Consider the following 57105-nt stretch of genomic DNA (forward strand, 5'->3'; position numbering starts at 1 on the left):
TGATTACTTGGATATCAAATGTAGATTGAATATTCAACATCCCTTGATATCCTTTACTATTCCACCCTTGATCATCTATTGGATGCGGAAGTAATATTCCTGCCTTTTCTAACCCATTACCATTACTACCACAACCGCTTACAAAAAATATAAGTATTATTAAAGAAAAGTACCAAACTTTCATGCTGGCATACTCCCCCACTTTTTCATCAACTCTTCGAACACACTGTTGTTGTTTTTTATTTTCTTAATTAATTATTGGTTTTTCGATAAAAAAGAAATTCCATAATACCACCAAAGACAATAGCAACAATCACATTAAATCCTGTATTTAAGTTGAAAAATAACTCTAATAATGAAAAAGATAATAGCGAGCAAGCAGCAAATAGTATTAAACCATAAACTAGTCTCACGTTTGCTCTCCCTTCCTCCTCCTTCTTACGAACTATTTAATCATTACAAAATTTCTCAGTTTTTGCAAGAATAAATAACCTTTTTTATAGGAACTATTGCTCATATTTCACAAAAAAGAAACAAATTGGTTGAATAAATTGATTTATTGTTTTCCCTGGAAGGTAAAATGTAGTATCTATTTCCTTTTGTTTATCTTTTCTTTCCTTAATAAATACTCTTGTTTGTTTTTCCATGGAATACGGTGCTTGATAAACTGCCTGTAGAATCCTTATAGGAACATCAGGATTAATGGCTTCCCGCACCTTATCCATATCATTACTTATTAGTTCAAGTTCTTCTTCCCCAACATTGTAGGCCTCTATTAACTCTTTTACCATCTTCTTATAAAAGAAACGGTTTATCTCTTCCTCTTCCAATTGATTCGTGATAGAAATGCAAGGATTAATAAATACAGATGATCTAATTTTTATATTTTTATCTGCTAGTAACCTTAGGGCAATGAGAGCACCCATACCTTCTGCAATGATGTGAATATGTTGATTTAATATTTCTGTTTTTAATGCATAATTAATCAGTCTTACTGTCACCTTTGCAATATCTGCTTTCCCCCAATGAGCACCAGACTGATGGGAATAAAAAACGGTGTACCCCTTGTCCACAAACCCTTCTAGAAGTTCCTTTCTCGTTGGATGCTGAGTCCAGTAACTATCTTCTCCATGAATATAATGACTACGGTCACCTAGAATTAAAATGGCATAACCATTTGGTTTTTCAGGAAGGTGGAGGAGACATTCCTCATTTTCAATTGTAATTAATCGTTTTTTGATAGTCATGATCATCCGTCTCCAATGTTCAATATAATCACTCATAATAATGTTACACACTTTTACTTGTATTTGATTTTAAAAACACCAATCTTATATTTTTTATATGATAAAAAAAAGGTGATAATACCTAATAGGAAATATTTGTCCAAAAATAAAAAGCTAGGAGAACCTAGCCTTTTTATGTCACCATTTCATCTCTCCAAATTCAATTTTATACTTAAAATCCATTTTTAAGTTGGAGTGATGTGATTATTAAATATAATAAAACGTAATAACGAGGATAATGAAAATAACACTGTTTATAACTTCTACTATTCCAATATGTTTCGGTGTTCGTAAATATTTTATTGGTAGAAATTTCATTTTTAGAAACGTAATAAAAAATGCTATCGCTACTCCAATCAATTGTAAAGCTATGGAACAAATAATAATAAAAATGTGATAGTAAAGAGACCTCTTTTTAAACGTTTCATTTTTCTTTTCCCTTATAAGGGATTTCACATGAAATACACTAGCAGTATAGAAAAGAATACATACCACCATATATAGAAATGCTTCAGGCTGAAGCGCTGGTTCATTTAGTCGATAGGAAATAAGTAATAGCCCTGATAAAGCAGTAATAGCACATAAGTCATTAATAAATAGGCGTTCTTGCTTTGTTTTTGCAAAGTATAAATTTACTAGAAAAAGCGGAGCTATGCTAAAACATATAATGAGTAACTCAGGCACACGTATTAAAAACGGTATAATAATTGTTAAACCAATCACAACGTATACGAAAAAAGATGGCCAAACATCTTTATGCTTAGGATTTCTTAAATAGTTTAGCAATGGGGCTTGGGCAAAATATACAGCTAAGAAGCCTAAAAACAAGACAACGTGACTCCAAGTTGGTTGACTAATAGAAGCACCAATCCAAAATGGAACAATAAGCATCGCCCATGCACCATGTTCACGTGGAATATACCAAGTCATTTCTTCCCCTCATTTCATCTATATTCACCTTCATTGTACCGTATATGAATCATCAAGCTTGTGATAGCAATCACATTTATGAAGTTGTAATTTCTTACAATATAACTTTGCAACATGTAGAGGCTCGCCATCCCCCCACGGAAAGGGAATGGACTGTAATGAATACCCACACATGATTTAAATTTTCACGGTAGACCATATGAAAACTTGGTATACGGATATGTGTGTGATTTATACCACAGTCAGCTAGTTATTACTTTGATAAACTATGTATAAATGAATTTTTAACTATAAATAAAGGAATGGTTATTATGTTAACAGCAACTGTTTCATATAAAGGACAGCCAATGCTCTACAGTCTTTTGTCCTCCCATGGTTTAACTTATAACAATAATATGTATACTCTTGAATTAAGCAATAAAGCAGGAGGCCAATTAAAAGTAATTAATTCTCTTGAAAATAACACAATTGAACTGCAGTTTCCACAAGAAGTAGCCATGGAGGATTGCCAGAATATTTATAACATCATTAGTCACATTGCAGATCATACTGAGGGAAGTGTTCATGACAGTAATGCTCATATTGGTTATGATGAAGCTGGAAACAAAGTATTTATTTATCATGGTTTTTCGGTATGGACTGATTTCATTGACAAAGCAAAACACAAGTCTCTTGAAGGTCAGAAGGTTGCTGTCTATTATGGCGATGATATTATTGGTGAAGGAATTCTCCTCACTTATAAAAGGAAACAAGTTTCCTCCAACAAAAAGGAGGATGTTCTTTCCTGTACATTAGTTACAACAGAAGGAGAACAAACATTCCATGGTGAAAACATGGAAATTGTTCCAATGACAGAATGGTAACTAACTAAATGAAAAGACGAACAAGGTAGCTTACCTTGTTCGTCTTTTAAATTGTACAAATTTCTACGGGACAGTCTCCACAATGTAAGTAATCTTTTAAAAACTGAATATTATGGAGAATAATACGCCCATCATTCATTGATAAAATTTTAGATTTTTTTAGATCATTTAACATCCGATTAACACTTTCTCGTGTAGTCCCAATATAATTTGCAATATCTTGATTTGTTAATTGAACATTTATTAAGATTCCATCATTTGTTTCCATTCCATAAGAATTACTAAAACGAACAAGGGTAGAGTAGAATGCGCCAGTTTTTCCACATAAAATTAAGTCTCTAAACTTCGCCTGTGTTGATTGCGTATGACGAGCAAACCATTTCATAAACGCTACTGCAATTTCACCATTTTCCCTAAATAGAGCCTCTAATGTATGACGATCAAAACGGACGAGTACAGCATCCTCAATCACTTCAGCCGTAACACTAATTGACATCTCATTAAATAAACCTACTTCACCTACTAACTCATCCTTTTGTTTTAAGTGAACAGAAAATTCTTTGCCATCAGCAGTCATTTTGCTTAATCTAACTTTACCTGATCTCACAAGATAAACATGTTCAGGAAAATCACCTTCATAAAAGAGAAAACTACCGCTTTTTACCGATATTTCCAATCCGTATGTTAGTAATAATGTTTGGTTTTCTTCAGAAAGTTCGTTAAAAAACCTTTTCATTTGCAGTTGTTTTTTATCCATAAGAAAACCTCTTTCCAAAATTCATTTTATATTACCATGTTATCACTATAAGCACAGTTAAAAACGAGCAATATATGAATATTGTTTGACGATTTCACTAGCACTCGCCCAACATTAACCATATGAGATAAAATAAGGCTCTCATAAGAGTTTTACACCCTTATGAAAGCCTTTGTTTATGCTTGTTCAATTACGCAGGTCTAGTGGAATCCAACTGCTCCTATGTTAACATTGAACCTCTGCATTTTTTCTAGAGTAGTAATACCATGTAATAACTAAACTAACGACATAGTATGCGATGAAAATATATAATGCTAGATTTGCTGTTCCAGTAGTATCAATAGACCAACCAAATATTTCAGGAATTACATATGCTCCATATGCCCCAATTGCAGAAGTCCAGCCAATTACTGCTGCCCCATGCTTTGGATTATCAAAGATTACAGGAATCATTCTAAATGTAGATCCATTGGCGATACCTGTAGTTACGAATAAAATCAAGAACATAATTAAGAATCCGGTAAAGTTACCTGCGTTATAAAAGTATACAACCCCGATAGTAGCTGCAATCATCACGATAATATCGTAAAAAGTTACAATAGCTCCACCAATCTTATCAGAAATCCAACCTCCAACTGGACGGATAGCAGCACCTACTAGTGGACCTAAAAATGCAAATTGAATTGCATTCACTTCAGGGAACTCTGTCCTAATTAATAGTGGGAAGGCAGCAGAATATCCAATAAATGAACCGAAACACATCACGTATAACCAAGTCATGATCCAAGTATGCTTCTTCTTCAAAATAACTGCCTGTTCTTTCACTGAAGCTTTCGTTCCAGGTAAGTTATCCATCCAAAAAATAGCGGCTATCACAGTTAAGACAATTGGAATTACCCATATAAATGCTGCATTTTGCATCCAAACCTGAGAACCATCTGGTAGTATTTGTGGTCCTCCAACAACAGCACCAAAAATACCTATAGTGATAACTAATGGTGCTAGAAATTGTACTGCACTTACACCTAAGTTACCAATCCCCGCATTAAGTCCTAATGCAGTACCTTTTGCTTTTCTTGGATAAAAGAAACTAATATTAGCCATTGAGGAAGCAAAGTTACCTCCACCAAGTCCACATAATGCCGCTAAAATGGCCATCGTAGTAAATGAAGTTTCTGGATTTTGTACAGCTATCCCAATACCAATGGATGGTATTAATAGCGTTGCAGTACTAAAAATTGTCCAGTTTTTCCCTCCAAAAATTGGTACTACGAAAGTATAGAAAAGTCGAAACGTTGCCCCAGTTAAACCTGGTAACGCTGCTAACGTAAATAATTGAGAATTTGTAAAGTTAAATCCAACATCATTTAAGCTGGCTGCTACAACTGACCAAATTTGCCATACAGCAAATGCAAGCAATAGTGCTGGAACAGAAACCCACAAGTTTCTACTGGCATGTCTCTTTCCTTCCCTTTCCCAAAACTGCTCGTCTTCTGGGTCCCACTTAGTTATTCTTGCCATGTAAACCCCTCCATTTTCATTTAGTCTATTTCTAAGTACATGAATGAGGAGCTGCCTCTATGGTGGAGACAGCTACTCATTTATTTTTCATCTTCCTTATACTCAACTTTTTTCCATTGAAGAAAAGTGAAGAATGCAATACCTGCCATGACAACACCTACGATAGAATAAGGAAGAACCATTTCAAATTCTCTACCTAAGTAAGCCCTTGTTGTCAATTGAAGCATAATTACATTCACGGCTACTGTAAAAAATATAATTCCCCAGTACCATTTCTTATCCATGTCTAAACTGCCTCCCTACTGCATAAACCTTTCCATTCACTACTTCAATCTCAATTAATGGCAGCTCGCGCTGAGGCGGACCAGCAATAGGTTGACCACTATTAACATCATAAGAACCTTTATGGCATGGACATAATAATTTATTTTCTTCCTTTTGATAAAACACAGGGCACATTAAATGGGTACATTCTGAATTGTAGGCAACTAAATCACCATCTACTGTATGAACTAATAAAGCTTGATCTTTTTCTGTTGGATAGTAAAACTTATGGGACTCACCAACTGGCAATTGATCTAAATCTATGATTTCCACACGGTCTTCTTCATCATCAGTAAGCCCCATCATTGCCCTTACACTAAATGGAACGGTGGACAGTCCCAATGCCATGGAAGCTCCAACTGCAGATTTCAAAAACGCCCGTCGATTAAATTTAAGGTCTTCCTTTTGTTCAACGTTATCAACTAGATTAACCATGTCATTTTTCGATTTATTAGCATGACGGCTTTTTGGGCATTCTGACATGTTCGCCACCCCTTTCAATTTTTCTAAGAATATTAATCTGAATAAACTCCAAAGAATTCAGGTACATACTGCCATTTATCGTTTTGCGACGGCTTCTTTCCTTCAATCAGATTCATTTGTGTACGACGTCTACGGAGCTCCATCATCTCATCGTGATCAATAAACCTTATTGCATCACTTGGACACACAGAGGCACACATTGGAGAAATATCATACTTCGTCCTGTCATAACACATATCACATTTGTACATTTTGTTTTCTTCAAAATCGAATTTTGGAATACCGAAAGGACAACCAAATGTACAGTTACGGCATCCAATACACTTTTCTTCCATTGCAGATAAAACGACACCCTCTTCAGTGATCTGAATAGCATTAGCAGGACAAACTTTTGCACACGCTGGATCTTTACACTGCATACACATCATTGGATACGTCTGTCTACTTTCAAAAAAGTCTATATATTCAACATAATTTCGTTCTTTCGCGTCATGGCCACCACATTCTCTACAGGCAGCTTGGCAGGAACGACATCCGATACAGCGTTCAAATTCTAAATACATTACCTTTTTCATGATTGTTCCTCCTCCTTATACCTTCTTGAGTTTTACGGCACACACTTTAAATTCCGGCATTCTAGATGTAGGGTCTAGGGCTGGATTTGTTAGTTTATTAACAGAAAGTTCTTTCCCCCAGTGATATGGGATAAATACATGATCTTCTCGAATGGCTTTCGTCAATTTCACTTTAACAGTCATGGATCCTCGCTTTGTTTCTAGATAAACATTGTCTCCATCTTGAAGCGCATATTTTGACGCTAGGTGTGGGTGCATTTCAGCATAAGGCTCTGGACATTGTTCCATTAAGAAATCTGTACGCCTCGTTTGACTTCCAGATAAATAATGGAATACAACACGACCTGTTGTTAAAATGTGAGGGAACTCATTAGATGGATTTTCATCTGGCTCCTGCCACTCAACAGCAGCTAAGTTCGCTTTTCCGTCCGGCGTCCCAAAACTCTCCTGAAACATAGTTGGTGTTCCTGGGTGATCCTCAGATGGACATGGCCAGAAAATACCGTCTTCTTTTTCAATTCGCTCATATGTTATACCAGAATAATCAGCTTTCCCACCTTTTGAAGCAACTCTGAACTCTTCAAATATGTCTCTCGGGTTGTTGTAGTTGAAGAAGCTGCCTTTCCCCATTCTTTCTGCAATTAGTTTAAGAATCTCCCAATCTGTTTTGGATTCTCCAATAGGGTCCTTCACTTTTCTGATTCGAATAACACGGCCTTCCAAGTTAGTTGTCGTTCCTTCATCTTCAGCCCAGCTTGATGCAGGTAAGACAACATCTGCAAATTCAGCTGTTTCTGATAAAAAGAAATCACTTACAACCATGAAATCAAGTTTATTAAAACTATCCCAAATATAATTATTGTTCGGTGCTGATACTGCTGGATTACTACAAATCACATGCATGGCACGAATATTTCCTGCTTGAATTTCATCAAACATTTCATATGCTGAAACACCAGCCTTTGGCATTTCTGAAGGATCAATTCCCCAAACACTGGAAACGTATTTCACATGTTCTGGATTGTCTATTTTTCTATAACCAGGAAGAGCATCGGCTTTTTGACCATGTTCACGTCCTCCTTGCCCATTTCCTTGACCAGTAAATGTGGCAACACCTGATGCGAATTTTCCAATTTGTCCCCTTAATAATGCCATCGATGTATATAACGTCACATTGTCAACACCCTTAGCTTGTTGCTCTACACCTCTTGCAAACATCATCACTGAACGTGGAGACTTACCGTATATGTGAGCTGCTTTTACTAATTTTTCAATGGATACCCCTGTAATTTCCGATGTATATTCAGGAGTAAATTTTTCAACGGAAGCCTTTAGCTCTTCATAATTGTTACAGCGCTCGTTAACATACTCCTCATCAACGTAACCCTCTTTAATTATCAAGTGCATCATTCCATTGGCTAACGCTGAATCTGTTCCTGCTTTTAAATCTAAGTGAACATCTGCAATTCTAGCGGTTGGGGTTTCTCTTGGATCTGCAACGATCATTTTTGCACCTTTGTCTCTTGCTTTCCATAACCATTGAATCGTCGTTGGGTGACATTCGGCAGTATTTGTTCCAGCCATAAAAAAGCAGTCCGTATGTTCAAGCTCTGGCCACGGTAAAGTGGAACCTCTGTCTATACCTAGTGTTTTCATAAATCCGCCTGCAGCAGAAGACATACAGAAGCGACCGTTGTAATCTACGAATCTAGTACCAAGTGCAACTCGAGCGTATTTACCAACGAGGTAGCATTTTTCATTTGTCATAGACACGCCGCCAAACACAGACACTGCATCCTTACCATGCTTTCCTTGAAGACTTTTAAAGTTTTTCTCAATTAAATCCAATGCCTCATCCCAAGTACTTTCCACAAATTCACCATTCTTCTTAATAAGTGGTTTCGTAATTCGTTCTGGGTGATCAATCGTTTGATAGGCTGTAACTCCTTTAGGACACATTTTCCCCAGTGTTACTGGCCAGTCATATCTAGGTTCCACACCTACAACTTTCCCTGTCTTTTCATTCAATCTTATGTGCATTCCACATTGCATCCCGCAATAACAACAGTGGGTTGTAATCAGCTTTTCACCTGGGTGCTGTAAATTTTTCACACCTGGTTTTGTAACAAATTCTGTCATTTATTTCTCCCCCTTTACATCTTCATAAAATGTCTCATTACGTTCACGACCGAACCCTGGAATATGGATACCATTATTTGTTTGAACTGGCTCCTCCATCGTTTTACCAAAAGGTGATGGCATATTTAAATGATTCATTACACGAATTTTCCTACGACATGCTGGACAATAATCAGATAATTTATGGCCATCTTGCATTTCAAAGTCAAAGTTTTGTTGGCCTAGTATCGCCTGAACATCTGTAATTTGATCATCGTTCGAATAAAGCTCATCACAGCCAATACAGTTTTTCGTATCGACTCCAACTTCTTCTTGATAGTTCATTGGTACTGCAGTTGCCAGTGGCCTAATCGGAAGATGGAACAGCTTTCCAAATGGAAAATATAATAGGAAAACAACAACGGTAATTTGGTGTATAAGTGCCATTTGTGGGTGCATCCACCCTGATAAAAACTTATATGAAACTGTAAGAACTAATCCACTCACTGTCATTGCAAGCATTAAATATAGTGGGAGCAAATCAAATTCTGCTCTTTCCGTAACTTTTAGATCATTGTTTTTTAATCGACGAGTAATCGCCATAACCAATCCTACTAAAAGCATGGACGACGTAATATTTAAGGCATTGTAGGACATTTCAGCAAAAATACTTTCAGGGTGCATTTTCAATGTTTCAAATCCAAATACAACTACTGCAAATGTACTTGGGTCAACCATCTTAAAAGACATCCAGTTGAATGTTAAAGCAAAAGTAATCGCAAGGGAGCCTATACAACCCCAGGCTATTAGCCAGTGCTGGACACCTCTATAAATACCACGTTTGAAAATATATTTTTGAAGTATAATATTATCCACAAGCGTCGTAACGATCGCTTTCGTATTTCGTTTTTGACGCTTTTTTGTTTTCATATTTTGAAAACTACGTTTAATCATTTGCTGTGTCGCCGGGCGTAACCCCCAGGCAGTTAGCCTAATTGTCATTCCTATAAAAAATATAATAGAGGCAATCATATATCCTGATGATGCCCATTTCACTTTAGTAAATTGACCTGTGCTCATCCAAAGTAAGAAAAATAAAACCATAAGAACGATAAAGGAATACATACTTGCCTTTGAATAAAACGATCTTTCTAACCCCTTCATGGAACTTCCCCCTTTAAACTTCCAAATAAATTATCTCTTTGTATGTGTGTTGTAGTTCTTATTTTAAGAATCAAAACCATAAACCACTGTGCAATTCCTCACACCAACCCTGTGAATTTAATCACACCGCGATAGTAAAAATTAAATGTAAGCGTTATCGTTCTAGTCATACCAATGGGTTGGGGGAAATTCCCTGTGTACTCCAGTTCACAAAACTGTCACTCTTCACAAAACTGTCACTATATATTCAAATAAAGTTCAGGGACCTGTTCCCCGAAATAATTTTCGGGGAACAGGTCCCTGAACTCCTGAAGCAAATTTCCTCACAAAAAAAAGGCTGCTCCCAAGGGTATAAATCAATGGGAACAACCTGCTTATTTTTATTTTAATTATGATGAAATTCTATTTCATCCTTATCTTTATTAAAATTTACTTCAAAGTCTCTGTTTTCAAAATACCATTCATCCTTCTTTTCAATAAAGAAAGTTATATCACCTTTCTTAACTGTCACTCCAGGATCCTCTGGGTTCTTTTTAACGACACCTAATGAAAAACCAGATTGGATGTTGCCACAACCACCGTATCTCACAAAAAATTGAACACCATCACCTGGTTGTGCCCCAAGTTCCGTCTGGAACCATGATAAAGCATTTTCTGTTATATCTATATTCATCTAAAATACCCCCAACATGTTCAAGCTAAAATCATCAATGAGGTCAGGAACCTCACTTGTATGTTTATATTATAACAAATTTACTCTCTATATATAAATGTAAAAGGTGCTCCTATGGAACACCTTTTACATTTAACTTATCGTTTTTAATTTTTGATCAGACATTAATATAAAAAACTTTTCCCAAGTCTTGTTGACTAAGTTATTAATTTCCTCCTTTGTTGCATTATCCACATGAATTCCACCAGAAACAACGACATTTTTATGGAAAGTATTACACCAAACTGTAGCCAACTCTAAAAATAATTGTTCTTCTTTGTGATGTGGAAGTCCATGACTGACTAACTGGACTTGATCATTATTCCACGTTGCAATTACTACTGCTCCAATATGTGGCCTTGTACCTCCTGTAATAACTATAAGGTCATCAGCACCAATTTGTTGAACCTCACATTGAATCATGATCCCTCTCCAATCTTAAAGTACTTTTATATTTATACTTTAACAAAATTTTATAACTAAGTATGTGAAGAGAATCACACCTTTTATCAATTTAAGTGACCTTCATCACTGACCCAACTTGTTAATCTATCATATTCTTATTAGGAAATATATTTTATGTAAGGGGGAAGAAGGAATGTCTTATATTGAATTAGATGTAAGAGAAGATATTGCGTCAAGTAACGATCCTTTTAGTAAAATTATGAAAGCAGTAGATGAACTTAGGGATAATGAGCAGATTTTACTACACACGCCATTCATTCCAGAACCACTATTAAAAGTAATGACATCTAAGGGTTTTGAACATGAAGTCCAAGAGCAAACAAAAGATCACTATACTACACTCTTTTCCAAGAAAATATAGCAAAGATTTATAATAAAAGGACGTTAAAAAGGCTTAGATCTAATCTAGGCTTTTTTATGTTTTGTATAAACATCTAACAGGGTTGTAGAAAACTATGATAAATGTTGGTAAATCGTTTAATATGAATATGAGGTGACCATATATGTTTACAGCGATTTCCGTGTTTGGATATTTAGCTCTTATTGCAGTGCTACTTAACTTTAGTATGTATTTTTTATTTCTTTGGATTAAGAAGAGTAGAAACAAGGTACGACGAAAGCAACTTGCCTCCATAGCAAGGAAATGGATGAAAACACATAGACCAGTAGCATTAATAGCTACACTACTTATTTTTAATCACGGCCTTAGTGTACTTATATATTCAAAGGGGTTCTCAACAAGCATTCCATTCATTACTGGTGCTGTAACAGGAGTAGTTTTTTTAATTCTTCTCGTTACTGGTATCTTTCGTAACCAGAAGGCAACAGGAAAGCGTCGACGATCCCACCTTTTGATGGCGTTCATTTTTATTATTATTTTATCGTTACATATCATAACAACATTTTAATAACAGGCAACAGGCTCCCTTGAAAATAAGTTGTTGAAACAAACTAAAGTCTACTCGCTTTACACATAGTTCAAGGCCGACAGAAACTCCTATTGACTTATAAATATGTTGCAAGTTTCACCGAAAAAGGTAAAATTATGTAGTGTATAGTACTTATATAATAAAAGTGTGCATGTAAAAGAGGTGGGAGATACATGTTATACAAGATAAAAAGTATGATCAAACAAATAGGGGTATTTAAAACCCTCCTTCTATTATTCGGTTTCTTAATAGGTGGCATTATCATTTTACTTACATTAACACTCTTCCTTCTATTTTTTTTGGAAAGAGTGGATAATAGATATTATGAAACTCAAATGCTGCAATTCGTTAACCTCTTTATTTTTTTTCTATTAAATAAAACTATTAAATACTAATTGAACCACCACTAGCCTAAAGGTATAGTGGTTTTACCCTTTAACAAAGCCAATAAAAAAATAGCTACTATGAAGTGTACCTTCGTTAGTAGCTTTTTTTCGTTCATAATGATTGGGGGTCATAATGAACTAAATCCATGCATTTAATTTGGGTTTGTAACGCTCTTATTTGGCAACATGCTGGTTTTGGGGGAACCAGCTTCACTTACGTTGGGTTCTTATTTAAAGGAAGTAAAGCTATGCATCACCGTAAAAAGTGTACTATGAAGAAATTGTTGCCTTCATTTCTGCCTAATAACTCTTCAATAGATGATATAGTCATATTCTACAAGTATTTATGAATTCAAACTGTGAAATAGATCACATTATTATCCCTTAAAAACATTTATATATGAACATTTTATGGATAACTAGACTCTCTATTATTTAAAAATGTTTTTACCATCATCGTGATTTAATGAATTATTAAAAAGGTCACCTGTGGAATGTGTATATCCATTCCACAGGTGACCTCACCTTTACATAACTATTCCACTATTTTTTTTGCATAAATGGCTTCACCAAACAGTTCTTGAACGGATTCGGAATAGTTTACAATACCTACTAACCCTAAATCTTCTGTAAAATAGCGTAGTTCTTCCCTATCCTCATATTCAACTAATAAAGCATTAATTGTAGAATCGTCTGTTAGGAGAGCACTTACATGAGTATTTACTATCACACCGTCATCCCAGCTCGTTCCTTCTTCTAGTGGACCTTGAAGTAATACAAAGTTCATATTAGTGTGATCTAATGCATACATGATTGCTGCATCTATATGACCATCAGAAACTAACTCTTCTAAATCATAGTACTCACCATGTTCTTCATTAGCTTCAAAAACAATACTAGCCTCATGATCATTCACTTTATATAGACGATAAAATCCCATTGCAGTGGAGCCTCCTATAGCTAGGAAATATTCACCGTCCATCTCCCCAATGACTTCCACATACTCTCCAAATCCATCAGGTACACTCCCGCCAACATGGTGTATATATCCAACCTCCATAGGTAGATAAGTAAAAATCGAAACAGAAGTATCTTCTCCATTATCGTCACTATCTGTGTCTGCATCAGGTTCTGTGGTTTCGTTCTCAACTGATTCTCCTGAACCATCGTTAGTAGGCTCACTACTGTCACCATTATCAGTTAACGTGTCATCTTCATTTCCTTCGTTGTCAGAGTTGGTGTCATTATCAACTTCAGCTTCTGTATCATTATCTTGATTGTTTTCATCATTAGAATCACCCACAGAGTTATCTACAACTTCTTCTCCATTATCTTCCTCATCACTATCGTTACCACCATCTATGGTTATATCAATTTCACAGGCCGCAAAAACGAGTACCATTATCATACTTAATAAAATCACTCTGAGTCTCATCAACTGTTTAAGCATGAATTCCACCCCACTATTTAATATGTAATCAAATATTACCAAAACAGTGAGGGAGAATATATTATACTTTCGTATAAAATAATGGCTAACCGCCACTTACTGGAGGAATAAAGGCAATTGTATCTCCACTTTTCACTACAGTATCGCTAGTAGCGTATTCTTCATTGACTGCAGGTAGGGCGTTTTCTATCCCTTTTAATACTGGGTATTCCTCAATTAAGTACTTCTTCACTTCAAGAACTTTCATTTCAGAATTTGAAAGTTCTATTTCCCTTACACCCGCTTTTTCCTCTAAATCTGCAAATAGAAGGACCTTAATCATTCCAATTCCTCCTTTGTAGGACTTCCACTTGGATAAGGTGTTTTTTCCAACTGGTCTCCAATCCATTCTTCCCCATCTTCCCAGTGCTCTTTCTTCCAAATCGGGACAATCTCCTTTATTCGTTCAATAGCATATCGACTAGCAGTGTAAGAATCAGCGCGATGAGGTGTAGACACAGCAATAACAACTGCAATATCACATATAGCTAATTCTCCAATTCTATGAGTAATCGCTACTTTTGCTTCAGGAAAATCTTTTAAAATCTCTTCCCCGATTTGTTGTAACTTTTTTTCTGCCATTGGTACATAAGCGTCATATTTTAAATATAATGTCTTCTTCCCTTTTGTCATTTCTCGAACTGTACCAATAAATGTATTAATTGCACCTGCATTTCGGTCCATCACTTTATCTACTACTTCTTGAATACTTATTTCCTTGTCTGTAATGACAAAACCTTTTTGTAAAGCCAAAATCAAGATTCCTCCTTCTTAACAAACCATGACATCAACCAATTCATATATTGCTTTTCCTCTTCAATATGAAAAACGTTCGTAAACCGTTCTTTTACTTTATCAACATCTTCCTTTTTCCAACAAATAACACCTTCTACTTGATTACAATGATCCAATAACTTATAATCTTCATCTCTTCCGCGCAATAACAAAACTTTAGGATATCCCTCAGACTTAAACCCTTCTACGATAATCACATCTGGAGATATAAACTTGTAAAACTCAATTAACTGATCAAGTGAAAGCTCACCAGCTCCATTTAAGTTTAACTGAATTTCCATCTGACTTGCTATGAGGGAACCAATCGCTCCTGCTTTCTGATGCTTGGTACTATCAGCATCCTCAACCTTTTTTAATGGATCTGAATGACCATGGTGCTTTATAGTAACCACCTGGACACCAGCAGCAGTTAAAGACTTAACCCATTTCGTTATGATAGTCGTTTTCCCACTGTTAGAAAAACCAACAACTTGAAAGATAGAAGGTACTTTATGCGTCATCATTACTTTTCTTAACCCTCAACTTCTCTGGATCTTTAAAAGGATCCTTTGTTCCTTCTCTAAATAATAGTAGAATATCAACTTCATCTCCAGCTTTATATCCCCTAGTACCACCTGGAACTGCGACAAGGGCATCGGAATGAGCCAAGGAAGTTACTACTTGTGATTTATCCATCCCAACTGGGGACGCAGTAATCTTACCACCTTCAAAAGATATTTTACTTCTTATAAATCGAGTAAATGGATTTGGCTTAGGAAAATCTTCTGTTAATGTACCTTTTACCCATTCTGTAAAAGGCTTATCAGAATGGAGGAAAGTCTTCACCCAAGGACGAGTATACAACTCAAAACCTACGAAGCAAGCAGAAGGGTTTCCTGATAATCCAAATAAAAGCTTCCCATCTTTTTCTGCAACAGTAGTTACACTACCTGGTCGCATCGCAATTTTATTAAATAGTACATTTGCACCTAGCTTTTGATATATTTCAGGTAAATAATCAAAATCTCCTACAGATACACCACCTGTAGTTATTAATGCATCAACTTTATCTAAAGTGTTTTTCACAGCATCGTAACATTGATCAAAATCGTCTGCTAGCTGACCATAATAAACTGCTTCTGCACCTGCCTGATGGACTTGTGTTTTTATCATATATGCATTACTGTTTCTAATTTTTCCAGGAACAAGCTCTTCATCAACCTCTAATAGTTCAGTGCCAGTTGCATAAATTCCTATTACTGGTTTCTTAACAACAGGAACTTCACTATAGCCAAATGTTGCTAAAACAGCAATTACACCTGCATGAATCTTTGTTCCCGCTTCTAATAAAACGTCACCTTTCTTTGTTTCCTCTCCTTCAAATGAGACAAAGTCCCCTTTCTTAAAAGGGCGCTTTAATTCTATCCACGTTTTCCCATCCTCTTCAATCTCATTCGTAAGTTCGAACATCGCAATCGCATCACATTCCTCCGGCATCATAGTTCCTGTCATAACACGAACTGCTTGTCCAGCCTTAACTTCCCGTTTAGCTAGGTTGCCTGCCCCCACTGTTTCGATCACTTCGAGTCTTACGGGATTTTCAGGACTTGCACTAGCTGTATCCTCACTAATTACTGCAAAACCATCTAGGGGAGTTCGATCAAACGATGGGATGTTATGGTCTGCTACAACGGCTTTCCCTAAATATCTCCCTTCCGCATCATCAATGTTTATGTATTCTATTTCCCCTTTTTTGCAAAACTGCATCACACGTTTTATTGCTTCACTAACTTTTATTGCAGTACGCTCTTCAAACATCATATATCCCCCTCTTATTACAATCCCCAGTATTAATTAATAAACATTCAATAAAAAAAGTGCCAAAAAGTATATTTTCTTTTTGACACTAATGATTATAGCTTCAATTAAATTAATTCACAACATCGATCAAGTCAGCAATAGATGCATCCAAATCAAAATCAGCATCCCCATCATACATCCTGACAATTATTCCTTCTGGATTTACAAGAAAAAATCGAGTAGGGTGAGCTATATCATTTTGATCTGGGATCCTTGTAACTGGTAGCTTAAATGTTTTTAAAGCAAAATCTTCAATTTCGTCCTGAGAATAACCCGTCACAAATTGCCAATTACTCAGTTCAGCTTCGTAAGCATCTGCATATTCAAGAAGCTGCTCTGGTGAGTCGAAATCAGGATCGACAGTAAAGGAAACAATCTGTACATCTAAATTATTTTCTAAAATACCATCCTGCAAAGCTACCATATTTGGAGTCATAGTCATACAAACAGTTGGACATCTTGTAAATATCGTTTTCGTTAACCACCATTGCCCTTCCATTTGATCAACATTCCAATCTTCCCCATCTTGATTGACAGCCGATATGTCAGCTACTTCCCATGGTTCTTCAACACCTGAAACATCCGTCACAGGATCTCGACCTTTAGGTTCTGGATCACCATATAGAAAGCTACATCCTTGGAGTAAAAAGACTATCCCTAAAGCGAATAGTATCAATCTTAAATTAGACATTTTCCTCATCCCTCTTTCAAATTAACCAAATCATTCCCACGAACAATCTCCATATCATATTCTTTATGAGTAGTGGAGTCATTTGTAGCTTTATCCCTATTCATCCATTGTTTAAAGACATAACCGATGGCCACACCATATACAAGCTCCTGAATAACCTTCATAGATGCACCGCCTAGTTGCTGGTCGTGTAATGGAGATAACGGAGCTATTGACTGAGAACCAGTTGTAAAGAGTTCATATGGAATCTGTGCCCCAGCAGGTAAACAATAGCTAATTGCTAGTGCCCATGTAGCAGGGTCCGTATAAGTCGCATACAATGGCGATCCTGCAAAAATGATAAGTACACAGGCAGGAGTAAATAGAGCTCCGCTCGCAAACATGTACCCTACCTTTTTTAACTCTGACATATCATATTTTGTAACCATTCTAGGCAGTAAATGCCACCACATGAGTAATGCAGCGAACAACATTCCTAATTGGTATACGTTGTGCCACCCCTCATTTGTGAGAAGTGTGTCAAAGGTAAAGGGAAGATGGTAAAAAGAGATCATAGCATTGAATAGCACAAGCCCTAAAATTGGAAATCCAACGATTGTAAATATCCCCCTAAGTACTTTAAACTGCCTAAAATATTCGAAAAACCATGTAGGGAGTCCGAGTAACAATAAAGGTGGAGTGATTAAATAAACAATGGCCATTGAGAGCATGTGCATGCTTAACATTAAATGTCCTAATACATATAATGGCCCTCCAAACCCAAAATAGATCCCTAAAAGTCCGAGATGAAAGTAGACCTTCCTACGTGTTGGGACAGGCTCAGCATTAGTGAACTTATTCCTCAATGGTCCAATAAGCCAAAAGTATAAAAAACTAATAAGTCCCAGAACAATAATCAACTCTGGCGTCCAAATGGTTCTTGCAGTGAACGAAGAAAAAAATAATTCCACGTTCCCACCTCCTTGCATAATTAGAAAAAGAAAAGTAAGAAAAATTTTACAGTTTGTACTTATTCTTGCATTTTGAGCCACACTTATACTAAAACTTATCTGCAATTTAATTAGAAAAAGATAAGATCTATTTATCACCATTATTAAGTATAGTATATTTATAACATGTTTTCATTGTAAAACCCATGTATTTGCTTGGTATGTTTTACTATTTGAAAGGAGCTTGGATATGCAACCTCACCTCATAGCCGTAGATCTTGACGGAACATTATTAACAGATGATAAAGAAATAAGCCTACGTAACCATAAAGCCATAAGGAAAATAAGGGATCTAGGACATAAAGTAGTTATTTCTACTGGAAGGCCTTATCGGGCAAGTAAGAGTTATTATGAAGAACTTATGCTAGATTCCCCGATCGTTAATTTTAACGGTGCCTTTGTACACCATCCTATAAGCAGAACTTCTTTTAAAGCGAAACACACGCCTCTTGATAATAAATTGGCAAAAATAATTATAGAGACATGTGAGGCATTTCATGTAACCAATATAATGGTTGAAATTATGGATGAATACTACTTAAGATATAGAAACAAAGGTTTTTCAGATGCCTTTACTTTAGGGCAATCACCTGTAGATTATGGAAATCTATACACTTTACTTACTGAAGATCCAACCTCTATACTTATTCATCCTGACGAAAAAAATCATGCATCATTGAAAAGTCTTTTAAAGAGCGCTCATGCAGAAGTAATTGAACAGCGCTCCTGGGGTGCTCCTTGGCATGTCATCGAGATCGTTAAGTCAGGAGTAAATAAAGCAGTTGGACTAAAGAAAATTGCTGACTATTATAATATTCCTCAAGAGCGAGTAATTGCTTTTGGCGATGAGGATAATGATCTTGAAATGCTTGAATATGCACGATATGGGGTAGCAATGAAAAATGCTATAGATGATTTAAAATCTGTTGCAAACGAACAAACATTAACTAATGAGGAAGATGGGGTAGCCCACTATTTAGAAGAGCACTTTAATCTAAAGTCATAACACTCGTGTATAACAGAATAGCAAATCAATTTGTAAAAACTGTCACCAAATAGGGGGACAGTTTTTTCATGTTTACACGTCATTATGCGCACCCTAATACAGACCTTGTTGAGAGGACAATGAAGTATCTAACTAGCAAATACTTAAATTAAAATTGGAGGTTATTAAGATGGCAAATCGTTTTTTTCAAGAGGCACGAGAAGCAGTAGAAGAAGCACAGCAAGCTATTCAGAGTACTACTACCCCTCTAGAACAGGATGAAACAGAACAGAAAATAAAGCGTGCAAAACAGGCGATTTCACAGGCTTATGCTGATTCAACTTTGGCAGAAAGAAGACAAATAATGGATTTGCAACAAACTTTATATGAATTCGCTGAAGAATTTTCGACGGAGGACAAGTAAAAAAACGTCCTATTCAGAGAGTTTCTTCACTCCAAAAACATTTATTGAAGGATTTCCCCTATTCTTATGGAAGATATAGTGGAATGGGGGGAAGTAAAGGTATGAAAGTATTTAAAGTTTGTAAGGATTCACCGGGGGATATGCAACAATCTATATGCAATGTTATGTTAGAGCAAATGAATGCATTAACTGAACACGTTACAGAGGAAGCCCTATTGAAATCAATCCAATTAGCATTCCAAGAAGATTCTGGCACTGAGTTTTTTGTAGCAGAAATAAATGGAAATATTGTTGGATGCGCGTTTTTAAATTCAGGAATTAGCCTTGATAAAGGTGGTCCATATATTTGGTTAAATGATCTATACGTTTTGAAGAAGTATAGAAAACAAGGGATAGCACGAAATATTTTATTAAATGTGCTATATTGGGCAGAACAAGAAGGATTCAACGGGATTGAACTAGAAACAGGGGTAAATAATATCGCTACAAAGAAGTTATATAATTCATTGGGATTTTATGATATCGTGTCAAAACGTTATGGTAGACAGCTAAAAAATTCACCATACTAATAAATTACAATTGACTCGTTTTCCGTGGGAAGCCGGTAAATAAACATAGCCACGGAGAGCGAGTCAAATAGTTGTGATGAAATGGCAATAAAGTATTTTCACGGTATTTTTAAAAGAAGATAGTAAAGATAGAGAGTGCTCCTATAGCTCCCCCAACCACAACAATTAATGGCGTTCCAATATAAGCAAGTATTATAGCTACAAATCCTCCCAAAAGACCGAAAAGAAGGTTTTCATGTACATAAATAATACCAGGAAAAATGAGGGCTCCTAAAACAGCATATGGGACTCTCGAAAGCATGCGCTTTGACCAAGCTGGCCAGTTTTCCGTTTTCAACAAAACGAGGGGCATTAATCGAGGGATATATGTAACAACTCCCATACCTATAATCATCCAGAACATCGCCATACTCATTCCGTAACATCCCCCTTTAAAACAAATCGCTCTGTGAGTTCATAAACAGATACTGCAGCAATGGTGGCAAACATGATCGCCCATCCTGTAGATAGCCATATTGCAAAAAATACATGAAATAGTCCACCTAATAAAGCTAATATAATGACAATTTTACCTTCTTTTTTAATCGATGGTATTAAAAGGGCAATAAAAAGAGCATATAATGCAATTGCCATACTCTCCTGAAGAAACCACGGTAAAATGGCTCCTGCAAAGAAGCCAACAGCCGTAAATGAAACCCAACTAGTATAAGCCATTATTGCTGTTCCAAGTATATAACCAGGCTTAATAGGTGGGGTTTTCGTGGAGGCTACTGCAAAAACTTCGTCAGTAAGTCCAAATGCGTAAAGAGCTCTCATCTTTTTTGATGATTTTTCAGCCCTTTCATGAATAGAGGCACTCATAAGTAAATGTCGAAAATTTACAATAAATGTTGCTGCGATTATTTCTAATGCAGTAGAACCAACAGCAATCATAGATAAGGCCATATATTGTGAGGCTCCTGCGAAGACAATCATACTCATAAGTACTGATTCTGAAACAGCAAGCCCCGTTGACCCTGCTATCAGGCCAAAAGTTAACGCAACCGGCATATAGCCAATTGCTATAGGGATTCCATCTAATAAGCCTTTTTTCAAAGGAGAAATCACAAGATTCTCATATGTATCAGTTACGTTTTCCAAGGATATCCCCCCACTCTAATTAACATTTAACATTTATTTTACTCCTATAGTATGAATTCTTTCAAGAATTTAGTTCGGTAAAGGAGAAAAGAAAATAAACGAAAAAAATAGCCCTAAAGGAAGATTCCCTTTAAGACTACCCTTTAACCTGCTTTAACTTTTCCAAAAGATTGAAGCAAAAATTGTTTTTCCTCATTAGTCAGCATATTTTCTGCTAATGGAAATAATATTTCCTCTTCTTTTAGAAAGTGGTCTGTTAATGTGTGAAAAAGAACAGACACATAATAGGCAAGTTCTCGTACACTTTCTTCTTCACCAGTAAACTCTGAATATTTCTGTAAAAATAACGTAATATGTCTCGTTACGTGATTATGCTCCTCTTGCATTACTGCTATTGGTCCACCATCATCACCTAAGTGTTTCGATATCATTTGAAAGAGATACATCTCTTCCTTATTTGAATGTGGCTGTAAAACTTTAATAAAAGAATTAAACTGTAGGTTAAGTTTTTCTGCTATCTCCATTCGATCAAGTCGTTTTGGATCATAGGCTAATAAGGAAGCTGTTTGATATAAGCGATCCAGATCATTCCTTAAGGGTTCATGTTCGTCTAATAATAATTGCAATGCGTCACAATATATATCTGGTTTTTGAAATCCAGAAGTGAGACACCCTTGATAACTTTCCATTGCTCCCCCTCCTTCACTTTTTTGCATGAGTATTTTATGGTTAATAACATTTATAAGTCTGTTTGTTTAATCTTATCTTATATACTTTATAACATGATCGCGGTGATTTTATTCACACTTTTAGGAGGTTTCACAAGATGGTCACACTGTTAATTCTTAAATTTGTAATATTTCGGTTGAAATATGAAAAAGCCACTTCGATGTGAAGTAGCTTTGACTTAGTTCAAATATTATTCGTATGCTTTTTGAAATGCTTCCTCAATTTTAGGTAAGAGGGCATCCCACTCAGCATCCATTTCTTTATTAACAGTTACAAAATCTTGAAAGCCAAAAATATTGTCTACACCCTCAATTTGTAAGAGTTCTTTTGCTAATGAGTGGTCAGTCTCTTCCCCTTTCTTAAAAGACGCGCTACCAGTACCTTCAAACAGTACTTGGTTAGCAGTAAACTTCATTGCATTTGGATTTGGGGTTGCTTCTGCCCTAACTTCGATTGCCATAACTATTCCTCCTTTTATGTACTATCGTTATCATAACATGTCCAAGGAATAAAAATAAAATACTAAGAAAAGCAGAAGTAATTCAATCAAAGAATCCTAGTACTAATTTAGACTTATTAAAAAGACTGCCCTATTGTTTTCACACAGATAAGACAGTCCCTTTCCATCATTAATACCCCACAAAAGCAGCTCCAAGAATAGCTAATAAAATAAATAGAACTAATACTAACGCAAAGCCACCGATAAATCCACCTGCTGGTGCAGCTGGGTAGCAGCCATACGCCCCTGGATATCCGTAACCGTACATCCCCTTCACCTCCAGCTGATAAGTAAGTACACTTATATGGTATGGAGATGCTGAGTTACTGGACTGGACAGATGTTTAGTTTTTAATTATTTTTAAAGTTTTAGTTTTAAATTTTTTGACCTTCCACGTCCTTTAGGCGTTTCTGCTCCACGGATAATGTTCGAAGTTCTTCTTTAAGTCTTGTAATTTCTTGTGTATCTTCTTTTTCCAAAGCTTCAACAAGCTCCATCAAAAGGTAGTCAATCTCTCTTGATATGATATATGCTTTAACTTCTGGGTCTACACCTTCCATCTTATCCTTACTTTTCCTTACTGTCCGGTATGACCCCATCTCAGCTTTTTCACCTCCACCTATTTTCATAACTGAAACAATCTTGCCCTTATCAAAACAGCTGACATAGATCCATCCGCCTGTAGCAGTTTTTACAATCGCCCTTCCTCTTGTTTCCGTTATTAACTCTTCTAGTAATATGGCTAAGTCTTCCATGCATATAGACAATTCATTTAATTGAATTACCGTTAAATTCTCATTAGGTCTTTTTATGGGGATCATTACCTGACCTTCTTGGGATTTAATGACCAATTCTACTGTATCCTTTTCATGTCGCCATGAAATACGGAACTGTGCTTGGAGCAGTTTATGAATAAAGGATTTCAGTGCTGGTCGTGGTAATTCCACAAACAAGTCTTGGAACTCAGCCTGGAAGCAATTATCCTTCATGACCACGCTCCTTTCCTTTTTCTTATAGATATCGTATGTAATGAAGGATGTAAAAAGAAGAATTTTTTATAATTCACGTTCGTCTTTTTTTATTGTTGAAAGCAACTTACATTAGTAAAATATAAGAAGGAGAAACTGGAGGTAATCAGAATAATGAAAGAATCATTAAGTGCAAATGAATTATACATCTATATAAATGAAAAGCTTTCAAAAGAATTAACATTGTATTCCCAAATCATATTTTTTGAAGAAAATGGTCTCCTAACTTTTAGCAATTGGCTTAATGGACAAGGCTGGAATAGGGAACTTAAACTTTCAGCAAAAAAGGCAAATAAATATGAGCCTGTCATTAAACTCTTATGCCTAAGGGAAATTAGGTCATTACTGATAAAAAAACAGTTATACACCTTACGGAAGAAACAACTTGGAAAGTTGGTTCAAGAAACTCTTGCATCTTCCCAGTCAGAATCCTTCAAGATTGTATTTAATGAAAACTCTACTTGGAGTGAATTATTAGATCAATGCTGTAATATGATAATCGCTGAATTTAATATTGAGGTGCCATCAAAACTTTGTAATGACGAGGATCCTGAGTCTATAAAGGGATGGCTAAACAGGTGGCTAACTTCTCCACATTTCCAAAAATATAAATATTTTATTGAATCCATAGATGACGATAAAGAGAAAAATAAAGCGATTGATTTAGCCATATCCATGCTAAAAAGACAATTACACCAGGATCATGTAAAGAGAGTTTACTATTCCATCATCATGTACCATCAAAGGCTTGAAGAAGGTATAACAGAATTACGAAGTATCTCTGATCCACTCCATTTAAGCGAAGAAGAGTACAAGTTTTTAACCCTATTAATTAAAATAAAGCATACAGAAACGCCGTCCATTCTACACCAAGTAATAGAACGCCTGATTGTAAGAAAAACACGTAGTCATTATGTACAAGCTGTAGCTTATATTAATATACTAAGACGTTTCTATGACGGAAACAGCTCCCAATTTCAAGAGTATCTAATCATTCTAAAAAATAAGTTTTCCCGCTACTCGTCATTTATAAAGGAGCTAGAGGAACATGGCAGCTACTAATGTTAAGATTTCAAAGATTAACTGTGAATTATTATATAATGAAAATGAGTCAGGTATTCTCCTAACACTTACTTCTGAGAAGTATAGCGAGCATTACGACCCCATGCTATTTAAGCAAAGATTATTTCAGGGCGATGCTGCGTCTTTTTACGGACTTACTTACGATTTAAAGACAACTCAGAATGGTAAGACCGTAGGCGTATGGATTCCAGCAAGTCAATTAAACACTATTCCACAATTATATAAACAGTGGAAGTTGAATAACACCTTGTACATCACTTCTCAATTAAAAGAAATGGTTAACTTTATTACAGAACTAACAAAAGAAGTAGATGAAACTATAATATTCCCTGACAAGAGTGGACGTTGGAATATAGAGAACCCACAAAAACTGGAGTATATATTCAACACTATCCCATCCATTAAAAATACATTGCCAGATACATCAGAAACGATTATTAATATTGTTTTGGATTGGCTTCAGTATTGGTTTCCACAAGATAAAAATAAGAAGAAAGTAGCAACATATATTGCTAAAATACGAGATTATTATGAAGATGCACAAGTGAAAAAGTGGCTTTTAACATTGGAAAACCCAAAGGCAACATACTCCCTATCCGATCACCTTTATACACAATGTTTAAAGCTATGGAATGGTAAAATAGCTCCATTTGAACTTACATTAATACTAAGAGAACCTGCCAGGAAGGAAGAAGAATGGCTACTTGAAAGTTATTTAAAAGAGCTTGAGACTGGCAAAATGCAGCCGTTGTCCAAGCTACAAGATGGCACCCACCCATTTCGAAGTAATCCAATACCATTTATTAAAGATAGATGGAAGGATGTCTCTAGTGTTTTTCCTTTTTCAACAATGACAATGATAAATACAACAATAGAATTGACAGAGGAAGAAGTAAATAGCTTCCTATCTCATGGTACAAAAGATCTGGAGGCATTAGGTGTTACAACCCTTGTGCCAGAAGAGTTAAAAAAGGTAAGCGCCGTTCCAAAAATTAACGGCATGCTCGAACAAAGTGTTGATAATCAATCTCATGCCACTTATGTTCAAAGAAACATTAATTGGGCCTTCCTTATCAATGATCTTCCTGTTGATGAATCCATTTTTAAGCAGTGGGTGGAGGAAAAAAGAGAGCTCATTTTTTTACACGATCACTGGGTTAAATGGAATTTGAAAGATGCAGAAAAACTTTGGTTGCAATATAGGGAAAGCCAATCAAATCCTGCAGTATACTTCAATTCTTTAAGGGCATCATTTGAGAAAGAATTAATGGAAAAAGATAACCATTCGGAGTATAAAAGGGCATCGGCAGTAACGATTAACTGGGAACTCCCAGACTTTTGGAACGATGTTAGTCATTCTACCCTTTCAAATCATTGGTACTCCCTTCTAAGGTCCTATCAAAGAGAAGGCGTCCAATGGTTGTTAAAAATGAGACAGTTCTCTTTTGGCGCTTGTTTGGCAGATGATATGGGGTTAGGTAAAACCATACAAACAATTGCGTATATAGAATCATTAGTATCGAAGGATTCTAGGTCAAGTCCTCATCTTATCCTTTGCCCTACAAGCTTAGTTACAAATTGGGCTCAGGAAATAAATACTTTTGCTCCGTCCCTAAAGCTTCATATTCATGAAGGGAAAGTTGTAGAGCGTAGTCTTACATTAGCTAATAATTATGAAAGCACTGATATTATCATCACATCATATCCACTTGCAGTGAGAGATCGAGAATTGCTGCAAAAATATAAGTGGTCAAGTTTAATATTAGATGAGGCTCAGAAACTGAAAAATGTAGCTTCGAAGTTGAGAAAATCTATTAAGCTTATTCAATCCTTTCATACTATTGCATTGACTGGAACACCTGTTGAAAACGAACCAAAGGAATTATGGAGCATTATGGATCTGTTAAATCCCGGATATTTAAGGGACGAGGAATGGTTTTTTGATCGGTTTATCCGAAAAGGGCTCACTGAAAGTAAAGCGCAACTTGAACAACTAAAATCTTTAATACGTCCGTTTATATTAAGGAGGACAAAACTAGAATTCCAACATGAGTTAACTCTTCCTAATAAAAAGGTTACTCAATATGTTGTTAAGTTATCTGAGGAACAACAAAGCTTGTATGAGGCCGTTGTTGAGGAGTATCTTGAAGGCAAACCTACTTTCACAGCTTATGAAAAAAAAGCAAACTTATTTCGCCTAATTATGAAACTCAAGCAAATATGCAACCATCCTGCACATTTCTTAAAGCAAGAATGGATTCATATGGAGGATAAACGGTCAGGGAAATGGCGAGAATGCAGTCATTTATTGACTCGACTAAAAAACGATGGTAAGAAGACACTTCTTTTTACTCAATATAAGTATATGGGAGACTTAATTAAGCATTCTTTAACAGAGGCTTGGGGATTAAATATTCCGTTCTTTCATGGTCAACTTAATAAAGCAGACAGATATCAAATGGTAACAAATTTCCAACGCGATGACACTCCACTATTAATTGTGTCCCTTCGTGCAGGCGGGTTTGGTATTAATTTAACGTCAGCTTCTGAAGTCATTCATTTTGATAGATGGTGGAACCCTGCAGTTGAAAACCAAGCAACCGATCGTGTATATCGGATTGGACAAACAAAGCCAGTCACTGTTCATACTTTCTTATCACAAGGGACAATTGAAGAAAAACTGGATTACCTTATTAATGAAAAACTTCAGTTGCAAAATCAACTAATAGGTACTGGAAAATCCAGTTCTCCTTTATGGGATTTGTCAGATGAGGAAATTCTAGAAGTGCTAGCAATAAGAAAATAAAAAAAAGAGTCTGGTCACTATTTTCATAATAGTTTTCTCCCAGACTCTTTCCAATTCTATTCACTTGAAATAGTTTTTACTATTTGGAATTCGTTATCAAATATATTACCATCAATAGTTGATGGTAATAACTGCGCTTCAACTTCAAGATAATCTAAATCATGTATTTCCTCTGATTCCCAAACCTCTTCAAATATAAGTGTTTCTCCTGAGCCAATGGTTTCATATATTAAAGCCTGAGTAAACATCATCTCTTCTGCGTAATGATATAACTTATTTCCTTCAGGATCCTTGATGAAAATATCATATTGTTGTCCGGAAGAGAATTCAAGTTCCTTGTCAGAATCGCTCTCATTCTTCAGTAACATCTCAATGTGAAGCTCATTTCCTATTATTTCCGTTCCTAAAGTAAAAATAAGGTCCTCAATGATAACCTCTGCTGCTGATTCTTCGCCTTCATTAGAAGGATCTCCCCCTTCTCCAGTACGGCTTGTTTCTTCACTAGTACCACAAGCTACGAAAAATACTGTCCCCATTACTATTAAAAGTACAATTTTAAACAAGTTCACCCTATTCTCCTCCTCATCCCCTACAAGCTATTTTCTTATTAGACGACAGTTGTACTAAGAAGTTACAACCTTTAATTATCTTTTCGGAACATGCCAAAGATACCAGAAGTCTCAACGATGTTAGTAAATGCACCTGGATCAACTTCATCAATAATTTTTTGTAATTCATATAATTCATAACGGGTTATAACGATCATTAAAATTTCCTTGTCCTGTTTTGTGTAGCCACCTTTAGCAGGAATTCGAGTGATTCCCCTAATTACCCTTTCATGAAAAGCCTGTTGTAACTCATCCCCTTTATTCGTTACAATGAGGGCCGTCAGCTTTACATGGCGCGTATGTAAAGTATCAATAATTCTAGATAAAACATACAAAGTAACTAGTGTATATAGTGCCTTCTCCATACCAAACATGACGCCTGATGTAAGAACAATAATGGCATTAATTGTAAAAAAATAGACTCCTAAAGGTCTATCGCTTTTTCTTGCTAACAGAAGTACTAAAATGTCTAAACCACCAGAAGAAGCACCAAATTTCAGTATAATACCAGCCCCTAGTCCCCCTAAGACTCCACCAAATACAGAATTAAGAATAATATCAGGAGAAACAGTTTGAACAGGGATCACTTCTAAGAAAAAGGTAGTGAATGCAACATTCAAAAAACTATAGAAGGTAAAGCTCTTTCCAACCTTTAACCATCCTAATATGGCCACTGGTATGTTAAGTAAAAATAATAGAATACCTGGGGACAGGCCAGTTAATTCAGAAAAGATTTGGGCAATACCTGTAAATCCACTGGCAAATACATTCGCGGGAATCAAGAATAGATTTAAACTTAGTGCTAATAATGCAGCGGTTCCTATGGCAATTATTACTTTCTTAGTTTCTTCTAGGATATTCCATTCTCTTATCATGTTTAATCTCCTCTTTTTAAGCATCATTTCCACGGGAATAACTTAGTATCATTGTTTCCCTTCCAATAACCTAATTATTCTTTAAGGACAATGACCATGAGAGAACGTACCTATTTTCAATTTAGTCTACCGTGAAAATAGACAATATGTAATTTAAATCGCTGCAGGCTACTTGCTTACCTTAACTTAATTAAAGATGAGGGAATTGAACTTAAGACAACTCCCCCCACCATCCGGTTATTTACGTTTTTGGTTGTAGTAATTTACAGAATACAGTGCTCCTTCACCAATCATGGAATTGTCTTTTATATCATGGGGGTCAGAATGTCCTAGCTTCATTTCATAATATTTTTCATAATCCTCTTTTTTCCTTTTTGTCACCCTAGCTTTCATACTTTTCCATTTCATCATTGCCTTCTCCCGCCTATCCTTTGTACCGAGGATAAAGGAGCTAGAAGCAACGATAGATACTAATATGGATGTAGATATCCATTTCTTTGTGTCCATGAATACGAACCTCCTTCTGGGATTTGTTAGTTCCTATTCCCATTGTTAGGACAAGCTAAACTTTTACATAAATTAGATAGTAGACACAAATATTAAGAACGAAAGAGTGATAAGGAGGATAGATTATGGGACCAACAAAAGACAATAATAAAAGACCTCATGATAACCAAGCGCTGAATCAACATAAGAACGAAAGAGCGAGGGAAAATAAGCTTAAGCAACCACAGAAAAAATCATACTCAAAAAAGACAGACCATTTATAAAAAAAACACACAATAGGAAAAATCCTATTGTGTGCTTTTTTATTTTAATTACCTAGAAAGTAGAGCTTACACATCTTCACTTATTTTTTCCAGTCTCGAAGCTCTTGATCACTTTCTATGTAGAACTCTGGACCTTCTTTTTCTTCCCCGTCCCAAGAAAGCATTCCTCCATTGAAGTTAACAACATTCTCAAATCCATTCTCCTTCAAAAAGAGTGACACGTTTTGTGATCTGTTTCCACTTCTACATATAAAGATATACTCTTTATCTTCATTAAAACCATTCAACATAGAAGGTATGGATCGCATTGGCAGGAGTGGAATACCAGGAATATGTCCGCTTTCATATTCTTCTGGCTCCCGAACATCAAGGACAACTTTGTCACTAGGTAGATCCTTAATTAGCTCTTTCAATTCATTTACATCAATTTGTTTGATCCCATCTTGTTCAAAGCTCATCTTCATCACCTCACATTTATTATAAACCTTATATGATCCTTATAAAAAGCGAGGTGCTTATACTACTGATAATTTTCCATACTCTTATGACTCTTTTGCCGCTGCCTGCTCTTCTGCAATACGTTCATCGTTTCTTTTTCGAAGTTTAAGTAATCGGTATGTATGACTCACAATTACTTTGGACGCAGCGTATGTTGGAACAGCCAATAATAAACCGAAGAACCCTGCAAATCGTCCACCTACTAAAATGAGAATAATGATGGTCAAAGGATGAATGGAAAGCTTTTTCCCCATCACTTGTGGCGCAATCAAATTACTCTCAATTTGTTGAACAATGACGATTGCTAGAAGAACCCAGAGTACCATAATAGGTGAATGGATTAATGCCACAATTACTGCAGGAATTGTCCCAATCCATGGCCCTACAAATGGAATTACATTTGTAAACATAGCAACAAGAGCTAGAATTAATGAATATTCAATTCCAATGATAAGAAACGCAATATACATTAAGACACCAACACAAAAGCTGACGATAATTTGACCTTGAATGTATGAGCCTAGTGCCTCATCCATATCCTTTAATATTCTTCTACCTTCCACTTGTTGTTTTTCTGGAAAAAAGCGAAGGACTTGATTTGGAGCCTTTTCCCCATCCTTTAGTAAGTAAAAAAGCATAAAGGGAACAATTATAAATACAAGTACAAAATTAATGACACTACCAATTAATTTTGCGATATTTGTAGATAAGAAGTCTATGGAAGCCATTATATAGGAAGTAACATTATCTATAATACCTTCAATAGAAAAGTTTTCTGTCTCCTGATACCTTGCGATCCATTCGTTATCTTGAATCTGAATTAAGATAGCACCTAGGTCATTAACAAGCCGTGGCATGTTATCCACAAGATTCATTAACTGCCTCTGCAGTATCGGACCAATTAAAAATACAAAACCAGTTGCAATTCCTATTAAACCTAAATAAATAAAGACAATCGCAAGTCCTTTAGGTATTTTTTGTTTATGTAAAAATGTTACAATTGGTCTCAGGAGATAAAACAATACTCCTGCGATTAAAAAAGGGATAAATAACGTCTGGAAAAATACCACTAATGGTCGGAAAATAAAGGGTACTTTCGTGCTTAAAAAGACAACTAATAAGATGAGTATTATACCTACAAGAACTTTAAAGAATCGATTTTCAAACAATCAGATTCACCAACTTTCTAATTATTTTGCTTATTAAATTCACTACAGCTTTTTTCTGGACTCTAGAAACTAGTTTCTAATCCTATCTCCCACGTAATCTTCTATATTCCCCTGGTGTAATTCCTTCCCTTTTTTTAAAAGTTCGGGAAAAATAGCTAACATCAGAAAAACCACATTCAACAGCAATCGTAGCCAAATCTTTATGTTCATTGACAAGCTTACTTTTAGCAATAGAAATTCGATAATGATTTAAATATTGAATAGGAGTCATCCCAATTACTTTTTTCATCGACCTAGTTAAGTAATCTGGGTGATATAAAAGAACCTTTGCCATTTCTTTTACTTTAAAATCCTGTTCGTCGTAATGCTCACGTATATATTTGATTACCTCATCCGTTACTGTCTTCGCACTTGAAGGAAGCTCGATTGCGTCCTGCTGGATTTGAATAAGTATATCATTGAAAAACATTTGTTGTTTCAATTTATCGGGAGGGTTATTCGATTCATCTAATTGTTTAATGATAGAAAATGCTTCAACTCCCCTCTCAAAAGAACGAAATTTTCCAAATCTCGGAAGGTTTAGGTTGTATTGTGCAGATTCTGTAAACGTGTTATCACGGACAATAATTTTTGACCAATCTAGATCATTGGTTGTCTCTAAACTCCATTCCCCAGAAAGAGAAAAGTGAACCCAGTAGTACTTCGTTTCCTCATCACAGCCTTTATACCCACCATGATATTTCCCAGGGACTAAAAACAAATATTGCCCCTCTGAAACTTCAAATTCCTTTCCATCTTCCATCATATATAACGTCCCTTGGACTACATATAGTAAATCAAATATATGGAAAACACGGTGGAAGTGGCTCTCTCCCTTTCGAAAAGTAGCTAATCCCCCTTTGATAAAAATTGGCATCGGTGGTATAGAACATACTAAATTATCCATCAATCTACCTCTATTTCCATATCGATTTTGTACAATTGTAATCGATATTATTCCTTCAAAATCATTTAAGTTTCCATTATTATTATCTAAGTAATTCAAGAAAATGTCCAACTTTTTTAGAAATCGAGGTAAAATAGAATGAAAACAACTCAGAGTAAAGCAGCGAAGTTAACCCTCTTCGCTTTAACATGGCCAATATTTATAGAAATTCTACTTCACATGCTGATGGGTAATGCAGATACTCTCATGTTAAGTCAATATGATGATAATGCTGTTGCTGCTGTTGGTGTAGCAAACCAAATCATGAGTTTGATTATTGTCATGTTTGGTTTTGTCGCAACAGGAACTACCATACTAATTGCACAGTACTTAGGAGCTAATAATGAAGAAAAGGCAAATCATATAGCAGTAGTTTCTATTGTTGCAAACCTTGTCTTCGGGCTTTTACTAAGTTTCGTTCTTTTCGTTTTTGGAGAACAATTACTTGTATTAATGAATATTCCAATTGAGTTAATGGACCAGGCTCTAATTTATCTCCAAGTAGTAGGTGGAATTTCATTTGTTCAAGCTTTAATTATGACGTTAGGGGCAATTGTTAAAAGTCACGGTTTTACGAAGGACGCTATGTATGTAACACTTGGAATGAACGTCGTCAATGTAATCGGAAACTACATTTTTATTTTTGGAGCATTTGGAGCTCCAGTACTCGGCGTTACAGGAGTTGCAATTAGTACTACATTTAGTCGTGGGCTAGGTTTAATCATTCTTTTCATTTTCTTATATAAACGACTAAAAGGAAACATCCCATGGTCATTCTTGACAAGAAAATTCCCTAAAAATGAATTGAGGCAACTACTTAAAATAGGAATCCCTTCTGCTGGAGAGCATTTATCTTACAACGCTTCCCAAATGGTAATTACCATATTTATTGCTTCCATGGGGACTGCTGCACTAACGACTAGAGTGTATGTTATGAATATAATAATGTTTGCATTCCTTTTCTCCATTGCAATAGGTCAAGGGACACAAATTATAATTAGTTACTTAATAGGTGAAGGTCGCATAAAAGAGGCTTATCACCGCTGTTTAAAAAGCTTATGGATTGCAATGGCAATGTGTACGTTTGGTACAATTATCTTTGCGTTATTCAGAGAAACATTGTTAGGTATTTTTACAGATAACCCTGAAGTAATTAAGCTTGGCGGAATACTTATGATTATGTCTATCATATTAGAGCCTGGACGTGCATTTAATTTAGTAGTAATTAACTCCTTAAGGGCTGCTGGGGATGTGAAATATCCTGTTTATATTGGAATTCTTTCCATGTGGGGTGTTGCTGTAACAGTTTCATATGGAGCAGGAGTTATGCTAGGATTGGGACTTATAGGTATTTGGTTGGCGTTTATTTTAGATGAGTGGATCAGAGGAGTACTAATGCTGATACGCTGGAGGTCTCGCAAGTGGGAAAACATGTCCTTTGTAGAAAAAGAAAAAGCTGTGTAGAATTACCATTCACACAATAACTATATTTTTCTCCCTTTTTCGATTGAAATGGACAAAAGTCATGATTATTATACATTTTTCCACTCATGCCTTATTAATTATTTGTGAGGGAAAAACACCTAATTAATAACTAATAAAATTAATTAAATATTAAAAACTCTTGATTATAAGCTATAAAACCTAATATAGTAACATTTTCGTTTTGTAGGCTTGACTGCTGAAATTTGTAAATGAGAAATTTTTGACATGTTTGTTGTTTTCTGCTTAAATTAATGTTGATACTAACAATTTTTTTAATTAGGTATCATTGGTAGACTATTATTTTAGGGGGAATGGAATTTGAAAAAGAAACTACTTTCCATGTTAGCACTAGTTTTAACTGCGAGCTTAGTCTTAGCTGCTTGTGGTGATGATGATGTCGACATTAGTAATTTGCAAATGGGGACAGGCAGTACAGGTGGAACTTACTACCCACTTGGTGGTGAAATGGCTACTGTAATTAACAACAATATCGAAGGATATGAAGATTTTGATTTAAGTGCCGTTTCATCTGGAGCTTCAGTAGAAAACCTATCTGAAATTGCTCAAGGAAATTTTGCACTAGGTATGACAGTTCATCTACCTGCAGTCGATGCACTAACAGGAGATGGAGACTTTGAAGGAGTAGAAATTGAAAACTTCGGCTTTATGGGTCATATTTATCCAGAAGTAATGCAAATTGTAACTCCTGCAAACTCAGGTGTTGAAACAATCGCTGATCTAGCTGGTAAAAACGTAGCGATTGGACCTCCAGGTTCTGGTACACAAGCTGCTGCAAAATTAATCCTAGAAGCTTATGGTCTTGAAGATGGTGACTATAACGCATTTGAAGAAGGTTTCGGTGATGCTGCAGGTCGTATTCAAGATGGTAACTTAGACGCTTCTTTCGGTCTTTTAGGTTTACCAGCAGGTAGCATTGATGAGCTTGCTCTACAACGTGATGTACGCTTAATTCCAATTACTGCAGAAGGTCTACAGTACATTGAAGCAAATAGTGGGTACGGCGCATTAACTATTCCAGCCGATTCATATGACTTCCTAGAAGAGGACGTTCAAGCAATTACTGCTTATGCAGTATTAGTTGGATCTACTGATTTAATCGATGAGGATCTTGGATATGCTATTACAAAAGCTTTATTTGAAAATAGCGACCAAATCTCTCACTCACAAGGTGCTAATTTAACGAAAGAAAATGCACTTCTTGGATCAGAAGGTCTGCCAATTCATCCTGGTGCTGCAAGGTACTTTGAAGAAGCTGGCATTCAATAATTATTATGATATAACATCAACGAGGCCGGACCTCTAAGTGTCCGGCCTTTTTACAACGAAAAAAGGCGTATAATGAATAGTTTTCAACCTTTTCTTTCATGCTAAGACAGTGGTTTTTAAGTCATTCTTATACATGCATTTCGATAGCGTTCACATAATATATCATTGTCTACTGCACTAAAATGTGGTAATAATTGAATTATAGTCCAATCCTACATTGCATATATCTTTATTGATGATGCATCAACAATTCGACGAAAACGCAGGACAACCATTCTATCTCCTACCTTTTCGTCGATTTGTCATTACATATAGTTCTAACAAAATTTGAAGGTGGTGAATATATGAAAGAAAAAGAAGTATTATCAGAAGAGCAGAAACTGGAAATGCTTGCGAAGTATGACAAAGAGTCAGCCTTTCGACAGAATCCAGGCAGGTGGGCTTGGGTTATTTCATTCCTCGCCATTTCCCTTACAGTTTTTCATTTATGGCGAGCGTTACCTATAAATGGTCCACTCGTATTTTTAATGCAAGGTGCAGTTCATTTAGGTACTGCCCTATCACTCATTTTCCTTTTATATCCAGCAAAGAAAACAGGTTTAAAACGCAAAGGAGTACCTTGGTATGATGTTCTCTTTGCATTTATGGGAATGGGTTCTTGTTATTATATTTTATTTCAATATGATTGGCTTACAGGCGGAGCTAGAATATTAGGATATACAACACTTGATATTGTCGTCGCTACAATTGGTATCATTCTTTTATTAGAAGCAACTCGACGAGCAGTTGGAATACCAATCGTTGTAATTGGAGTTGTTGCCATTTTATATGGTCTATTCGGAACAAATATACCTCATTTTGGACATGGAGGTTTTGACTGGACTGGCTTAACAAGAAGATTGTTTTATTCAACAGATGCAATCTTTGGTACACCAATTCAAATTTCTTCCACATTTATATTCCTGTTTTTATTCTTTGGTGTCATGCTTACAAAAACAGGAGTTGGGCAATATTTTAATGACCTTGCCTTTGGTGCAACAGGAAGATACACAGGTGGTACTGCAAAAGCAGCCGTTACGGCATCAGCCATGCAAGGTATGGTAACCGGTAGTTCTGTAGCAAATACAGTAGCATCTGGGTCATTTACTATTCCAATGATGAAGAGAGCAAAATTCCGTCCAGAATTTGCTGCAGCAGCAGAAGCATCCGCTTCCACAGGTGGACAAATTATGCCTCCTATAATGGGTGCAGCTGCCTTCATTATGGCAGAGTATGTAACAGGTATATCGTATAGCGATATTGTAATTATCGGTATCATTCCAGCTATACTTTATTTTTCTGGTGTATTTATGGGGACTCACTTTGAAGCAAAACGTCATGGAATACATGGACTTCCAAAGGATCAGCTTCCCACATTAAAAGGGCTCTTAAAACGAGTCGATTTATTACTGCCCCTTGTAGCAATTGTATTTATGCTAGTTAGTGGGTTTACTGCAACTACTGCAGCTTTATATGGGATTGGTACAGCATTCCTTGTTAGCTTCTTCAGAAAAGATACTAGAATGAGCTTCAAGGATATGATTAATGCATTAGAGCAAGGTGCCCGTGTTGCATTACCAGTAATCGCAGCCTGTGCTACAGCAGGTATCATTGTTGGTATTGTTGTATTTACAGGATTAGGTTCAAAAATTGCTGGGGGATTACTAAATCTTGCTGGTGATAACCTTTTCTTACTATTATTCTTTACAATGATTGCATGTATCTTATTAGGAATGGGATTACCAACTACAGCAAACTATGTTGTAACTGCAACTATGGCTGCTCCAGCATTAATTCAATTTGGTGTAGAGCCTATCGCTGCCCACTTCTTTGTTTTCTATTTTGGAATTGTTGCAGACATTACACCACCAGTTTGTTTGGCCGCCTATGCAGGTGCCGGTATAGCCCGGGCCAACCCAATGAAAGCAGGTGTAACAGCCTTCAAGTTGGCAATTGCTGCTTTCATTATTCCATACGTCTTTGTATTTAACCCCGTACTCCTCTTGCAGGATGCTACGGTATTGACGTTAGTACCAGTATTAATTACCGCACTACTCGGTATGATGGCAATTAGTGCAACAATGATGAATTACTTTATTTATAAGCCTTTCTGGTTCGAAAGAATTTTACTATTTGCTTCTGGTATAATGCTTATTATTCCAGATGATCTGCCAGTAGAGCTTTCTGGTTTGGCCTTATTCATCTTAATTGGAGCACTTCAATACTTTAGAAAAAAACGGGACGAAAATAAGGATAAAGAAGTCGTAGCTGAATAAGAAAAGCAATAGTACTAAGCAATATAAAAAGCCTGGAGAAGAATGGTTATTTCACATTCCTCCAGGCTTTTTAAGCTTTTAATCGTAAAAAACATCAAAAGTACCCCATAGATCTTCTAATTCCTTTAATCGTTTCTCCACTTGTTTATGCTCTGACCTTGTTAATGCAGTAATTAAAGCACTTGCTATACTCATTGGTGCTGCAAAGGAATCAATAAAGGAATTAATCTCCGTTGCCGCAACAATATTTCGATCACCGTATGGTACTAACGGGCTCATTAGATGGTCTGTAATGACTAGCGTCTTTGCCCCTTGCTGCTTCACATATTTTAATACCTCTACAGTACGTTTCGTATAACGAGAGAAACCAAGTCCAATTACAAGGTCCTCTTCTGTAATATCAAGTAAATGTTCAGAAACTCCATCTGCCTGCCTAATTAACTCTGTATTTTGAAGAACAAGGTCAAGATAGAACTCTAAAAATGTTCCGATACTGGTTGCACTTCGATAAGCAATAATATATATTCTTTTTGCATTAATAATTTCCTTAACCGCTTTTTCAAAGTTGTCTGGCTCTACTTGCCCCAACGTCATTTTTAGATTTTGAATATCGTCAGATAACACCTCAGAGATAACATTCTCTGTCATATCATCTGCATCTGTCGTTCTTGCCAATACTTCTGCTGATGTCATTTTACGTTGTAATGCTTCCTGTAAATGACGTTGTAAGTCAGGGTAACCTTTATAATTTAGAAAAAATGCAAAGCGGATGACAGTTGCTTCTCCAACTTGGACGTTTTTCGCTAACTTTGATGCGGTTAGAAAAGGTGCCGTTTCATGATTCTCAATGAGATAATTTGCTATTTTTTTATGGGATTTACTCATTCTGTCGCGACTTTGAATCATTCGTTTATAAACTTCGCTTTCTAACACAAGTCCTCCCCCTTAGGACATACCATCTCCCCCTAAGCGATTATTTAATACTTTATCATAGGCGCTTAACGTTGCTTCCATTTCTTTATCCCCGTGAGTAGTGGAAATACTGTAGCGATTCATTGGTTTCGTATAAATACCCTCATTCAATAAATGGAAGTCTAACTCTTTTCGTAAACTAAGGTTAGTGTTTTGGAGGTCACGGTAATGCCGTATTTTATTATCACGGGTGCACACAATACTGAAAATAGTTCCAAGACCTAACGTTTTTAATGGAATATTTGCTTTATTACCAAGCTTTTCTATTTCAGCCTTCAAAGTATTAGTATACGCTATTGTTTGGTCAAAATCCTGCTCTAAACGTTCAATAGTTGCTAAACCTGTCGCTAAAATTGTCGGATGTCCGTTGTAAGTCCCACTATGAAACAAAATCTCCTTCGCTGAAGACTTTTTCCCTTGGCCTACATTGAACACATCACCAGTAGCATTTGGTTTACTAATTGTTAGTATTTCTTCCCTTCCCCCTACAACACCAATTGGAAAGCCACCGCCTATAACTTTTCCAAGTGTAGTAATATCTGGTTTGATATGATAAATCTCCTGACCGCCACCAAGTGCACTGCGGAAGCCGGTCTTTACTTCGTCAAAAATAAGAATTATTCCATGTTTTTTTGTAATTTCTCTCAAACGTGTCATGAATTGTTGTTTTGCAGGAATAAATCCTCCTTGAACTGGTTCAATAATAACTGCCCCTAATTCTGAAGCATTTTTTCCAATTAATCTCTCTGTGGCTTCGATGTTGTTGAAAGGAAGCATCAGAGGTCTTTCATCAGAATAAAGATCTAAACCCGAAGACTCTGGAACTGCTTCTGGTGATTCCTCTTCTCCTGCCTCATCAAGTGAAGGATTAATGCTGTACAAGACATCATTATATCCACCATGATAATGCCCTTCGAACTTTGCTATCTTCTTCTTTCCTGTAAATGCAGTAGCTAATCTAATTGCCAATAGTGTTGCCTCTGTACCAGAATTAGTAAATCTTAATTTTTCCATTGATGGATAGTACGACTGTATTTTCTTAGCAAATGTTGTTTCTAGTTCATGTGGCGTTCCAAATAAAAACGTTCCATCTTGAATCATTTGCTCTTGTATTGCAGTTTTTATATCTTCATGCCCATGCCCTAAAGCTAATGATCCATATGCCATCAAATAGTCGACATACTGATTTCCGTCAACATCTTCTATCCAAGCACCATCAGCTTTTTTCATCACGATCGGATAAGGCGCGAAATGTTTAATGTTAGCTGTAACTCCTCCAGGTAAATAATCCTCTGCTTCCTTCATTAGTTCGTATGATTTCTTTGTTTTGGCTCCGTACTGAATGAATGGATGTTCCACCTTCCGAATGGCCATTGTTAATCAACAAACCCCTTTCAGTTCAAATTCCTTCTACACTTCATTTTTATGAAGGATTTATTTCATTTTATGATATGTTTGCTCGTCTGTGAAGAGGTCATACACAATTTCTTCAAAAAAGCATAAGATGATGAATTAGCCTAAATAAACAAAAGAAATATGGAGGAAATATTTCATTTTGTTAGAAAAATAGATGTTTTATTCCGTTTTTGACCAAATATAAAGATTATGTTTATAATGGATAAGAATCTATTAATCTTGTAATGGAGTGTGATATAGAATGGCACAACCAAAGTACATTATGAACATCGATAAGATTACTCAAATTCCTGAAGAAGAACGTGCAAAACTAAAAAAAATCACTGAAAAATTCGTGTTTCGTGTGAATGATTACTACTTAAATTTGATTGATTGGAATAATCCGAACGACCCAATTAAAAAGCTGATCATACCTAACGAAGGAGAATTGGAAGAGTATGGGCGCTGGGATGCTTCCGATGAAGACACGAATTATGCTGCACCAGGATGCCAGCATAAATATGGAACAACAGCTTTATTAATTGTATCTGAAGTATGTGGTGCTTATTGTCGTTACTGCTTCCGTAAACGTCTTTTCCGTAATGACATTAAAGAAGCAATGGCAGACGTACAACCTGGTATTGAATACATCAAAAACCACCCTGAAATAAACAATGTTTTATTAACAGGTGGAGATTCACTTATACTTGCAACGAAGAAGTTACGCCTTATCATTGAGCAACTTCGTGAAATCCCACATGTAAAGATCATTCGTCTTGGATCAAAAATGCCAGTATTTAATCCAATGAGAATTTATGAAGATGAAGAGTTACTAGAGCTTATTCGTGAATACTCTACACCGGAACAGCGAATATATGTAATGGCTCACATTAATCATCCAGTGGAGATTACTGAAGAGGCTAAACGTGGTTTTGATGCCCTTCACCAAGCTGGTGCAATTGTTGTTAACCAAACACCTGTATTAAAAGGAATTAATGATGATCCTAAAGTTCTTGGAGAGTTACTAGACAAGTTATCATGGGCTGGAGTTACACCATATTACTTTTTCATTAACCGCCCAGTTGCTGGAAACAATGATTTCGTTCTTACCCTCGAAGAAGCATATAATGCTGTTGAACAGGCTAAAGCAATGACTTCTGGATTAGGTAAACGCGTTCGTCTGTCCATGAGTCACACTTCTGGTAAAATTGAAATTCTAGCTATTGAAGACGGTAAAGCATACCTTAAATATCACCAATCCCGTGATAATCATTATGGTAAATTCATGGTTCTAGATTGTCCTAAAGATGCGGCATGGTTTGATGATCTACCAGGAAATGAACAGTATTGGGAAAAACCAAAGAAGAAGCTCGAAACTTTTGTAGGAGCTAACGAAAAAATTAAAGCTAAAGAAGAAACAACTGTTTAAATAAGCAAAGAAAAGGCCAGGAGAACTCTTTTGTTCACCTGGCCTTTTTACTATCCTCTAAGTTTAATTGATTTCAAACATAGTCCCCACTTATCCGTTAGTTTTGCTTCTATAAATAATTCTTGTAAAATGAACTTGAATCTATTTTTTCAAAGGGGGGAATACGTATGAGATTTTTCATAATAGGTCTAGTAATATTACTTCTGATTAGCTGCGAGAGTAATTTACGTTTTTCTTCCGAAGAACCTACTCCCCCTATTGTAACTAATGCTGAAATAGCTCCACTATCCATTCAGTTTTTATCTACTAAATTTAATGAAAACAATGCGGAATTGTTCTTTGAATTAGCTCATTTGGACCACTCGCCTGTGAAAAAGAGTGACTACTATATTGAATGGCCAGAATATGTATTTGACCAAAATGACCTTCCATACAAAGTTACTTCACATGGATTTACTTATGGTAACAAAGAAAATGAAGTAGCGTTTGATACCAATGCTCAAGTTATTAGTCTCAAAATAGAACCAACACCTGTCCAAAAGCAAGAATCTACATTGCAAATTCCAATGTTTATAAAACCTATTTTGTTTGAAAATGGCTACCCTTTCCTAATTAAAAACGATTATCATCATTACTTAAAAACAGGAGAAATAACACTAACAGAATTTGAAGTAGAGGGTAATTTTTTAAGGTTCAAAGCGAGAGACTCTCATCCTGAAGCTTCCGATAAAAGCCTTCATTACGCATATACCTTGAATGTGAATGGGCATGAGATTTTCCCTTTATTCACAAGGAATCGAAACAAATATAATGGTTCCACTTTTATTGAACTGGAATTTGCTAATTCGATCGGTCTTCCAAGTGAATTAATTATAAAACGCATGACATTGCAGGACCCTGAATGGCGATTTAATTTCTCTATCCCAATAAAACGGCAGGGACATTAGTGTAAAAACACATATGTCCCTACTACTTTCTTTTAGTCTAAATCGTCATCTGGCATATATCCGTAATGTTGTGGCATGCCTCCTTGGAATGGTTGCCCTTGCTGCTGCATAGGGGGTGTTTGTTCCATTGGATAAGTTGGTTGCCCTGGTTGTGTCGGTTGCTCAAAATTTCCCGGATACATGTGCATGGACTGATCCCCCATGTGACCCTGAGGTTGCTCATACGGTAAAGGAGCTTGAGGCGGCATCATTGGTTGGTCATGGTGCCCCATAGGCATCTGCCCTGGTTGTGCATGATGGGGCATACCTGGCTGATATCCATGCGGTGCAACACCTGGGTATTGTCCTGGCAACCCGTGACCTTGTTGTGGCATTGGTTGATGATGTCCCTGAAAACCGCCTGGTTGAGGATGATATCCATGACCAGCATGTGCTGGGTGTACATGTCCTCCATGTGGCATATATGGTGCATGATGTGCATGGGCATGATGTGGAGTCATTGTGTTTCCATAGCCCTCTGGCATTGCACCAGCATAAGGGTTATGTTTCTTCGGTTGGTTACAGTTACAACTCATTATTTTTCCCCTTTCTATCGGTACTTCTTAATATCAATATTGATTCAATTTTCATTTTATGAGACTAATTAAATATTGTGACAATGTCCTATACCATTCGCCGTGTCAGGTACTAGCCCTTACTTAACGATCTAGTATTAACAGCACACTTCCAGGAATATATTTTCATATAATGCAACAAAAATTGTTCTAAAGGAGTTCGTGCTATGGGATTTATCTCTCCTGTCGAAGCAGGAATGAAAGACGCTAAAATGATGATTAGGACTGCGGAGGGTTACGATGGAAAACAAATGCACCAATTAACAAGAGATGTTATTGCTGAAGAGAATGGGCTAATTATGACACTTGCTGATTTTACAATGACTGAAGAGGATCAGGCAGTAAAAAATGATTGGTTTATTCAGCACCCAGATACACTAGCCATCGTTGCATTAAAAAATCACTTTGTAATAGGGATATTGACAATTGAACCAGAAACCTTTTTGAAAACTTGCCATCGGGCTAATTTAGGCTTAATTGTCCATAAAAATTACCGTTCAAAAGGAGTTGGGCTTGCACTGATGAAAGCTGCAATACAATGGGCGCAGCACCACGAACGGTATGAAAAAATAGAGCTTGAGGTGCTTCAATCCAATAAAAGAGCGATTAACCTCTATAACAAGTTGGGATTCATAGAAGAAGGAACCATCTATAAAGCTATAAAAAATGCCCCCCATTCATATGACCATTTAGTAAGAATGTCCTTATTTACAGATGAATTGGAAAATCTGTAATGGCACCTGTAGGACACATGATGCTTTCTATATCTTTAATATGATATGATATTCATTGGCAGTTTTTTTAATTGGAGGATTGTATCATGAATATAATTGTTACTACACTTAACGCAAAATATATACACACTTGCTTGGCCCTTAGGTTGTTAAAAAGTTATTCCGCTCCCGAGTTTGATGTTGATATGATGGAATTTACGATTAAGGATCCAGACCTTAATGTGGTTTCAGATTTATACAGCAGAAATCCTGATGTGATAGGATTTAGCTGTTACATATGGAATGTGGAGAAAACAATTCAAATTGTTAAAATGCTAAAAAAGGTTTTGCCAGAAACGAAGATTGTATTAGGTGGACCTGAAGTATCCTATGACACAGAAGAATGGCTTCGTAGAGTACCAGAGGTAGACTTTATTGTTAGGGGAGAAGGAGAGGAAACGTTTAAACAACTCCTCACACAAATAAAAACTGATCAAAAGTATGATGGGATTGCTGGGCTCGGGTTTAGGAAGGGTGACGATATAAAAATGACACCTTCAAGACCAAACTTAGATATCCTGTCCATACCAACCCCATACAGATTTGAAGAAGACCTTCAGGATTTGGGCAAAAGAATCATCTATTTTGAGACAAGCCGTGGTTGTCCATTTCAGTGTCAGTTTTGTCTCTCGTCCATAGAGGTTGGAGTGCGCTATTTTAGTATTGAAAAGGTAAAATCTGACCTACTATATTTAATTGAAAATGGGGCAAAAATGATTAAGTTTATTGATCGTACATTTAATATTAAGAGAGATTATGCAATCGAAATATTTCAATTCTTAATTGATAATCATGGGGGCTGTCAGTTTCAGTTTGAAATAACCGCGGACATCATGCGTCCTGAAGTATTAGATTTCCTCAACACGAATGCACCAAAGGGGGTTTTTCGGTTTGAGATTGGCGTTCAATCAACGAATGACTTGACCAACGAGCTCGTAAAGAGGCGTCAAAATTTCAAGAAACTAGCAAGAACGGTCACGATGGTAAAAGAAGGTGGTAAAATTGATCAACATTTAGATTTAATTGCTGGTCTTCCAGAGGAAAACTATGATTCTTTCGCTAAGACGTTTAATGATGTCTTTGAATTACGTCCAGAAGAACTTCAACTAGGTTTTCTCAAGATGTTAAGAGGTACTGGTATGCGTGCAATGGCTGATAAATATAACTATGAATTCATGGAGCATGCACCTTATGAAATCCTATCGAACAACGTCTTGACCTTTGGAGAACTTACAAGGATAAAACGTGCGGAAGATATTTTAGAGAAATATTGGAATGATCATCGTCTTGATCATACTGTAGAATATCTAATTGAACATTCATTTGGATCACCCTTTGACTTTTTCCAACGATTTGGGGATTATTGGGATAAACAGGGTTGGGGAAAAATTGGCCACCAATTCGAGGACCTTTTTCTACGTCTAAAGGAATTTCTAGAATATGAAGGAATTACTGGTATGGACGTTATTATTGGCTTAATGAAGGTCGACTATCTCTTGCATTATAACCAAAAGCCAAGAAAGAAATGGTGGGACTCAAGTGGTGGTAAAGATGAATTAAACCAATTACGTCAACATACGATAGAAAAGCTCCCAGAATTGCACCGTGATATGAATGAAAAGGTGTTATCCAAACATCTCATAATGGAAGAATTACCTTTCGACGCAGACAAATTCCTTCAATCAAAGCAACTTACTATGGGGAGCTATCTATTTATAGTAAACTATAATCCAAAGCTGGAAGAAAAGGGAGTTTACACTTTAAAAGTATAAGCCATTTGTGGCAGGAAAGGGGAAGTTAACTTGTACAAGATTGCTTTTTTCATGATCATTTTAGGCGCAGCTTTATGGGGAACAATTGGACTATTTGTTCAAGGTCTTTACGACTTAGGTTTTTCTCCAATTGAAGTTGTCACTATACGAGTTACAGTCGCCTTTCTTGCCTTATTCTTTTATATCCTTTTAAAAAAACGAAGCTCCTTACATATTAAAATAAAACATATTCCTTTCTTTTTAGGTACAGGAATATGTAGCATTGTTTTCTTTAATTGGGCCTACTTTACAGCGATCCAGGAAATGAACCTTTCCATTGCCGCTGTCCTTTTATATACTGGTCCAATGTTTGTTGCAATTATGTCACGTATCTTTTTTAAAGAACTATTCACTCCCCAAAAATTGATTGCCCTTTGCACAACCTTTATTGGTTGTATATTAGTTATTCAATTGTTCCCATTAAATACATCGACCCTGTCTCTATATGGTGTACTAGTGGGATTAGGTTCTGGTTTTGGTTACGCACTATACAGTATTTTTGGAAAAGCAGCATTATCTTCCTATTCCTCATTAACAACTACATTATATACTTTTCTAGTTGCTACATTAGCTTTAGTGCCAACTAGCGGTTTAGTAATGCAAGGGACTGGTCCATGGAACCTAGAGGCTGTCATGATCAGTTTAGGATTAGGTATTATTCCAACAGTTATTGCTTACTTATTGTATACAAGTGGATTAAATAAAGTGGAAACGAGTAAGGCTTCCATCGCTTCAACGATTGAGCCTGTTGTGGCCGCGCTTATTGGTGTTTTCGTATTTCACGATGTTTTATCTCCATTACAAATGCTTGGAATTCTCTTTATTCTATCTGGAGTACTGTTTATTAATATGAATGGGAGACTCTTTCAGAGAGACTCTTTAATAAAAAAGAAAGCCGTATCATAAGACACAGCATTCCGAACGTGAGAAGTCAGAGCATACACTTGTCGAGGAAGAGAGCGTCTCCTCGTAAACTTCCTCCCAACATATGCTAACAATTACTTTTAGCGAAATACTCCACTTGCTCTAGCATTTTCTGCCGCTCATCGTCACTACATTGAATGACGTCTCCAAAATGAAGGCTACCTTTATTTTCTAAGCCACAGAATTGAAACATCGTTTTATCTATTAGATCTAAGAAGTTAGCTTCAATTTTTTCAGAAATGAGCTGTTCCTTAGGTGTTCCAGTTGTATAAATCATAGCTACTTTTTTCCCGCTCAATAATGGAATTGGGTCCTCCCCTTCCAATTCATAAGCAACGCCATAGGAAAATACTCTGTCGATGTAACCTTTACCTATAGCAGGAAACCCACCCCACCAATATGGAAATAGTAAAGTAATATAATCTGCCTCTTGTAAAAACTGGTGCTCTTTTTTTATATCAATGGAATATTTACCTTTAAGGCTTTCCTTATACTCTTCTATTTGTAATAAAGGTTGAAAATCCTGTTCATATAAATTCCTGATATTGACCTCATGTCCGAGAGTCTTTAATGTTTTAGAATAAGCATTTAATATGGCACCATTAAAGCTATTTAGTGTTGGATGCATATAGATGATAAGATGATTCATGTACATTCTCCTTTCAATTAACTATTTTCATCGGCGTTGTACCCTGTCATATATTCCATGGCCATGTCCCCTTCTCCATGAACATAAAAGCGCTCTTCAATAACTTTATTTTCCTTTGTAGTAGTAATCTCCACAAGCCATTCCCCCTCCATTGCTAATGGAAGTTCGATTTCATAGTTTCCCGGACTCACTTCTATCATCGTCCCTTCCATTGGATGATTCATTCGTTCCATATTCATATAAAAATATACTTGATCTGCTGTAACAGGTGCCCCCTCTTGATCTGACAAACCTAGGTTAAATGTAATGAATTCACCAGTACGATATGTATTCCCTTCGTTCATAAACTCAATCTGTAGGTCTTCCCCCCTATCATTTTGACAGCCTACCATTGTTACTATAAGCACTGTCCAAATTGTCATAAAATAGACTATTTTTTTCACATTGAACTCCCCCATCCTTCGATATCATTAAACTATATTATAAAGAATTGTTTTATAAAAAGCATGTACACTAATTCTCTTGGGGGGAGATCAATTGAATAAGATAGGAGTTTTATTAATGGTGTTCATCTTATTGGGGATGGGATACACCGCATATTCGTTCTTCACTGACAAAGAACCTGGGGACATATCAACCCTAGAACGGATTAATGGAGAAGATTCAATCCAGTTAAACCATTTTATTGGGGTGAAAAAAACGATTCTACAATTTGTAGCAGTTCCATGTGACTGCTGTAGTTTTTCTATGCCTTTCATTCAGGAGTTTATTCGAGAACAAGATGAAATTGAAGTGATTACTGTCGTTTTTTATGGTAGAGAACGGGAAATTCTCGATAAATTTGAAAATGAGTATGAGGCAGAGCATCTTTGGGGTGTGGACTTAAATCGTGACTTAGCAAATCATTATGATGTATCCGTTTCACCAACTTATGTATTCTTTGATGAATCCGGCAATGTATTAGGTAATCACCCATATATCATTGGGACTAGCGAAGAACTAGGAAAAAGATACGAAGATGCTTACAATAAATTTCAATCGGAGGAAGCATCTTAATGGATATATGGTTTGCATTTGCAGCAGGATTTCTATCCTTCACATCAGCATGTATACTTCCGTTAATTCCAAGCTATATGGCAGTAATTACAGGCCTATCTGTCAATGATCTAACTAATTCTAAAGTGGAAAGATTTAAGGTTATGCCAAGGTCTATCGCCTTTGTAGTTGGCTTAATTATTCCATTAATGCTGATAGGAATGGGGGCAACAGCAGTGGGTGCCATTTTCACTCCTGCCTTTTCCACATTCCTATCTCAATTCCTAGGATTTATCGTCATCATTTTTGGTCTTCAATTATTGGGTCTACTAAACATTCAATTATTTCAACGGGAAGTAAGATTTCAGCGATTTTTCCAACAAAAAGGTGGTCTATTTAGTGTTACCTTGATGGGGATGGCTTTTGGTTTCGGGTGGACCCCTTGTATTGGACCAATGCTTAGTTCCATTCTTATCTTGGCAACAGATTCAGAGACTATTTGGCAAGGCGGGGGATTATTACTTATATATGGGCTAGGATTAGGGATTCCCTTTATTTTAATAGGTTTACTTAGCTCCATTAGCTTAAAGTTTTTAAGATTCCTTCAGCGTCATGTTAAAGTTCTTTCTGTTATTAGTGGGCTCTTATTAGTTGTTTTAGGCATTCTATTAGTTACAGGGAATATGGCGTACATTACACCGACGCTTTAAGAAAAGCGAAAGGGATTTGGTTATCGGCCGCAAAAGCTGTCTCTTCCTCTACTAATAAAGCTATGTAGCGTACCCGTCAAGAAAACTAATAATCATATCTATATTGTCAAAAAAACGAGGCCTTTTACATGATAGAGGCATGATCAGGTATGAAAAAGAGGAAATCACAAATCTCATACCTGATCGATGCCTGATCTGGTACGAAAATTGGAAAAATCATAATCTCATACCTGATCGACGACTGATCTGGTATGAAAATTAGAAAAATCATAATCTCATACCTATTCGCTCATCGGTCCAATTATGGACAAATTGAAGCAAAAACCCTGATTTAACTAAAAAAATACTAGTCCAATTAGTTATCTATTTGGACTAGTACTTACAGCAATTTGTGTTTTATTTTCCTCACAAACAGAACTACTTACTCTCTTTTTTACCACCTATTATTTCTGTATAGTATAATTAATATTTTTTCCTATAAAGGCCTGTTTTCACGAATAAGTAAGGCGCACCAAATATTCCCCATAATCCAATCAGTGCATAGCGTAAACCATCAAACAGTGCCATTTCAGGGAACAGTACTTTGAGACCTGTCTGTAATACAAAAATCACAATTATCCCTATTACATAGGCACTTATTCTCTTAAGCCACGACTTTGGAATTTCCATCTTAATATACTTTTGTTCTAGGAAAAAACCGATACCTGCTCCTAATAGAAACCCACCATAACTAAATCCTTCAGAATCCCGGAAAACGACCATCATTATTAATGGAACCACGATGGCAAGTACTAACTTCCACTTCAAAGGTAACGAAACGATTTTTTCCACAATAATATGGTAAATAGTAATAATAATTGCAGCAATAGCGACACCGGCTAAGATATCTAATGGCCAATGGACACCTGTAAAAAGACGAGCCACTGCAATCAAAAATATAAGTAAACCTGCACTCACCCATACTGCTGGTCTATTGATCCAGTAGGCCATGAATCCCCAAAGGGTTGCAGAGCCTTGAGCATGTCCACTTGGAAAGCTATCATGGGGAAAATGTGTCCCTACTTCCGCAGAGTAGACATAAAGGGAATTAACTCCTTCAACATAAATAGGTCTTGTAATTGGAAAAATAGATTTTAAAAATGCATTAGTATAAACTGAAAATAAAAATACATACAGGAGACGAATTCCAAACGATTTTGAAAAACACCAGTAAACAAATGGAATAATAATAAAATAAAAAGTCTCATCCCCTAAAAAAGTAAGTACTCTCGCAACTTCATTCAAGAACGGATTTTGTAGGTTAGTAAAGAAGCGCAGTATCTCTGTTTCTAGCTCTCTCAAATAAATCTCCCCTTCCTTCATATCTCCCATTATACTTATTCCAATAATTCTTTGTATAGTAATTTTTTTCTACTAGCCTGGAGCGAGTTCAATTACATCTTGTGTAATTTACAATAGACTTCCACAATTAAAATTTGCACCATGAGAATGAAAATATTACTAATTTAGTAATTGAATGAGCAGAGGGCACGAGACTCCTGCGGGATCAAAGGCAGGGGTGAGACCCCGCAGGTGCAAAGCGCCGAGGAGGCTCACCAGCCGCCCGCGGAAAGCGAGTAGCCTGGAGCGAATTCAATTACATCATGTGTAATTTTACGTTAGCTTATTATTTTACAATTTTTTTATTTTCAACTTCCTATGGTACAATATAGTATGATTTTATCGACTTAAACGGAGGAATTCGCTATGCACTGGCTTTATTTATTTACAAGTACCATTTTAGGAGTTATAGCCATCTATCACCTGTTTGCTCATAAACGTAGAGAAACAATGCAAGATTATGTCATTTATGAACTTAAGGATAAGCGAAAGTTAGGTACAAGCTCGAAGACGTATAAATTTTCCATATGGTCTTCCTACATCGTCCTCATTCTAAACCTATTTATCATTATTGAACTATTTAGGAGTTTTCAAACTGCAACGATTCTCTTTCTAATCATCCTCCCCCTCGGCCTTTTCGTTCTTATTACATTAGACCGCGTGTTTGAAGTACGGGGAAATGCACTGATTTTTGCTGGTTATCATACACAATGGGGAAAAATTAGAAGTATTAAATGGGGAAAACAAAGAGCTCACCGTACAAAATTAATTATGGAGCTTGATAAGGGGACGAAAATTAATACAACCATTGCCAATGAAGAAAAAGAAGAATTAGAAAGTTTGTTATCAAATTATGTTTATTTTGAGAAGGAGAAAAAATAAATGTTAGAAAGTGGAAAAATTGAAAGATAAACATAATGAGCAATGAGCTCGATTGGGGTAAAGGTAGAGCAAACCGCCATTATAAGTTGTTATTAAAGACAGTTTGCTCACTTTTCCTAATTGCAATAGAGCCAACAACTCAGTTTTCTGATTGAGACAAATACTCTAATATTAATTCCATTGCCCTTTCTTGGACTGTGATATCCATACTAGGTATGCTTGGCTTTTTTAGTACCATTTCAGGTGTAGCTGGAACATGAACAAAGCCAGCTTTCATTTCTGGAAAATTATTTTTTAAGTGAAGTAAAACACTGTACATAGTATTGTTACAAATATATGTACCTGCAGTATTGGAAATTTGAGCTGGAATGCCATTATTAGATAGCAATTGTACCATCTCCCTAATTGGAAGAGTGGAAAATAGTCCATCAGGTCCACTTCGCTCAACTGGACGATCTGTTGGCATGTCGCCATGATTATCCCCCGACTTCCCTTCCCCAACTGTATCCTGTATATTGATAGCAATTCTTTCAGGAGTAATTGCTGATCTACCTACTGCAACACCAAGTGATAATACAAGATCTGGTTTTATTTCATTGATATACTCGATTAACTCCGCTGCACACTGATTATACACAACAGGTAGTATTATTGTATTAATCTCTAAGTTTGGAATACTCTTTGAGTTCAATCTTTCTATCAATTCCATCGTGGGGTTTGTCTTTAAATCTCCAAAAGGTTCAAATCCACTAATCAAAATCCTCTTCATATTATATTCCCTTCTTTCCATAATCACCTAGTATTGAATCCTATTCAGCATTGATGTTATTGATGTTCTACTTAAACTAATTTGAATATTGATGGATACTCTTCAAACTAAATGCTCATCAATCTATTCTTAAATTTTATGCTTCAGCTAAAAAGTTTGCAAATTGTTCGTCTTTTTGTCATCTTTTCTGATTAGAAGCATGCTACTCTTATTATATATATAAATAATCTTACAGGGGAAATGCAAAAACACCCACTGCTTAGTAGAGGGGGAAAATAGATGAATACAACTATTCAACATAGGAATACACTTTTTAGTGATATACCGCCAAAAACGTGGGACGAATTATTGGAAGCTGGATCGGTAATCTCCATGAAAAAAAATAGTACGTTATTTTATGAAGGTGACCCGTCAGAACATATCTATTATATAAAAGAAGGAAAAATTCGTATTACAAAAATGGCTGAAGACGGCAAAGTATTTTATTTACAAACGAAGAAAGATAATGACTTCATAGGAGAAACAAATTTATTTAATGGCCTTCCTCATCGTTTTGACGCTGTTGTTATACAAGATTCAGAAATAATTAGATTTGATAGGCTTGAGATAGAAACAATTATTGCCCAAGATACAGACCTTGCAGTCCGTTTTTTTAAGATGCTCTCCAATGAAAATCACACATTATTAGCACATTTAAGGGACCTAATCTTTTGTGGTAAACAAGGAGCCGTTCTTTCCATACTTATTCGGTTAAGTAATGAATATGGGAAAGAGGTTTCTTCTGGTGTCTTGATTAACAGAAAAATAACGAACCAGGAGCTGGCTAATTTTGTTGGGGCGACGCGAGAAAGTATTAATAGAATTTTGAAGCGATTAATAAAACAAAACATTATCTCAGTTAATACAAAATATATTACTATTCACGACATGGCCTTTTTAAAGGAGCATTTACGCTGCGCCCACTGCCCTTTCGATGAATGTACAATTTAAGAAACATTGCTTTGTAAAGATTACTGTCGATATTTAACACTGCTAATTTTTCTGCGGAACGTACACCTGTCTCTTCTTTTAAATTTATTTAGAAGATGTCTATTATTAGGCATCTTTTTTGTCATGTTCTTCCTTCTAGTTTCATATAGTAAATTAACAAATTTGCTAGAAAGCTACTAGAATTAGGGGGTAAATAATATGAGATTAAATGCTATTCAAATAGAAAAGCTAAGTGAACCGAAAAAGGTTGTAGAAGATCCTGACCAACAAGTAGAATGGATTGTAGACGCGTTAGAAATGCTGCTAAATAAGTTCTTTCCAATTTTCCTCATTTTAGGGGTCCCATACATGATTTACTTATTCGTACAGCTACTCATTATCTTTTAATGAAAAGCTCTGATAAAGGATAATGTTGATATTTATCACTTTTAATTTTTTGTGGAAGGTACACTTGTCTCTTCCTCTACGAGCAAATGCTTCGTAGCGTATCCGTCGAGACAACTCGCAGCATACTCGTGATGTTTATGCTCGTTCCTGCGGGATTAAAGGCAGGGGTAAGATCCCGAAGATGCAGGAGGCAGGACGCCGACATTACGCCGTTGCCCACAGGACGTGGGCATGTACTTAGGAGGAATTTGGAGGAGGCTTACCAGCCGCCCGCGGAAAGCGAATACCTGTAACAATAAATCAACATCTAAATTTAACAGAGCCTAATGAAAAAGAGGCTAGGACATTGTGTGATGATGTCCCGCCTCTCCTTATAGGATTATTAAAAGGTCATCAAGATCTGATAACTGTATCTTCCACCCCTAAACCTATGACAAATGTTTTTACACTATTATTAATGAAAACTTCTTCAGGTACTTGTGCCACTTTTTCCCCAGCTATAAATCTCGAGAAAAAATAACCTAAATTCAACCAAAGGAAGTTCATCGCTTGTACTTCTGCATCAATCTCCCCGACTTTACCTAACTGTTGCATCTTTTCAAAGTAACCTATCAAAAATGCCTTAAAGTCCCTAGGATTGCTTGTTAGAGATTCAATAAGTGAAGGAATGGTATTTCTTTCCTGAAAAGCTAACATGATTATTTTTTCGTTTTGATTCATGTACCAATGATACGTTTGACTAACTAGCTTTAAATCAGCTTCTAAATCATATGAAACATTTTTCAATAAAATATTTGTAACATCAACTAGATGATAAAAACGCTCTACAGCACTTTCTAATATCTTCTTCTTTGTACCAAAATGACGAAACAGTGTCATCTCACTATACCCTGCTTCTGCAGCTATCTCTTTTGTTGTAACAGCCTTAAAACCTTTTTTTTCCATCAGATCAATTGCAGCCTTTAAAATTCGATCTTCTGTAGTAACAATTAATTCTCTTTTTTCCTCCATGTGGCATCCCACCTTAAGTTCTTACTTCTACTCCCACTTATATTTTATACTATTATACATTGTGAAGGAATACACATGAGAATAGTGTCATAAAAAAGTCAAAACATTTTTTAATTAAAACTTTATTAATAGTAAAAAAGATGACCTCTATAGAAGCCATCTCTAAGGTGTATCTCTTTTACCGGACAATACTTGATAGTCTCCATTCATCTTCGTAAATGAAAGTTAATTTTATCCCTCCATCAAACGTATAGTCCTTAGAATCTCCAGTTGTTAGTGAATACTCTGATTCAAAAACTTCTTCATCAAAGTCATAATTAAATGATGTCTGCCTTATATAATTTACTGAATCTAGAGAAATATAGTGGAATGTATAATACAGACGGCCATTTTCATCGTGCATATCTAATGTTTCCGCATTTGCATTGACTTGAATGTTCTCTGCTACTATACCTTCCAGAAAATAGTGATCACGATCATTCATAGCCTGAAAAATTTCCTTAGCTAGCTCGTCTAGGTAATCTCGGGTAACTAATTCTTCCTCTCTTAAGTTATCCTTTTCAATCAGTTCTTGACGATAGGTTAAAATATTATCCTTTAATGACCTATTCTCCTCTTCAAGTTCCTTAACTTGTTCTTGTAATGAAGTATTCTCATCCTTATATGACTCTATTTGCTGGACAAGTTGCTGATTCGTAGAAATTAACGTTTCAATATCACCCGTATCTTCGATGGGCTCCAATTGACCTTCATCTCCATTAATACAGCCAGTTAGTAACAAAAATATGATGGCAGTTACTGTAATTAATAACACCCTTTTCATAGTATAAGCCCCTTTATAAAGTCTTGCTCGTCTGATTTTATCTTTAAACTATAAAGAAATGAATAATAAGTATCAAATTGAGTTTATTTTATCACTTTTTTCCAAGCTTTGAAAAGGGTTATTTATTGTCGAATTATCTGTACCCAGTAAAAAACCAATTCCATAGAAGATGGAATTGGTAAAACGCAAGCAAAGCCCTTCTAATTTACCAGAAGAATGCAGTACCTAAAGCAAAACCACCAATTGCTGCCAGTGCAACTGGAAACCAAAATCCTCCACCCCAACCCCAACCATAACCGAAGCCTCTTGCTGAAGGATTTACAGGCTCTAGCCATACGTAAGTACGGTCCACGTTCGCTATTCTACCTACGTATTCTCTGCCAGATTTGTCATATATTCGAACAACTTTTCCTTTATGCTTACAACATATATCATAGTAATAAGCAGCATCCATCGTATGCCACCTCCTTTTCATCTCACCAATATTTTATTGAATCTCCATTGATTTCGATTGTATATTTGTCCCGTTCCCTATAATGATTTTTTGCATAATTTGTAGTGGGGAGGTTGCATAATGAGTGACTATATGGATATGTTAGCAGCATATGGAGTTACAGAAGCCCGTCCAGGTGGTAAACAAATGACGGAGAAGTTGTTATCTTCATACCCATTAAAAGAGGGTATGAAAGTACTTGAGATAGGATCCGGTTTAGGAGATACGGCAGCATTACTTTCTAAATACAAAACAGACGTAATTGCATTGGATTCTCACAAGAAAATGATAAAAAAAGCGAAGTCCCGTTTTGAGTCCATTGAAAATATACAGTGGTTGTGTGAAGATTTGCATTATGCAAATCTCAAGCCAAAGCAATTCCAAGCAATATTCTCTGAGTCTGTACTTGCATTTACAAACTTAAACCAATCTCTGCCTCTTTTATTTGAATGGCTAGATTCTTCAGGTAAATTGTTTGCTCTGGAACCAATCTATTTAGGCGGTCTTTCAAACGAAGCATTAAAGCAATATAAGTCCTTTTACGGCTTCAATCACATGTTGACGGAAAAAGAATGGAATCAATATTTTTCAAACCACAAATTTAAACTCGAGGATATCATCCATAGTGAAGATGCTAATATTGGATCATTTGAGACATCAAGTTTCCCTGATCTCATTATTGATGATGGTTTAGATCAGGAGTATGTAGAATTAATGGAGAAGCACGTGAAATTCACGGAAGATTATTTAGGTTATTTTGATTTCGCATATTTTATTCTGAAAAAGTAATTATGAATAGAGGCTGAGAGAATGCGTTGTTTCTAGCATCACTCAGCCTCTATTATTATATAATATGGTTGTTTTATTCAAAAGTCCCCTTAACTAGGTGTTCCTTATTCTTCATTAGCCATTTCCCCTTGGACATTACACCGTTAATTACAGCAGATTCATCAATAATCATTAGATCAGCATCTTTTTCTGGCTGTATCCGTCCTTTCGATGGTAGCTTTAATATGTCTGCAGGATTCGCAGTTGCAACACGTAAAGCTTCCTCTAAAGGTACTCCTTCAACTAAGTAAGCATTCCTTACTTCATCATAAAGACTAATAACTTTACCAATTTCTAGGCCGTTAAAATTCCCTTTATTGTCAAAACGCGGTAAACTCCCTTGACCGTCAGAAGTAAACATAATCTTGCCTATTGGAACACCTGATTCCAACATTTTCTTCAAGCTTTTGCTTGCACATAGGTCATTAACTTGCCCCGAAGAGCTACTAGTTGTTAAATCCACATAGCCTCCACCCAGTGCATAGTTAATTCCTGCCTCTAATAATTCATGTGTACGATTTATGTGTGTCGGTAAGAATTGTGAAATTGGAATATCCGTACTCTTAACTACTTTTTCTAGCAAGTCTAGTTTTGTTGGACTATTACCAACATGAATAGTCACAACTCCCCCTTTACCGGACAGAATTCCACCAATCCTTGCTTCACTAGCTAAACGCGCTAATTCATGTTCTTGAGGTTGAGAAGAACGATG

Annotated in this window: 66 protein-coding genes (2 of these 66 only partly in view); 23 read left to right on the forward strand and 43 right to left on the reverse strand. The window is 36.1% G+C overall.

The annotated features are described in order from the left end of the window. The 3 genes from BW724_RS14910 to BW724_RS14920 all read right to left on the reverse strand — a co-directional run. On the reverse strand, positions 1-184 hold the 5' portion of the coding sequence (locus BW724_RS14910) for a BMP family ABC transporter substrate-binding protein (protein ID WP_088075980.1). The gene continues 767 nt to the left of window position 1, outside the view; 184 of the gene's 951 nt are visible here — the first part of the coding sequence; it begins with the start codon at positions 182-184; its stop codon lies beyond the left edge, outside the window. A gap of 322 nt (positions 185-506) precedes the next feature. Beyond that, on the reverse strand, positions 507-1247 hold the full coding sequence (locus tag BW724_RS14915) for an alpha/beta fold hydrolase (RefSeq protein WP_088075981.1): 741 nt from the start codon (positions 1245-1247) through the stop codon (positions 507-509). A 246-nt stretch (positions 1248-1493) separates the two neighbouring features. Then, positions 1494-2216: a YwiC-like family protein gene (locus BW724_RS14920; protein ID WP_088075982.1), complete on the reverse strand. Its 723-nt coding sequence runs from the start codon at positions 2214-2216 to the stop codon at positions 1494-1496. Between the two features lie 311 nt (positions 2217-2527). Here BW724_RS14920 and BW724_RS14925 point away from each other — a divergent pair, with 311 nt between their 5' ends. Beyond that, positions 2528-3079: a hypothetical protein gene (locus BW724_RS14925; RefSeq protein WP_088075983.1), complete on the forward strand. Its 552-nt coding sequence runs from the start codon at positions 2528-2530 to the stop codon at positions 3077-3079. 46 nt (positions 3080-3125) lie between these two features. Here BW724_RS14925 and BW724_RS14930 read toward each other — a convergent pair whose 3' ends face one another. From BW724_RS14930 to BW724_RS14970, 9 genes are all read right to left on the reverse strand, one after another. Next, positions 3126-3836 carry a Crp/Fnr family transcriptional regulator gene (locus tag BW724_RS14930; RefSeq protein WP_088075984.1) on the reverse strand — a complete coding sequence of 237 codons (711 nt, stop codon included), beginning with the start codon at positions 3834-3836 and terminating at the stop codon, positions 3126-3128. Positions 3837-4061: 225 nt separating this feature from the next. After that, complete coding sequence (locus BW724_RS14935; RefSeq protein ID WP_088075985.1) at positions 4062-5357, reverse strand: NarK family nitrate/nitrite MFS transporter; 1296 nt, start codon at positions 5355-5357, stop codon at positions 4062-4064. Positions 5358-5437: 80 nt separating this feature from the next. Further along, positions 5438-5641 carry a hypothetical protein gene (locus tag BW724_RS14940; protein WP_088075986.1) on the reverse strand — a complete coding sequence of 68 codons (204 nt, stop codon included), beginning with the start codon at positions 5639-5641 and terminating at the stop codon, positions 5438-5440. Beyond that, positions 5634-6164: a QcrA and Rieske domain-containing protein gene (locus tag BW724_RS14945; RefSeq protein ID WP_088075987.1), complete on the reverse strand. Its 531-nt coding sequence runs from the start codon at positions 6162-6164 to the stop codon at positions 5634-5636. The genes BW724_RS14940 and BW724_RS14945 overlap by 8 nt, the downstream gene beginning before the upstream one ends. A 32-nt stretch (positions 6165-6196) precedes the next feature. Beyond that, a complete protein-coding gene (locus BW724_RS14950) occupies positions 6197-6739 on the reverse strand; it encodes a 4Fe-4S dicluster domain-containing protein (protein WP_088075988.1) in 543 nt (180 codons plus the stop codon). 15 nt (positions 6740-6754) lie between these two features. Continuing rightward, positions 6755-8878 carry a formate dehydrogenase subunit alpha gene (gene fdhF / locus BW724_RS14955; protein WP_088075989.1) on the reverse strand — a complete coding sequence of 708 codons (2124 nt, stop codon included), beginning with the start codon at positions 8876-8878 and terminating at the stop codon, positions 6755-6757. Further along, positions 8879-10021 (reverse strand): MFS transporter, encoded by a 1143-nt coding sequence (locus BW724_RS14960; protein ID WP_088075990.1) that lies wholly within the window; start codon positions 10019-10021, stop codon positions 8879-8881. Between the two features lie 385 nt (positions 10022-10406). Next, positions 10407-10694: a HesB/YadR/YfhF family protein gene (locus BW724_RS14965; RefSeq protein ID WP_088075991.1), complete on the reverse strand. Its 288-nt coding sequence runs from the start codon at positions 10692-10694 to the stop codon at positions 10407-10409. Positions 10695-10826: 132 nt separating this feature from the next. Further along, entirely contained in the window at positions 10827-11156 is a 330-nt protein-coding gene (locus BW724_RS14970; RefSeq protein ID WP_088075992.1) for a prenylated flavin chaperone LpdD, read from the reverse strand. A 175-nt stretch (positions 11157-11331) separates the two neighbouring features. Between BW724_RS14970 and BW724_RS14975 the strand changes: the two genes are divergently transcribed. Together BW724_RS14975 and BW724_RS14980 are read left to right on the forward strand one after the other, a co-directional pair. Next, a complete protein-coding gene (locus BW724_RS14975; RefSeq protein ID WP_088075993.1) occupies positions 11332-11559 on the forward strand; it encodes a DUF2249 domain-containing protein in 228 nt (75 codons plus the stop codon). A 142-nt stretch (positions 11560-11701) separates the two neighbouring features. Continuing rightward, on the forward strand, positions 11702-12106 hold the full coding sequence (locus BW724_RS14980; RefSeq protein ID WP_088075994.1) for a hypothetical protein: 405 nt from the start codon (positions 11702-11704) through the stop codon (positions 12104-12106). Between the two features lie 942 nt (positions 12107-13048). On the opposite strand, the gene BW724_RS14995 is transcribed toward BW724_RS14980, so the two are convergent. From BW724_RS14995 to ctaG, 7 genes are all read right to left on the reverse strand, one after another. Then, the gene (locus BW724_RS14995) at positions 13049-13963 is read right to left on the reverse strand and encodes a hypothetical protein (protein WP_088075997.1); all 915 of its coding nucleotides are present in this window, start codon (positions 13961-13963) and stop codon (positions 13049-13051) included. Positions 13964-14048: 85 nt separating this feature from the next. Continuing rightward, the gene (moaD, locus tag BW724_RS15000; RefSeq protein ID WP_088075998.1) at positions 14049-14285 is read right to left on the reverse strand and encodes a molybdopterin converting factor subunit 1; all 237 of its coding nucleotides are present in this window, start codon (positions 14283-14285) and stop codon (positions 14049-14051) included. Continuing rightward, positions 14282-14755: a molybdenum cofactor biosynthesis protein MoaE gene (locus BW724_RS15005; protein WP_088075999.1), complete on the reverse strand. Its 474-nt coding sequence runs from the start codon at positions 14753-14755 to the stop codon at positions 14282-14284. Before BW724_RS15005 ends, moaD begins: the two co-directional genes overlap by 4 nt. 2 nt (positions 14756-14757) lie before the next feature. Further along, positions 14758-15300: a molybdopterin-guanine dinucleotide biosynthesis protein B gene (mobB, locus tag BW724_RS15010; protein ID WP_088076000.1), complete on the reverse strand. Its 543-nt coding sequence runs from the start codon at positions 15298-15300 to the stop codon at positions 14758-14760. Beyond that, positions 15287-16594, reverse strand: a complete 1308-nt coding sequence (gene glp, locus BW724_RS15015) for a molybdopterin molybdotransferase MoeA (RefSeq protein ID WP_088076001.1) — start codon at positions 16592-16594, stop codon at positions 15287-15289. Before glp ends, mobB begins: the two co-directional genes overlap by 14 nt. Before the next feature lie 112 nt (positions 16595-16706). Continuing rightward, positions 16707-17327: an SCO family protein gene (locus tag BW724_RS15020; protein WP_088076002.1), complete on the reverse strand. Its 621-nt coding sequence runs from the start codon at positions 17325-17327 to the stop codon at positions 16707-16709. Between the two features lie 5 nt (positions 17328-17332). Then, positions 17333-18277 (reverse strand): cytochrome c oxidase assembly factor CtaG, encoded by a 945-nt coding sequence (gene ctaG / locus BW724_RS15025; protein WP_088076003.1) that lies wholly within the window; start codon positions 18275-18277, stop codon positions 17333-17335. Positions 18278-18506: 229 nt separating this feature from the next. On the opposite strand from ctaG, the gene BW724_RS15030 reads away from it, so the two are divergent. The 3 genes from BW724_RS15030 to BW724_RS15040 all read left to right on the forward strand — a co-directional run bounded on the left by BW724_RS15030 (position 18507) and on the right by BW724_RS15040 (position 20294). Next, positions 18507-19322, forward strand: coding sequence for a Cof-type HAD-IIB family hydrolase (locus BW724_RS15030; RefSeq protein ID WP_088076004.1), 816 nt, complete (start codon positions 18507-18509; stop codon positions 19320-19322). 169 nt (positions 19323-19491) lie between these two features. Beyond that, a complete protein-coding gene (locus tag BW724_RS15035) occupies positions 19492-19725 on the forward strand; it encodes a DUF3813 domain-containing protein (protein ID WP_088076005.1) in 234 nt (77 codons plus the stop codon). A 101-nt stretch (positions 19726-19826) separates the two neighbouring features. Next, complete coding sequence (locus BW724_RS15040) at positions 19827-20294, forward strand: GNAT family N-acetyltransferase (RefSeq protein WP_088077950.1); 468 nt, start codon at positions 19827-19829, stop codon at positions 20292-20294. 109 nt (positions 20295-20403) lie between these two features. Here BW724_RS15040 and BW724_RS15045 read toward each other — a convergent pair whose 3' ends face one another. The 6 genes from BW724_RS15045 to BW724_RS15070 form a co-directional block, all read right to left on the reverse strand. Next, positions 20404-20709 (reverse strand): AzlD domain-containing protein, encoded by a 306-nt coding sequence (locus tag BW724_RS15045; RefSeq protein ID WP_088076006.1) that lies wholly within the window; start codon positions 20707-20709, stop codon positions 20404-20406. Beyond that, entirely contained in the window at positions 20706-21434 is a 729-nt protein-coding gene (locus BW724_RS15050; protein WP_088076007.1) for an AzlC family ABC transporter permease, read from the reverse strand. The genes BW724_RS15045 and BW724_RS15050 overlap by 4 nt, the downstream gene beginning before the upstream one ends. 143 nt (positions 21435-21577) lie before the next feature. Further along, positions 21578-22123 (reverse strand): hemerythrin domain-containing protein, encoded by a 546-nt coding sequence (locus BW724_RS15055; protein WP_176371422.1) that lies wholly within the window; start codon positions 22121-22123, stop codon positions 21578-21580. Between the two features lie 230 nt (positions 22124-22353). Continuing rightward, positions 22354-22623: a NifU N-terminal domain-containing protein gene (locus tag BW724_RS15060; protein WP_088076009.1), complete on the reverse strand. Its 270-nt coding sequence runs from the start codon at positions 22621-22623 to the stop codon at positions 22354-22356. A gap of 169 nt (positions 22624-22792) precedes the next feature. Then, positions 22793-22930, reverse strand: coding sequence for a YjcZ family sporulation protein (locus BW724_RS15065; protein WP_088076010.1), 138 nt, complete (start codon positions 22928-22930; stop codon positions 22793-22795). A gap of 106 nt (positions 22931-23036) precedes the next feature. Then, positions 23037-23651: a hypothetical protein gene (locus BW724_RS15070; protein ID WP_088076011.1), complete on the reverse strand. Its 615-nt coding sequence runs from the start codon at positions 23649-23651 to the stop codon at positions 23037-23039. Positions 23652-23804: 153 nt separating this feature from the next. Here BW724_RS15070 and BW724_RS15075 point away from each other — a divergent pair, with 153 nt between their 5' ends. Together BW724_RS15075 and BW724_RS15080 are read left to right on the forward strand one after the other, a co-directional pair. Beyond that, complete coding sequence (locus BW724_RS15075; protein WP_088076012.1) at positions 23805-24752, forward strand: hypothetical protein; 948 nt, start codon at positions 23805-23807, stop codon at positions 24750-24752. Further along, entirely contained in the window at positions 24739-27579 is a 2841-nt protein-coding gene (locus BW724_RS15080) for a DEAD/DEAH box helicase (protein WP_088076013.1), read from the forward strand. The genes BW724_RS15075 and BW724_RS15080 overlap by 14 nt, the downstream gene beginning before the upstream one ends. A gap of 56 nt (positions 27580-27635) precedes the next feature. Here BW724_RS15080 and BW724_RS15085 read toward each other — a convergent pair whose 3' ends face one another. From BW724_RS15085 to BW724_RS15095, 3 genes are all read right to left on the reverse strand, one after another. Next, entirely contained in the window at positions 27636-28148 is a 513-nt protein-coding gene (locus tag BW724_RS15085) for a BsuPI-related putative proteinase inhibitor (protein ID WP_088076014.1), read from the reverse strand. Positions 28149-28219: 71 nt separating this feature from the next. Beyond that, positions 28220-29062, reverse strand: coding sequence for a YitT family protein (locus BW724_RS15090; RefSeq protein WP_088076015.1), 843 nt, complete (start codon positions 29060-29062; stop codon positions 28220-28222). A 237-nt stretch (positions 29063-29299) separates the two neighbouring features. Beyond that, positions 29300-29569, reverse strand: a complete 270-nt coding sequence (locus tag BW724_RS15095; RefSeq protein ID WP_088076016.1) for a hypothetical protein — start codon at positions 29567-29569, stop codon at positions 29300-29302. A 125-nt stretch (positions 29570-29694) separates the two neighbouring features. On the opposite strand from BW724_RS15095, the gene BW724_RS15100 reads away from it, so the two are divergent. Continuing rightward, the gene (locus tag BW724_RS15100) at positions 29695-29832 is read left to right on the forward strand and encodes a DUF3941 domain-containing protein (RefSeq protein ID WP_088076017.1); all 138 of its coding nucleotides are present in this window, start codon (positions 29695-29697) and stop codon (positions 29830-29832) included. Between the two features lie 80 nt (positions 29833-29912). Here BW724_RS15100 and BW724_RS15105 read toward each other — a convergent pair whose 3' ends face one another. From BW724_RS15105 to BW724_RS15115, 3 genes are all read right to left on the reverse strand, one after another. Beyond that, positions 29913-30290 carry a rhodanese-like domain-containing protein gene (locus BW724_RS15105; RefSeq protein WP_088076018.1) on the reverse strand — a complete coding sequence of 126 codons (378 nt, stop codon included), beginning with the start codon at positions 30288-30290 and terminating at the stop codon, positions 29913-29915. 84 nt (positions 30291-30374) lie between these two features. Next, entirely contained in the window at positions 30375-31499 is a 1125-nt protein-coding gene (locus BW724_RS15110; protein ID WP_088076019.1) for an AI-2E family transporter, read from the reverse strand. 82 nt (positions 31500-31581) lie between these two features. Further along, positions 31582-32544 carry an AraC family transcriptional regulator gene (locus BW724_RS15115; protein WP_088076020.1) on the reverse strand — a complete coding sequence of 321 codons (963 nt, stop codon included), beginning with the start codon at positions 32542-32544 and terminating at the stop codon, positions 31582-31584. 39 nt (positions 32545-32583) lie between these two features. On the opposite strand from BW724_RS15115, the gene BW724_RS15120 reads away from it, so the two are divergent. The 3 genes from BW724_RS15120 to BW724_RS15130 all read left to right on the forward strand — a co-directional run bounded on the left by BW724_RS15120 (position 32584) and on the right by BW724_RS15130 (position 37571). Beyond that, entirely contained in the window at positions 32584-33948 is a 1365-nt protein-coding gene (locus tag BW724_RS15120) for an MATE family efflux transporter (protein WP_088076021.1), read from the forward strand. A gap of 339 nt (positions 33949-34287) precedes the next feature. Beyond that, positions 34288-35256, forward strand: coding sequence for a TAXI family TRAP transporter solute-binding subunit (locus tag BW724_RS15125; protein WP_088076022.1), 969 nt, complete (start codon positions 34288-34290; stop codon positions 35254-35256). A gap of 344 nt (positions 35257-35600) precedes the next feature. Beyond that, positions 35601-37571 (forward strand): TRAP transporter permease, encoded by a 1971-nt coding sequence (locus BW724_RS15130; RefSeq protein WP_088076023.1) that lies wholly within the window; start codon positions 35601-35603, stop codon positions 37569-37571. Positions 37572-37649: 78 nt separating this feature from the next. On the opposite strand, the gene BW724_RS15135 is transcribed toward BW724_RS15130, so the two are convergent. Together BW724_RS15135 and BW724_RS15140 are read right to left on the reverse strand one after the other, a co-directional pair. Beyond that, the gene (locus BW724_RS15135; protein WP_088076024.1) at positions 37650-38504 is read right to left on the reverse strand and encodes a MurR/RpiR family transcriptional regulator; all 855 of its coding nucleotides are present in this window, start codon (positions 38502-38504) and stop codon (positions 37650-37652) included. A gap of 12 nt (positions 38505-38516) precedes the next feature. Beyond that, positions 38517-39917, reverse strand: a complete 1401-nt coding sequence (locus BW724_RS15140) for an aspartate aminotransferase family protein (protein WP_088076025.1) — start codon at positions 39915-39917, stop codon at positions 38517-38519. Between the two features lie 283 nt (positions 39918-40200). On the opposite strand from BW724_RS15140, the gene BW724_RS15145 reads away from it, so the two are divergent. Together BW724_RS15145 and BW724_RS15150 are read left to right on the forward strand one after the other, a co-directional pair. After that, positions 40201-41367, forward strand: a complete 1167-nt coding sequence (locus BW724_RS15145) for a KamA family radical SAM protein (protein ID WP_088076026.1) — start codon at positions 40201-40203, stop codon at positions 41365-41367. Positions 41368-41534: 167 nt separating this feature from the next. Next, positions 41535-42314, forward strand: a complete 780-nt coding sequence (locus BW724_RS15150) for a hypothetical protein (protein WP_088076027.1) — start codon at positions 41535-41537, stop codon at positions 42312-42314. Between the two features lie 32 nt (positions 42315-42346). Here BW724_RS15150 and BW724_RS15155 read toward each other — a convergent pair whose 3' ends face one another. Next, a complete protein-coding gene (locus BW724_RS15155) occupies positions 42347-42889 on the reverse strand; it encodes a hypothetical protein (protein ID WP_088076028.1) in 543 nt (180 codons plus the stop codon). Positions 42890-43095: 206 nt separating this feature from the next. On the opposite strand from BW724_RS15155, the gene BW724_RS15160 reads away from it, so the two are divergent. From BW724_RS15160 to BW724_RS15170, 3 genes are all read left to right on the forward strand, one after another. Next, on the forward strand, positions 43096-43662 hold the full coding sequence (locus tag BW724_RS15160; protein ID WP_088076029.1) for a GNAT family N-acetyltransferase: 567 nt from the start codon (positions 43096-43098) through the stop codon (positions 43660-43662). 86 nt (positions 43663-43748) lie between these two features. Further along, the gene (locus BW724_RS15165; protein ID WP_088076030.1) at positions 43749-45473 is read left to right on the forward strand and encodes a B12-binding domain-containing radical SAM protein; all 1725 of its coding nucleotides are present in this window, start codon (positions 43749-43751) and stop codon (positions 45471-45473) included. A gap of 30 nt (positions 45474-45503) precedes the next feature. Then, complete coding sequence (locus BW724_RS15170; RefSeq protein ID WP_088076031.1) at positions 45504-46418, forward strand: DMT family transporter; 915 nt, start codon at positions 45504-45506, stop codon at positions 46416-46418. An 85-nt stretch (positions 46419-46503) separates the two neighbouring features. On the opposite strand, the gene BW724_RS15175 is transcribed toward BW724_RS15170, so the two are convergent. Continuing rightward, the gene (locus BW724_RS15175; protein ID WP_176371423.1) at positions 46504-47085 is read right to left on the reverse strand and encodes an NAD(P)H-dependent oxidoreductase; all 582 of its coding nucleotides are present in this window, start codon (positions 47083-47085) and stop codon (positions 46504-46506) included. Positions 47086-47102: 17 nt separating this feature from the next. Further along, complete coding sequence (locus tag BW724_RS15180) at positions 47103-47528, reverse strand: FixH family protein (protein ID WP_176371424.1); 426 nt, start codon at positions 47526-47528, stop codon at positions 47103-47105. 94 nt (positions 47529-47622) lie between these two features. Here BW724_RS15180 and BW724_RS15185 point away from each other — a divergent pair, with 94 nt between their 5' ends. Both BW724_RS15185 and BW724_RS15190 read left to right on the forward strand, forming a co-directional pair. After that, positions 47623-48141, forward strand: coding sequence for a TlpA family protein disulfide reductase (locus tag BW724_RS15185; RefSeq protein WP_140354979.1), 519 nt, complete (start codon positions 47623-47625; stop codon positions 48139-48141). Beyond that, positions 48141-48830, forward strand: coding sequence for a cytochrome c biogenesis CcdA family protein (locus BW724_RS15190; protein ID WP_088076035.1), 690 nt, complete (start codon positions 48141-48143; stop codon positions 48828-48830). The genes BW724_RS15185 and BW724_RS15190 overlap by 1 nt, the downstream gene beginning before the upstream one ends. Positions 48831-48954: 124 nt before the next feature. Here the strand turns inward: BW724_RS15190 and BW724_RS23680 are convergent, their stop codons facing one another. Then, the gene (locus BW724_RS23680) at positions 48955-49101 is read right to left on the reverse strand and encodes a hypothetical protein (protein ID WP_176371425.1); all 147 of its coding nucleotides are present in this window, start codon (positions 49099-49101) and stop codon (positions 48955-48957) included. Between the two features lie 191 nt (positions 49102-49292). Beyond that, complete coding sequence (locus BW724_RS15195; RefSeq protein WP_235848987.1) at positions 49293-50201, reverse strand: phosphatase PAP2 family protein; 909 nt, start codon at positions 50199-50201, stop codon at positions 49293-49295. A 375-nt stretch (positions 50202-50576) separates the two neighbouring features. On the opposite strand from BW724_RS15195, the gene BW724_RS15200 reads away from it, so the two are divergent. Next, complete coding sequence (locus BW724_RS15200; RefSeq protein ID WP_088076036.1) at positions 50577-51092, forward strand: hypothetical protein; 516 nt, start codon at positions 50577-50579, stop codon at positions 51090-51092. A 139-nt stretch (positions 51093-51231) separates the two neighbouring features. Here BW724_RS15200 and BW724_RS15205 read toward each other — a convergent pair whose 3' ends face one another. Then, on the reverse strand, positions 51232-51861 hold the full coding sequence (locus tag BW724_RS15205) for a pyroglutamyl-peptidase I (RefSeq protein WP_088077954.1): 630 nt from the start codon (positions 51859-51861) through the stop codon (positions 51232-51234). Positions 51862-52140: 279 nt separating this feature from the next. Here BW724_RS15205 and BW724_RS15210 point away from each other — a divergent pair, with 279 nt between their 5' ends. Both BW724_RS15210 and BW724_RS15215 read left to right on the forward strand, forming a co-directional pair. Beyond that, positions 52141-52851: a Crp/Fnr family transcriptional regulator gene (locus BW724_RS15210; RefSeq protein WP_088076037.1), complete on the forward strand. Its 711-nt coding sequence runs from the start codon at positions 52141-52143 to the stop codon at positions 52849-52851. Positions 52852-53049: 198 nt separating this feature from the next. Next, positions 53050-53238, forward strand: a complete 189-nt coding sequence (locus tag BW724_RS15215) for a hypothetical protein (RefSeq protein ID WP_088076038.1) — start codon at positions 53050-53052, stop codon at positions 53236-53238. Positions 53239-53631: 393 nt separating this feature from the next. Here the strand turns inward: BW724_RS15215 and BW724_RS15220 are convergent, their stop codons facing one another. The 3 genes from BW724_RS15220 to BW724_RS15230 all read right to left on the reverse strand — a co-directional run bounded on the left by BW724_RS15220 (position 53632) and on the right by BW724_RS15230 (position 55526). Further along, positions 53632-54249, reverse strand: a complete 618-nt coding sequence (locus tag BW724_RS15220; protein ID WP_088076039.1) for a TetR/AcrR family transcriptional regulator — start codon at positions 54247-54249, stop codon at positions 53632-53634. Between the two features lie 178 nt (positions 54250-54427). Further along, the gene (locus tag BW724_RS15225; protein WP_088076040.1) at positions 54428-55072 is read right to left on the reverse strand and encodes an MreC domain-containing protein; all 645 of its coding nucleotides are present in this window, start codon (positions 55070-55072) and stop codon (positions 54428-54430) included. A gap of 205 nt (positions 55073-55277) precedes the next feature. Then, entirely contained in the window at positions 55278-55526 is a 249-nt protein-coding gene (locus BW724_RS15230) for a hypothetical protein (RefSeq protein WP_088076041.1), read from the reverse strand. A 120-nt stretch (positions 55527-55646) separates the two neighbouring features. On the opposite strand from BW724_RS15230, the gene BW724_RS15235 reads away from it, so the two are divergent. Next, entirely contained in the window at positions 55647-56354 is a 708-nt protein-coding gene (locus tag BW724_RS15235; protein ID WP_088076042.1) for a class I SAM-dependent methyltransferase, read from the forward strand. 73 nt (positions 56355-56427) lie between these two features. Here the strand turns inward: BW724_RS15235 and iadA are convergent, their stop codons facing one another. After that, positions 56428-57105, reverse strand: the 3' portion of a protein-coding gene (iadA, locus tag BW724_RS15240; RefSeq protein WP_088076043.1) for a beta-aspartyl-peptidase. It continues 483 nt past the right edge of the window; 678 of the gene's 1161 nt are visible here — the last part of the coding sequence; the start codon falls outside the window, past its right edge; it ends in the stop codon at positions 56428-56430.

It is taken from the genome of Litchfieldia alkalitelluris (assembly GCF_002153425.1).
Classification (GTDB): domain Bacteria; phylum Bacillota; class Bacilli; order Bacillales; family Salisediminibacteriaceae; genus Evansella; species Evansella alkalicola.

What these genes read in the sequence shown, in the direction of transcription:
- BW724_RS14915 (WP_088075981.1), bottom strand. Translation starts at nt 1,247, where the DNA reads ATGACTATCAAAAAACGATTAATTACAATTGAAAATGAGGAATGTCTC.
- BW724_RS14920 (WP_088075982.1), bottom strand. Translation starts at nt 2,216, where the DNA reads ATGACTTGGTATATTCCACGTGAACATGGTGCATGGGCGATGCTTATT.
- BW724_RS14925 (WP_088075983.1), top strand. Translation starts at nt 2,528, where the DNA reads ATGTTAACAGCAACTGTTTCATATAAAGGACAGCCAATGCTCTACAGT.
- BW724_RS14930 (WP_088075984.1), bottom strand. Translation starts at nt 3,836, where the DNA reads ATGGATAAAAAACAACTGCAAATGAAAAGGTTTTTTAACGAACTTTCT.
- BW724_RS14935 (WP_088075985.1), bottom strand. Translation starts at nt 5,357, where the DNA reads ATGGCAAGAATAACTAAGTGGGACCCAGAAGACGAGCAGTTTTGGGAA.
- BW724_RS14940 (WP_088075986.1), bottom strand. Translation starts at nt 5,641, where the DNA reads ATGGATAAGAAATGGTACTGGGGAATTATATTTTTTACAGTAGCCGTG.
- BW724_RS14945 (WP_088075987.1), bottom strand. Translation starts at nt 6,164, where the DNA reads ATGTCAGAATGCCCAAAAAGCCGTCATGCTAATAAATCGAAAAATGAC.
- BW724_RS14950 (WP_088075988.1), bottom strand. Translation starts at nt 6,739, where the DNA reads ATGAAAAAGGTAATGTATTTAGAATTTGAACGCTGTATCGGATGTCGT.
- fdhF (WP_088075989.1), bottom strand. Translation starts at nt 8,878, where the DNA reads ATGACAGAATTTGTTACAAAACCAGGTGTGAAAAATTTACAGCACCCA.
- BW724_RS14960 (WP_088075990.1), bottom strand. Translation starts at nt 10,021, where the DNA reads ATGAAGGGGTTAGAAAGATCGTTTTATTCAAAGGCAAGTATGTATTCC.
- BW724_RS14965 (WP_088075991.1), bottom strand. Translation starts at nt 10,694, where the DNA reads ATGAATATAGATATAACAGAAAATGCTTTATCATGGTTCCAGACGGAA.
- BW724_RS14970 (WP_088075992.1), bottom strand. Translation starts at nt 11,156, where the DNA reads ATGATTCAATGTGAGGTTCAACAAATTGGTGCTGATGACCTTATAGTT.
- BW724_RS14975 (WP_088075993.1), top strand. Translation starts at nt 11,332, where the DNA reads ATGTCTTATATTGAATTAGATGTAAGAGAAGATATTGCGTCAAGTAAC.
- BW724_RS14980 (WP_088075994.1), top strand. Translation starts at nt 11,702, where the DNA reads ATGTTTACAGCGATTTCCGTGTTTGGATATTTAGCTCTTATTGCAGTG.
- BW724_RS14995 (WP_088075997.1), bottom strand. Translation starts at nt 13,963, where the DNA reads ATGCTTAAACAGTTGATGAGACTCAGAGTGATTTTATTAAGTATGATA.
- moaD (WP_088075998.1), bottom strand. Translation starts at nt 14,285, where the DNA reads ATGATTAAGGTCCTTCTATTTGCAGATTTAGAGGAAAAAGCGGGTGTA.
- mobB (WP_088076000.1), bottom strand. Translation starts at nt 15,300, where the DNA reads ATGATGACGCATAAAGTACCTTCTATCTTTCAAGTTGTTGGTTTTTCT.
- glp (WP_088076001.1), bottom strand. Translation starts at nt 16,594, where the DNA reads ATGTTTGAAGAGCGTACTGCAATAAAAGTTAGTGAAGCAATAAAACGT.
- BW724_RS15020 (WP_088076002.1), bottom strand. Translation starts at nt 17,327, where the DNA reads ATGTCTAATTTAAGATTGATACTATTCGCTTTAGGGATAGTCTTTTTA.
- BW724_RS15030 (WP_088076004.1), top strand. Translation starts at nt 18,507, where the DNA reads ATGCAACCTCACCTCATAGCCGTAGATCTTGACGGAACATTATTAACA.
- BW724_RS15035 (WP_088076005.1), top strand. Translation starts at nt 19,492, where the DNA reads ATGGCAAATCGTTTTTTTCAAGAGGCACGAGAAGCAGTAGAAGAAGCA.
- BW724_RS15040 (WP_088077950.1), top strand. Translation starts at nt 19,827, where the DNA reads ATGAAAGTATTTAAAGTTTGTAAGGATTCACCGGGGGATATGCAACAA.
- BW724_RS15045 (WP_088076006.1), bottom strand. Translation starts at nt 20,709, where the DNA reads ATGAGTATGGCGATGTTCTGGATGATTATAGGTATGGGAGTTGTTACA.
- BW724_RS15055 (WP_176371422.1), bottom strand. Translation starts at nt 22,123, where the DNA reads ATGGAAAGTTATCAAGGGTGTCTCACTTCTGGATTTCAAAAACCAGAT.
- BW724_RS15060 (WP_088076009.1), bottom strand. Translation starts at nt 22,623, where the DNA reads ATGGCAATCGAAGTTAGGGCAGAAGCAACCCCAAATCCAAATGCAATG.
- BW724_RS15065 (WP_088076010.1), bottom strand. Translation starts at nt 22,930, where the DNA reads ATGTACGGTTACGGATATCCAGGGGCGTATGGCTGCTACCCAGCTGCA.
- BW724_RS15070 (WP_088076011.1), bottom strand. Translation starts at nt 23,651, where the DNA reads ATGAAGGATAATTGCTTCCAGGCTGAGTTCCAAGACTTGTTTGTGGAA.
- BW724_RS15075 (WP_088076012.1), top strand. Translation starts at nt 23,805, where the DNA reads ATGAAAGAATCATTAAGTGCAAATGAATTATACATCTATATAAATGAA.
- BW724_RS15080 (WP_088076013.1), top strand. Translation starts at nt 24,739, where the DNA reads ATGGCAGCTACTAATGTTAAGATTTCAAAGATTAACTGTGAATTATTA.
- BW724_RS15090 (WP_088076015.1), bottom strand. Translation starts at nt 29,062, where the DNA reads ATGATAAGAGAATGGAATATCCTAGAAGAAACTAAGAAAGTAATAATT.
- BW724_RS15095 (WP_088076016.1), bottom strand. Translation starts at nt 29,569, where the DNA reads ATGGACACAAAGAAATGGATATCTACATCCATATTAGTATCTATCGTT.
- BW724_RS15100 (WP_088076017.1), top strand. Translation starts at nt 29,695, where the DNA reads ATGGGACCAACAAAAGACAATAATAAAAGACCTCATGATAACCAAGCG.
- BW724_RS15105 (WP_088076018.1), bottom strand. Translation starts at nt 30,290, where the DNA reads ATGAGCTTTGAACAAGATGGGATCAAACAAATTGATGTAAATGAATTG.
- BW724_RS15120 (WP_088076021.1), top strand. Translation starts at nt 32,584, where the DNA reads ATGAAAACAACTCAGAGTAAAGCAGCGAAGTTAACCCTCTTCGCTTTA.
- BW724_RS15130 (WP_088076023.1), top strand. Translation starts at nt 35,601, where the DNA reads ATGAAAGAAAAAGAAGTATTATCAGAAGAGCAGAAACTGGAAATGCTT.
- BW724_RS15140 (WP_088076025.1), bottom strand. Translation starts at nt 39,917, where the DNA reads ATGGCCATTCGGAAGGTGGAACATCCATTCATTCAGTACGGAGCCAAA.
- BW724_RS15145 (WP_088076026.1), top strand. Translation starts at nt 40,201, where the DNA reads ATGGCACAACCAAAGTACATTATGAACATCGATAAGATTACTCAAATT.
- BW724_RS15150 (WP_088076027.1), top strand. Translation starts at nt 41,535, where the DNA reads ATGAGATTTTTCATAATAGGTCTAGTAATATTACTTCTGATTAGCTGC.
- BW724_RS15155 (WP_088076028.1), bottom strand. Translation starts at nt 42,889, where the DNA reads ATGAGTTGTAACTGTAACCAACCGAAGAAACATAACCCTTATGCTGGT.
- BW724_RS15160 (WP_088076029.1), top strand. Translation starts at nt 43,096, where the DNA reads ATGGGATTTATCTCTCCTGTCGAAGCAGGAATGAAAGACGCTAAAATG.
- BW724_RS15165 (WP_088076030.1), top strand. Translation starts at nt 43,749, where the DNA reads ATGAATATAATTGTTACTACACTTAACGCAAAATATATACACACTTGC.
- BW724_RS15175 (WP_176371423.1), bottom strand. Translation starts at nt 47,085, where the DNA reads ATGAATCATCTTATCATCTATATGCATCCAACACTAAATAGCTTTAAT.
- BW724_RS15190 (WP_088076035.1), top strand. Translation starts at nt 48,141, where the DNA reads ATGGATATATGGTTTGCATTTGCAGCAGGATTTCTATCCTTCACATCA.
- BW724_RS23680 (WP_176371425.1), bottom strand. Translation starts at nt 49,101, where the DNA reads ATGATTTTTCTAATTTTCATACCAGATCAGTCGTCGATCAGGTATGAG.
- BW724_RS15195 (WP_235848987.1), bottom strand. Translation starts at nt 50,201, where the DNA reads ATGGGAGATATGAAGGAAGGGGAGATTTATTTGAGAGAGCTAGAAACA.
- BW724_RS15200 (WP_088076036.1), top strand. Translation starts at nt 50,577, where the DNA reads ATGCACTGGCTTTATTTATTTACAAGTACCATTTTAGGAGTTATAGCC.
- BW724_RS15205 (WP_088077954.1), bottom strand. Translation starts at nt 51,861, where the DNA reads ATGAAGAGGATTTTGATTAGTGGATTTGAACCTTTTGGAGATTTAAAG.
- BW724_RS15210 (WP_088076037.1), top strand. Translation starts at nt 52,141, where the DNA reads ATGAATACAACTATTCAACATAGGAATACACTTTTTAGTGATATACCG.
- BW724_RS15215 (WP_088076038.1), top strand. Translation starts at nt 53,050, where the DNA reads ATGAGATTAAATGCTATTCAAATAGAAAAGCTAAGTGAACCGAAAAAG.
- BW724_RS15220 (WP_088076039.1), bottom strand. Translation starts at nt 54,249, where the DNA reads ATGGAGGAAAAAAGAGAATTAATTGTTACTACAGAAGATCGAATTTTA.
- BW724_RS15225 (WP_088076040.1), bottom strand. Translation starts at nt 55,072, where the DNA reads ATGAAAAGGGTGTTATTAATTACAGTAACTGCCATCATATTTTTGTTA.
- BW724_RS15230 (WP_088076041.1), bottom strand. Translation starts at nt 55,526, where the DNA reads ATGGATGCTGCTTATTACTATGATATATGTTGTAAGCATAAAGGAAAA.
- BW724_RS15235 (WP_088076042.1), top strand. Translation starts at nt 55,647, where the DNA reads ATGAGTGACTATATGGATATGTTAGCAGCATATGGAGTTACAGAAGCC.